General features: G+C 46.4%; 53 protein-coding genes and 1 tRNA gene (2 of these 54 only partly in view). 22 read left to right on the forward strand and 32 right to left on the reverse strand.

Going from position 1 to position 57,671, the window contains the following annotated elements; translation table 11 throughout:
• Positions 1 to 1,862, forward strand: the 3' portion of a protein-coding gene (locus ACT6R0_RS11345; protein WP_444653296.1) for a GH92 family glycosyl hydrolase. Its footprint begins 997 nt before the window's first position; the window shows 1,862 of its 2,859 coding nt (coding positions 998-2,859); the start codon falls outside the window, past its left edge; its stop codon occupies positions 1,860 to 1,862.
• A 69-nt stretch (positions 1,863 to 1,931) separates the two neighbouring features.
• Here the strand turns inward: ACT6R0_RS11345 and ACT6R0_RS11350 are convergent, their stop codons facing one another.
• From ACT6R0_RS11350 to ACT6R0_RS11380, 7 genes are all read right to left on the reverse strand, one after another.
• Positions 1,932 to 2,924 carry a TerC/Alx family metal homeostasis membrane protein gene (locus ACT6R0_RS11350; protein WP_444653294.1) on the reverse strand — a complete coding sequence of 331 codons (993 nt, stop codon included), beginning with the start codon at positions 2,922 to 2,924 and terminating at the stop codon, positions 1,932 to 1,934.
• Between the two features lie 13 nt (positions 2,925 to 2,937).
• Positions 2,938 to 3,933, reverse strand: coding sequence for an NAD(P)H-dependent glycerol-3-phosphate dehydrogenase (locus ACT6R0_RS11355; protein ID WP_444653292.1), 996 nt, complete (start codon positions 3,931 to 3,933; stop codon positions 2,938 to 2,940).
• 355 nt (positions 3,934 to 4,288) lie between these two features.
• The gene (locus ACT6R0_RS11360) at positions 4,289 to 5,449 is read right to left on the reverse strand and encodes an iron-containing alcohol dehydrogenase (protein ID WP_444653290.1); all 1,161 of its coding nucleotides are present in this window, start codon (positions 5,447 to 5,449) and stop codon (positions 4,289 to 4,291) included.
• Between the two features lie 98 nt (positions 5,450 to 5,547).
• Complete coding sequence (gene nadD, locus ACT6R0_RS11365; protein ID WP_444653289.1) at positions 5,548 to 6,129, reverse strand: nicotinate (nicotinamide) nucleotide adenylyltransferase; 582 nt, start codon at positions 6,127 to 6,129, stop codon at positions 5,548 to 5,550.
• 1 nt (position 6,130) lies between these two features.
• Complete coding sequence (gene gmk / locus ACT6R0_RS11370; RefSeq protein WP_444653288.1) at positions 6,131 to 6,703, reverse strand: guanylate kinase; 573 nt, start codon at positions 6,701 to 6,703, stop codon at positions 6,131 to 6,133.
• A 37-nt stretch (positions 6,704 to 6,740) separates the two neighbouring features.
• Positions 6,741 to 7,601, reverse strand: coding sequence for a YicC/YloC family endoribonuclease (locus tag ACT6R0_RS11375; RefSeq protein ID WP_444653286.1), 861 nt, complete (start codon positions 7,599 to 7,601; stop codon positions 6,741 to 6,743).
• A 47-nt stretch (positions 7,602 to 7,648) separates the two neighbouring features.
• Positions 7,649 to 8,002, reverse strand: a complete 354-nt coding sequence (locus tag ACT6R0_RS11380; protein ID WP_444653285.1) for an arsenate reductase family protein — start codon at positions 8,000 to 8,002, stop codon at positions 7,649 to 7,651.
• Positions 8,003 to 8,086: 84 nt separating this feature from the next.
• Between ACT6R0_RS11380 and ACT6R0_RS11385 the strand changes: the two genes are divergently transcribed.
• Positions 8,087 to 8,542 (forward strand): DinB family protein, encoded by a 456-nt coding sequence (locus ACT6R0_RS11385; protein ID WP_444653283.1) that lies wholly within the window; start codon positions 8,087 to 8,089, stop codon positions 8,540 to 8,542.
• Between the two features lie 61 nt (positions 8,543 to 8,603).
• Here the strand turns inward: ACT6R0_RS11385 and ACT6R0_RS11390 are convergent, their stop codons facing one another.
• Positions 8,604 to 9,401, reverse strand: a complete 798-nt coding sequence (locus ACT6R0_RS11390; RefSeq protein WP_444653282.1) for a PdaC/SigV domain-containing protein — start codon at positions 9,399 to 9,401, stop codon at positions 8,604 to 8,606.
• A 105-nt stretch (positions 9,402 to 9,506) separates the two neighbouring features.
• Between ACT6R0_RS11390 and ACT6R0_RS11395 the strand changes: the two genes are divergently transcribed.
• The 4 genes from ACT6R0_RS11395 (at position 9,507) to recO (ending at position 15,274) form a co-directional block, all read left to right on the forward strand.
• Entirely contained in the window at positions 9,507 to 10,649 is a 1,143-nt protein-coding gene (locus tag ACT6R0_RS11395; protein WP_444653281.1) for a cystathionine gamma-synthase, read from the forward strand.
• Positions 10,650 to 10,824: 175 nt separating this feature from the next.
• Positions 10,825 to 12,168, forward strand: coding sequence for an NADP-specific glutamate dehydrogenase (gene gdhA / locus ACT6R0_RS11400; RefSeq protein ID WP_444653280.1), 1,344 nt, complete (start codon positions 10,825 to 10,827; stop codon positions 12,166 to 12,168).
• A 111-nt stretch (positions 12,169 to 12,279) separates the two neighbouring features.
• Positions 12,280 to 14,562, forward strand: a complete 2,283-nt coding sequence (gene porZ / locus ACT6R0_RS11405; RefSeq protein WP_444653278.1) for a type IX secretion system anionic LPS delivery protein PorZ — start codon at positions 12,280 to 12,282, stop codon at positions 14,560 to 14,562.
• 1 nt (position 14,563) lies between these two features.
• Complete coding sequence (gene recO / locus ACT6R0_RS11410) at positions 14,564 to 15,274, forward strand: DNA repair protein RecO (protein WP_444653276.1); 711 nt, start codon at positions 14,564 to 14,566, stop codon at positions 15,272 to 15,274.
• Positions 15,275 to 15,287: 13 nt separating this feature from the next.
• Here recO and ACT6R0_RS11415 read toward each other — a convergent pair whose 3' ends face one another.
• From ACT6R0_RS11415 to rseP, 3 genes are all read right to left on the reverse strand, one after another.
• Positions 15,288 to 16,202: an alpha/beta hydrolase gene (locus ACT6R0_RS11415; protein WP_444653274.1), complete on the reverse strand. Its 915-nt coding sequence runs from the start codon at positions 16,200 to 16,202 to the stop codon at positions 15,288 to 15,290.
• Positions 16,203 to 16,277: 75 nt separating this feature from the next.
• A tRNA-Asn gene (locus tag ACT6R0_RS11420) sits at positions 16,278 to 16,351 on the reverse strand.
• A 139-nt stretch (positions 16,352 to 16,490) separates the two neighbouring features.
• Positions 16,491 to 17,816: an RIP metalloprotease RseP gene (gene rseP / locus ACT6R0_RS11425; RefSeq protein WP_444653272.1), complete on the reverse strand. Its 1,326-nt coding sequence runs from the start codon at positions 17,814 to 17,816 to the stop codon at positions 16,491 to 16,493.
• 211 nt (positions 17,817 to 18,027) lie between these two features.
• On the opposite strand from rseP, the gene ACT6R0_RS11430 reads away from it, so the two are divergent.
• The 4 genes from ACT6R0_RS11430 (at position 18,028) to ACT6R0_RS11445 (ending at position 22,916) form a co-directional block, all read left to right on the forward strand.
• Positions 18,028 to 19,104, forward strand: a complete 1,077-nt coding sequence (locus ACT6R0_RS11430; protein WP_444653271.1) for an NADH:flavin oxidoreductase/NADH oxidase — start codon at positions 18,028 to 18,030, stop codon at positions 19,102 to 19,104.
• A gap of 66 nt (positions 19,105 to 19,170) precedes the next feature.
• A complete protein-coding gene (locus ACT6R0_RS11435) occupies positions 19,171 to 20,211 on the forward strand; it encodes a Gfo/Idh/MocA family oxidoreductase (protein WP_444653269.1) in 1,041 nt (346 codons plus the stop codon).
• Between the two features lie 186 nt (positions 20,212 to 20,397).
• A complete protein-coding gene (locus ACT6R0_RS11440) occupies positions 20,398 to 21,348 on the forward strand; it encodes an aldo/keto reductase (protein ID WP_444653268.1) in 951 nt (316 codons plus the stop codon).
• A gap of 356 nt (positions 21,349 to 21,704) precedes the next feature.
• Complete coding sequence (locus ACT6R0_RS11445; RefSeq protein ID WP_444653267.1) at positions 21,705 to 22,916, forward strand: MFS transporter; 1,212 nt, start codon at positions 21,705 to 21,707, stop codon at positions 22,914 to 22,916.
• A 56-nt stretch (positions 22,917 to 22,972) separates the two neighbouring features.
• Here the strand turns inward: ACT6R0_RS11445 and ACT6R0_RS11450 are convergent, their stop codons facing one another.
• Positions 22,973 to 24,889 (reverse strand): M1 family aminopeptidase, encoded by a 1,917-nt coding sequence (locus ACT6R0_RS11450; RefSeq protein ID WP_444653265.1) that lies wholly within the window; start codon positions 24,887 to 24,889, stop codon positions 22,973 to 22,975.
• A gap of 193 nt (positions 24,890 to 25,082) precedes the next feature.
• Here ACT6R0_RS11450 and ACT6R0_RS11455 point away from each other — a divergent pair, with 193 nt between their 5' ends.
• Positions 25,083 to 26,903 (forward strand): GNAT family N-acyltransferase, encoded by a 1,821-nt coding sequence (locus ACT6R0_RS11455; RefSeq protein WP_444653263.1) that lies wholly within the window; start codon positions 25,083 to 25,085, stop codon positions 26,901 to 26,903.
• Between the two features lie 46 nt (positions 26,904 to 26,949).
• On the opposite strand, the gene ACT6R0_RS11460 is transcribed toward ACT6R0_RS11455, so the two are convergent.
• The 7 genes from ACT6R0_RS11460 to serS form a co-directional block, all read right to left on the reverse strand.
• Positions 26,950 to 27,339, reverse strand: coding sequence for a DUF805 domain-containing protein (locus ACT6R0_RS11460; protein WP_444653262.1), 390 nt, complete (start codon positions 27,337 to 27,339; stop codon positions 26,950 to 26,952).
• Between the two features lie 97 nt (positions 27,340 to 27,436).
• Positions 27,437 to 28,411: a 2-hydroxyacid dehydrogenase gene (locus ACT6R0_RS11465; RefSeq protein ID WP_444653261.1), complete on the reverse strand. Its 975-nt coding sequence runs from the start codon at positions 28,409 to 28,411 to the stop codon at positions 27,437 to 27,439.
• Positions 28,412 to 28,524: 113 nt separating this feature from the next.
• The gene (mgtE, locus tag ACT6R0_RS11470) at positions 28,525 to 29,877 is read right to left on the reverse strand and encodes a magnesium transporter (protein ID WP_444653259.1); all 1,353 of its coding nucleotides are present in this window, start codon (positions 29,875 to 29,877) and stop codon (positions 28,525 to 28,527) included.
• Positions 29,867 to 30,646, reverse strand: a complete 780-nt coding sequence (rsmA, locus tag ACT6R0_RS11475; protein WP_444653257.1) for a 16S rRNA (adenine(1518)-N(6)/adenine(1519)-N(6))-dimethyltransferase RsmA — start codon at positions 30,644 to 30,646, stop codon at positions 29,867 to 29,869. Before rsmA ends, mgtE begins: the two co-directional genes overlap by 11 nt.
• A 29-nt stretch (positions 30,647 to 30,675) precedes the next feature.
• Positions 30,676 to 30,996 (reverse strand): DUF4286 family protein, encoded by a 321-nt coding sequence (locus ACT6R0_RS11480; RefSeq protein ID WP_444653256.1) that lies wholly within the window; start codon positions 30,994 to 30,996, stop codon positions 30,676 to 30,678.
• A 163-nt stretch (positions 30,997 to 31,159) separates the two neighbouring features.
• Positions 31,160 to 32,959, reverse strand: a complete 1,800-nt coding sequence (locus ACT6R0_RS11485; RefSeq protein ID WP_444653255.1) for a tetratricopeptide repeat protein — start codon at positions 32,957 to 32,959, stop codon at positions 31,160 to 31,162.
• A gap of 212 nt (positions 32,960 to 33,171) precedes the next feature.
• The gene (serS, locus tag ACT6R0_RS11490) at positions 33,172 to 34,443 is read right to left on the reverse strand and encodes a serine--tRNA ligase (protein WP_444653254.1); all 1,272 of its coding nucleotides are present in this window, start codon (positions 34,441 to 34,443) and stop codon (positions 33,172 to 33,174) included.
• 236 nt (positions 34,444 to 34,679) lie between these two features.
• Here serS and ACT6R0_RS11495 point away from each other — a divergent pair, with 236 nt between their 5' ends.
• Complete coding sequence (locus tag ACT6R0_RS11495) at positions 34,680 to 35,441, forward strand: exodeoxyribonuclease III (RefSeq protein WP_444653253.1); 762 nt, start codon at positions 34,680 to 34,682, stop codon at positions 35,439 to 35,441.
• 57 nt (positions 35,442 to 35,498) lie between these two features.
• Positions 35,499 to 36,458 (forward strand): OmpA family protein, encoded by a 960-nt coding sequence (locus ACT6R0_RS11500; protein WP_444653833.1) that lies wholly within the window; start codon positions 35,499 to 35,501, stop codon positions 36,456 to 36,458.
• A gap of 71 nt (positions 36,459 to 36,529) precedes the next feature.
• Here the strand turns inward: ACT6R0_RS11500 and ACT6R0_RS11505 are convergent, their stop codons facing one another.
• From ACT6R0_RS11505 to panC, 8 genes are all read right to left on the reverse strand, one after another.
• Positions 36,530 to 37,909 carry a PQQ-dependent sugar dehydrogenase gene (locus ACT6R0_RS11505; protein WP_444653251.1) on the reverse strand — a complete coding sequence of 460 codons (1,380 nt, stop codon included), beginning with the start codon at positions 37,907 to 37,909 and terminating at the stop codon, positions 36,530 to 36,532.
• Positions 37,910 to 37,984: 75 nt separating this feature from the next.
• Entirely contained in the window at positions 37,985 to 39,616 is a 1,632-nt protein-coding gene (locus ACT6R0_RS11510) for a DUF4139 domain-containing protein (RefSeq protein WP_444653250.1), read from the reverse strand.
• A 126-nt stretch (positions 39,617 to 39,742) separates the two neighbouring features.
• Positions 39,743 to 41,734 carry a transglycosylase domain-containing protein gene (locus ACT6R0_RS11515; RefSeq protein WP_444653248.1) on the reverse strand — a complete coding sequence of 664 codons (1,992 nt, stop codon included), beginning with the start codon at positions 41,732 to 41,734 and terminating at the stop codon, positions 39,743 to 39,745.
• 14 nt (positions 41,735 to 41,748) lie between these two features.
• Positions 41,749 to 43,110 carry a DNA repair protein RadA gene (gene radA / locus ACT6R0_RS11520; RefSeq protein WP_444653247.1) on the reverse strand — a complete coding sequence of 454 codons (1,362 nt, stop codon included), beginning with the start codon at positions 43,108 to 43,110 and terminating at the stop codon, positions 41,749 to 41,751.
• Complete coding sequence (locus tag ACT6R0_RS11525; RefSeq protein ID WP_444653246.1) at positions 43,110 to 44,252, reverse strand: alpha/beta hydrolase; 1,143 nt, start codon at positions 44,250 to 44,252, stop codon at positions 43,110 to 43,112. Before ACT6R0_RS11525 ends, radA begins: the two co-directional genes overlap by 1 nt.
• A 41-nt stretch (positions 44,253 to 44,293) precedes the next feature.
• Positions 44,294 to 45,253: a lysylphosphatidylglycerol synthase transmembrane domain-containing protein gene (locus ACT6R0_RS11530; RefSeq protein WP_444655663.1), complete on the reverse strand. Its 960-nt coding sequence runs from the start codon at positions 45,251 to 45,253 to the stop codon at positions 44,294 to 44,296.
• A gap of 2 nt (positions 45,254 to 45,255) precedes the next feature.
• A complete protein-coding gene (panD, locus tag ACT6R0_RS11535) occupies positions 45,256 to 45,606 on the reverse strand; it encodes an aspartate 1-decarboxylase (RefSeq protein WP_444653244.1) in 351 nt (116 codons plus the stop codon).
• A 13-nt stretch (positions 45,607 to 45,619) separates the two neighbouring features.
• Positions 45,620 to 46,465, reverse strand: coding sequence for a pantoate--beta-alanine ligase (gene panC, locus ACT6R0_RS11540; RefSeq protein ID WP_444653242.1), 846 nt, complete (start codon positions 46,463 to 46,465; stop codon positions 45,620 to 45,622).
• 107 nt (positions 46,466 to 46,572) lie between these two features.
• Here panC and ACT6R0_RS11545 point away from each other — a divergent pair, with 107 nt between their 5' ends.
• The 9 genes from ACT6R0_RS11545 to ACT6R0_RS11585 all read left to right on the forward strand — a co-directional run bounded on the left by ACT6R0_RS11545 (position 46,573) and on the right by ACT6R0_RS11585 (position 55,428).
• Positions 46,573 to 47,379 carry a glycogen/starch synthase gene (locus tag ACT6R0_RS11545; protein ID WP_444653240.1) on the forward strand — a complete coding sequence of 269 codons (807 nt, stop codon included), beginning with the start codon at positions 46,573 to 46,575 and terminating at the stop codon, positions 47,377 to 47,379.
• Positions 47,380 to 47,399: 20 nt separating this feature from the next.
• Positions 47,400 to 49,031, forward strand: a complete 1,632-nt coding sequence (locus ACT6R0_RS11550) for a DUF4270 domain-containing protein (protein ID WP_444653239.1) — start codon at positions 47,400 to 47,402, stop codon at positions 49,029 to 49,031.
• Positions 49,032 to 49,046: 15 nt separating this feature from the next.
• Positions 49,047 to 50,894 carry a glutamine--fructose-6-phosphate transaminase (isomerizing) gene (glmS, locus tag ACT6R0_RS11555; protein WP_444653238.1) on the forward strand — a complete coding sequence of 616 codons (1,848 nt, stop codon included), beginning with the start codon at positions 49,047 to 49,049 and terminating at the stop codon, positions 50,892 to 50,894.
• Positions 50,895 to 50,996: 102 nt separating this feature from the next.
• Positions 50,997 to 51,683, forward strand: coding sequence for a hypothetical protein (locus ACT6R0_RS11560; protein ID WP_444653236.1), 687 nt, complete (start codon positions 50,997 to 50,999; stop codon positions 51,681 to 51,683).
• A gap of 196 nt (positions 51,684 to 51,879) precedes the next feature.
• Positions 51,880 to 53,391 (forward strand): F0F1 ATP synthase subunit beta, encoded by a 1,512-nt coding sequence (atpD, locus tag ACT6R0_RS11565; RefSeq protein ID WP_444653234.1) that lies wholly within the window; start codon positions 51,880 to 51,882, stop codon positions 53,389 to 53,391.
• An 81-nt stretch (positions 53,392 to 53,472) separates the two neighbouring features.
• Positions 53,473 to 53,760, forward strand: a complete 288-nt coding sequence (locus tag ACT6R0_RS11570; RefSeq protein ID WP_265175340.1) for a F0F1 ATP synthase subunit epsilon — start codon at positions 53,473 to 53,475, stop codon at positions 53,758 to 53,760.
• Positions 53,761 to 53,844: 84 nt separating this feature from the next.
• Positions 53,845 to 54,267, forward strand: a complete 423-nt coding sequence (locus ACT6R0_RS11575; RefSeq protein ID WP_444653232.1) for a hypothetical protein — start codon at positions 53,845 to 53,847, stop codon at positions 54,265 to 54,267.
• A gap of 57 nt (positions 54,268 to 54,324) precedes the next feature.
• Positions 54,325 to 54,870, forward strand: a complete 546-nt coding sequence (locus ACT6R0_RS11580; protein ID WP_444653231.1) for a hypothetical protein — start codon at positions 54,325 to 54,327, stop codon at positions 54,868 to 54,870.
• An 18-nt stretch (positions 54,871 to 54,888) separates the two neighbouring features.
• A complete protein-coding gene (locus ACT6R0_RS11585; RefSeq protein WP_444653230.1) occupies positions 54,889 to 55,428 on the forward strand; it encodes a hypothetical protein in 540 nt (179 codons plus the stop codon).
• Positions 55,429 to 55,479: 51 nt separating this feature from the next.
• Here ACT6R0_RS11585 and ACT6R0_RS11590 read toward each other — a convergent pair whose 3' ends face one another.
• The 5 genes in view from ACT6R0_RS11590 to ACT6R0_RS11610 are tightly spaced (at most 35 nt apart) and all read right to left on the reverse strand, a layout consistent with a single transcriptional unit that may run on beyond the window.
• Positions 55,480 to 55,803, reverse strand: coding sequence for a hypothetical protein (locus ACT6R0_RS11590; RefSeq protein WP_444653228.1), 324 nt, complete (start codon positions 55,801 to 55,803; stop codon positions 55,480 to 55,482).
• Positions 55,804 to 55,819: 16 nt separating this feature from the next.
• On the reverse strand, positions 55,820 to 56,062 hold the full coding sequence (locus ACT6R0_RS11595; RefSeq protein ID WP_444653226.1) for a hypothetical protein: 243 nt from the start codon (positions 56,060 to 56,062) through the stop codon (positions 55,820 to 55,822).
• 11 nt (positions 56,063 to 56,073) lie between these two features.
• Positions 56,074 to 56,871, reverse strand: a complete 798-nt coding sequence (locus tag ACT6R0_RS11600) for a hypothetical protein (RefSeq protein ID WP_444653225.1) — start codon at positions 56,869 to 56,871, stop codon at positions 56,074 to 56,076.
• A gap of 2 nt (positions 56,872 to 56,873) precedes the next feature.
• Positions 56,874 to 57,503 (reverse strand): hypothetical protein, encoded by a 630-nt coding sequence (locus ACT6R0_RS11605; protein ID WP_444653224.1) that lies wholly within the window; start codon positions 57,501 to 57,503, stop codon positions 56,874 to 56,876.
• Between the two features lie 35 nt (positions 57,504 to 57,538).
• A protein-coding gene (locus tag ACT6R0_RS11610; RefSeq protein WP_444653222.1) for a helix-turn-helix domain-containing protein crosses the window boundary here: on the reverse strand, positions 57,539 to 57,671 show its 3' portion. 92 nt of this gene lie beyond the right edge of the window; only the last 133 of its 225 coding nucleotides appear in the window; the start codon falls outside the window, past its right edge; the stop codon is at positions 57,539 to 57,541.

Here is a 57,671-nt window from a genome sequence, read left to right on the forward strand (position 1 = left end):
TCCATAAGGCGGAAGGGTTCGATTACTATTCGGTGTTCTCGCTGTGGGATACTTTCAGGGCGGCGCACCCGCTGTATACGCTCATTGATAAAAAGCGTACGGCCGATTTCATCAATACGTTCCTAAAGCAGTACGAGCAGGGCGGCAGGCTGCCGGTATGGGAACTGGCCAGCAACGAGACCGACTGTATGATAGGCTATCATTCGGTATCGGTAATGGCCGATGCAATGGCAAAAGGCATAAAGGGATTTGACTACGAAAAAGCTTTTGAGGCTGCGAAACACAGTGCCATGCTCGACCATCTGGGGCTGGATGCTTATAAAAAGAATGGTTTCATCAGCATTGATGATGAGCACGAAAGCGTTTCTAAAACTTTGGAATATGCTTATGACGACTGGTGCATTGCGCAAATGGCGTCAATGCTTGGCCGGATGGAAGATTATAATTATTTCATGATGCGCTCCCAAAACTGGAAAAACCTCTTCGACCCTTCAACAGGGCACATGAGGCCGAAACGCAACGGTGGCTGGGACAAGCCTTTCGATCCCCGTGAAGTGAACAATAATTTTACCGAGGGCAACAGCTGGCAATATACCTTCTTTGTCCCGCAGGATATTCGGGGATTGATAAAAGCCTATGGAGGTGAGGAAAAATTTGAAGCAAAACTCGACGAGATGTTCTCGGCGCCATCGGCTACCACCGGCAGGGAGCAGGTGGATATTACAGGGCTTATTGGGCAATATGCGCACGGTAACGAGCCCAGCCACCACATGGCTTACCTATATAATTATGTCGGGAATAGGGAGAAAACCAAAGAGAAAGTCCATTACATCCTGAATAATTTTTACAAAAATACACCAGACGGGCTTATAGGAAATGAAGACTGCGGGCAGATGAGCGCATGGTATATACTGAGCAGTATGGGTATTTATGCCGACTCACCCGGAGCGACAGGATGGTCCGCTGTTACCCCCTACTTTAATGCTGTGAAACTTCACCTTGAAGACGGGACCGAAAGGGTTATTCGACCTACCACTTCATACCAGAAATTAGCAGCTCTCGACACTGAAGAGGAGCAATATGCCGATAGGGGCGTAATGACGGTTAGTGAAATTCCTGCCTATGAAGAAATTATTCCTGTTCCTGTCATCGAAGCCGAAGGCAAATCGTTTAAAGGTACGATGAACCTGAAGATTATAAATACGGAAAATAAGCCCTTCGGGATCAAATACAGGTTATCGGCAATTACGACAAAGGAAAAAGGCGCCTTTAGAGAATACAAGGAACCTGTGGTGCTCACTGCTTCATCATTGGTCGAAGCTTTTAAAGATGATGGCAATGGTGTTAAAAGCGATACGGTGAGCGCGTATTTTTTTAAAAAACCCAACAACTACACCATCAGCATCAAATCCAGATATAACCCGCAATATCATGCCGGCGGTCCTGACGGATTGCTGGATGGCATATTAGGCACCGAAAACTGGCGCAAGGGCGACTGGCAGGGCTATCAGGGGCAGGACTTTGAAGCCGTGATCGACTTGCAAAAGAAAATGCCTGTAAAAAGCATTTCAACCCGCTTCCTGCAGGATACACGGGCATGGATCATATTCCCGACCAAAGTGGAATATTATGTGTCAGACGACAATGTGAATTTTACATTGGCCGAAAGCGCTGTTAATGTGATCGATGCAAAGGACTATACGGTGAGGGCATCCAGCATTGTGGTTGGCCTGCGTAACACTTCGGGAAGATATGTGAAAATAAAAGCTTACAACTTTGGCACACTGCCCGAATGGCACCAGGGCGCAGGGGGAGAGGCATTTATTTTTGTGGATGAGATAACCGTAAACCAAGCCCCCTAATCCCCAAAAGGGGAATCCCACTATTGCGACATCGTGGTTGTGTAAAGAGTAGAGTCCCCTCTTGGGTGGCTAGGAGGCTTTAGGGGGCTGAGGAAACAACAACGAAACTGCTACAGCACCTATAAGTATTGTGCCCACTACAATTAGAGATGCCGGAGAAGAGATATGTACGAACGGATTAATAAGCATTTTCACGCCAATGAAAGCGAGTATGAGCGCCAGCCCGTAATGCAGCTTGCTGAACATGTGCATGAAATTCGCCAGTAGGAAGTATAGTGCCCGTAATCCCAGTATCGCAAAGATATTAGAAGTGTAAAGGATAAAAGGGTCGTCAGGCGCTATGGCAAATATGGCAGGTATGGAATCGACGGCAAAAATGAGGTCGGTAAATTCGATAACAGCCACGACAACCAGTAATGGTGTAGCCATTCGTTCGCCATTTGTCTTTACGAAGAAGCGGCTGCCCTCGTAATTTTTAGTTACTTTAAACAGTTTGTAGATAATCCGCGCACCCGGACTTTTAGAGAAGTCTTTATCCTCATCGTCATCTTCTTTGGCGAACCATGATTTTACCCCGGCATACACCAGGAAAAACCCAAAGAGGGAAAGGACGGCATTAATGCGAACCTTTTCGCCAAATATGGACATCTCCGGCAGGTAGGTTTGGTTAATAAGCTCCACACCGGTAAAAATGAATAGGGCCCGGAACACCAGAGCCCCGATGATGCCCCAAAATAATACTTTATGGTGCAGTCGCTTAGGAACATTAAAGAACCCGAAGACAAGTATAAAAACAAAAAGATTGTCGACAGATAAGGCCTTCTCTATCCAATAAGCGCTTTGGAACTGTGTGAACTGCTCGAATCCTAAAAAATAACAGATCACTCCGCTGAACGCCATGGCCAGCGATATCCATACGATGGACCATGTAAGCGCTTCTTTATTTGAAACGACATGGCTGTGCTTATTGAACACGCCAAGGTCCAATAACAGCATCACTACGACCACTATCGAAAAGGCTGCCAATACGCCGGGATGATCGATAAGGTGGTCGTGGTCCATCGCTGTGTAGTCTTTAATCGAGTTTTTCCGTTAGCTTTTTAAAGGTCGAGCGTGCTTCCTTGCCTTCGTATAAAATGGCATACACGGCATCAATGATCGGGGTTTTTGCCCCATAATCCTCGTTCAGTTTATAAGCGCTCTTGGTAGCATAATATCCTTCGGCGACCATGCTCATTTCCATCATTGCCGATTTTACCGTGTAACCCTTGCCGATCATGTTACCGAACATACGGTTGCGCGAGAATACCGAGTAGCCCGTTACTAATAAGTCACCCAGGTAGGCCGAGTTATTGATGTTACGCTTCATTTTATGCACCTTGCGAATGAATTTTTTCATCTCGCGTATCGCGTTGCTCATCAGCAGTGCCTGGAAGTTATCGCCATAGCCAAGGCCGTGGGCGATACCGGCAGCGATAGCATAGATATTTTTAAGCATCGCGGCATATTCTGTACCTACGATGTCGTCGGATGTTTTAGTTTTAATATAATGGCTGCTCAGGTTCTTGCCCATTATCTTGGCACTTTTTTCATTCCCGCAGGCAATAGTCAAGTAGGAAAGGCGCTCAAGTGCTACCTCCTCCGCGTGGCATGGGCCGGTAATTACCCCGATATTTTCATATGGGATGTCGTATTTTTCATGGAAATGCTCCCCAACGATAAGGCTGGTCTCGGGTACGATGCCCTTTATAGCCGAAAAGATCACTTTATCCTCAAGGCTCACGGTCATATTCTCCAGTTCTTTGCTTAAGAAAGCCGATGGTATGGCAAATATCACATAATCAGCATAAGCAACAGCCTCGTTGATGTCGCTGGTTAGGCGGAGTTTTTTAGGGTCAAATTCTACCGAGCTCAGGTAGTTGGGATTGTGTTTTTGCAGTTTCAGGTGCTCAATGGCGTCGTTGTTGCGCATGTACCATGCTATTTCGGGTACGTTCACGCAAAGCATCTTGGCAATTGCCGTGGCCCAGCTTCCGCCGCCTATAACGGCGAACTTTGGAGTGTCACTCATTATTACATCGATTGAATTGAAACGTCAAAAGTACTCATTTTTAACATAACCTGCCTGTTAGCATCATGCTAAATGTTTTGATCAATCATAGGTCCGTAAATAAATATTAACATTTTATTATGATTCACAATGCAATTAGCAAGCTGCGCCCTGCGTTATCCAACTATAATTTTGTTTATGATTAGGATATACAAGGTTAGTTAAATTTTTTGTTTTTGGTGTTTTAAAAGGCATTCCTCATTCCACAGGGATGCCTTTTATTTTTAATCCATTATCCTTCTGACTAAGAAAGGATGTCAAAACAGCCATTCTTCACTCCGCGAACTGCGTTTAAGAATGACAGGAAAAAACATCCTTAATAACTCATCTCCACTATTTCCCTCACCTTATCCGGACTGATGTTGCCACGTTCGCCGAGCGCCCTCCAACCGCGCTCTTCAAAACGGTTCACAATGATGTTAGCGGTATTTTCAAGATCATCTGTATATTCAGATATCCTTGCCGGCATGCCCATTGTTTGGAAGAATTCCATTGTTTTCTCAATGGCGAGTTCTGCGGCTTTGTCAATATTTGTTTCAGAGATGTTCCAAACACGTCTGCCATATTGTGCCAGTTTTTCTTTTTTGGTCTCGAACATTACTTTGTACAGGTTCGGCGCGATGATGGCCAGTGTGCGTGCGTGGTCTATGCCATACAGCGCGGTAAGCTCGTGGCCTATCATGTGGGTAGCCCAGTCGGTAGGTACGCCTTTTTGTATCAGCCCGTTCAGCGCCATTGTACAGCACCACATAAAGTTGGAGGCAAGCTTGTAGTCGGCAGGATCTTCCGCCACGCCGGGACCGATCTCTACCAGTGTCTGTAAAATGCTTTCTGCTATCCTGTCCTGCAGCAGCGCTTCGTGAGGGTAGGTAAGGTACTGCTCCATCACGTGGGTAAAGGCATCGATGACGCCGTTCTGCACCTGCCTTTTCGGTAACGAGGCTACAACGGTTGGGTCACATATCGAGAATTTCGGGAACAGGGCAGGGCCGCCACAGGTCAGTTTTTCCTGTGTAGCCTCCACACTTATCACAGCACCCGAGTTCATTTCGCTGCCCGTTGCCGGAAGTGTAAGCACGGTCCCGAACGGCATGGCATTACTCTCTATGCGTATCCTTTTGCGTAAGATGTCGATGGGGTCGCCATCAAAATTCACAGCTGCAGAGATAAACTTCACACCATCAATAACAGAACCTCCACCAACGGCCAGGATAAAGTCGAGTTTTTTCTCTTTGATAACAGCCACAGCCTTTATAAGCGTTTCGTAGCGTGGGTTAGGCTCAATGCCGCCAAATTCGGTAATGTCATGGCCTTTCAGTGCATCAATTACCTGCGCGTGTACACCGTTCGTAAAAATACTACCGCCGCCATAAGCCAATAATATTTTGGCATTAGCCGGAATGAGTTTGGAGAGTTTTTCCATTTGACCCTTGCCAAATACGAGGTTGACAGGGTTATAAAGTTCGAAGTTGAGCATAGTGATAAGATTTATACTCAAAGATACGAAATAGCAGACAGTCAGTCGCAGTTTTCAGCACCGGTATCGATGATGGCTCTGACTAATCAGAACGTTGATTATTTCTTGTAGAATAGATTATGCTCCACATACTGCCATACTTTATGCGGCAGCATGGGCTGTACATTTTTCCCGTTCTTTATGCTTTCGCGGATAAAGGTGGAGGAAAGCTCGATTACAGGCGCATCAACACGATGAATGCGGGCTGAGATGGCAATCTCCGGGTCAATGATCTCTGTATTGAGACGCGGATATACGTAGATCTCGTGGTTTTGCAGGATCACCTCATAGTTCTTCCATTTGTGCAGGGAGTTGAGGTTGTCCTCACCCATCAGGAGGGAGAATTCATGCGTGGGGAATTTCTCTTGTAAGTGCGCCAGCGTATGCACGGTATAATTGGGTTGGGGCAGCTTGAACTCGATGTCGCTGGGCTTTAGTTTTGGGTAATCTTCAGTAGCGAGGAATACCATCTGCAGGCGGTGGTGGTCGTCAAGCAGCGTACTTTTTTTCTTGTGCGGGTTATGCGGCGTTACCACCAGCCATACCTGATCAAGGCCGCTGTTCTCGGCCATGTGGTTGGCAATGATGAGGTGCCCTATGTGCAAGGGGTTGAATGTCCCGAAATACAGCCCGATTTTCATGCTACTTATTAACGAAGCTTTTCACCAACTCATAGGCCTCCTGCTTTGCAATATCCAGGTCGTAGTTCTTTATCACCACGTCAAATTGCGGTGCGGTAGCCAGCTCTACCGATGCCTTGGCTATGCGCATGTTTATCTTGTCGTCTGATTCGGTGCTGCGTTTCTTGAGGCGTATCTTCAGCTCGTCGATGCTGGGCGGCTTTACAAAAACAGCCAGCGTTTCTTCGGGGAATTTCTTCTTTATGCGCAGGCCTCCTGCCACGTCAATGTCGAATATCACATTCTTGCCTTCGGCCCAAATGCGTTCCACTTCACTTTTCAGCGTACCGTAAAAGTTGTCGCGGTATACTTCTTCCCACTCTACGAATTCTTCAGCCTTGATGTGCTTTTTAAAATCCTCCAGCGATATGAAATAATAGTCTTTGCCATGTTCCTCATTGCCTCTCGGCTCGCGGGTGGCCGCCGAAACCGAGAACTCGAGGTTCAGCTCGGGTTGTGCCAGCAGGTACCTGACTATAGTTGTTTTTCCCGACCCCGATGGCGCCGAGAATACCAGTAATTTGCCCTTATTCATTTTGTTGTGTTGTCGTTCGTATTTTGGAACCTGGAATTTAAAGCACGTTTAAAACCTGTTCTTTTATTTTTTCCAGTTCATCCTTCATCTGCACCACCAGCTTCTGCATTTTTGCATGGTTGGCTTTAGATCCCATAGTATTTATCTCGCGGCCCATTTCCTGGGTAATGAAGCCCAGCTTGCGGCCGTTGGCTTCGGTACCGGCAAGGGTCTCAATAAAATAGTTCAGGTGGTTCTCCAGGCGCACTTTCTCCTCGGTAATGTCCATTTTTTCAAGGTAATAAATGAGTTCCTGCTCAAAGCGGTTCTCGTCTACATTTACCTGAAGTTCTTCTATCGATGTGTGCAGCCTTGTCTTTACGGTTTGCAGGCGTTCGGCATCCAGTGATACTGTTTCGTTCATTAGCGACAGGATGTTGGATATCCTTACAAGGAACTCCTTTTCCAAAGCCACGCCTTCGGTCACGCGGAAGCTATGGATGTTTTCCAGTGCCTGTGTGATAACGGTTTGTATCTGTCCCCAATCGTTCTCATCGATCTCTTCACGCTCGGTCTTGAGCGCGTCGGGCATACGTACGGCCATCTTCATGAATTCGGTATCATCGCCGTCAGGGATCACATCCTTCATCTGCTTAATATAGGCCTTAACGATCGGTACATTGATCTTTGAAGAGGTTTCCTCGCCGGTCACTTCAACAAAAAGCGAGAGGTCGACCTTGCCGCGTTCCAGCTTTTGGGCGATCTGGTTGCGCAGTCCCAGTTCCATTTCGCGCAAAGCCGAAGGCATGCGTACATTCAGGTCGAGGCCTTTGCTGTTTAGGGATTTTACTTCTACGGTCACCTTTTTGTTGGGTAGCTGCAGCGATGCTTTACCAAACCCGGTCATGGATTGTATCATGCAAAAAATTTAGAGCCACAAAGTTAATAAAAATAACTGAGGGACTGTTAACGGCTCAAATGCGCAACGGCAGCCTCAACGTTATTCTTGCTGTTGCCAACAAAGATGCTTTCGCCATCCACGATAACCGGGCGGCTCAGGAAGGTATAATGTTCGTTGATGAGGTTTTTATAGTCGGCCTCTGTAAGTTGCACATCTTTCAGGCCGCGCTCTTTATACAGTGTTGCCTTGCGGCTGAAAAGTGCTTCATAGCTTCCGGCGAGGCGGTGCATTTCATCCAGTTCGCCTGCTGTAATTGGCTCAGTCTTTATTTCGCGGAGCGTAAAACCTTCAGTAGTGGGCAACGAGTTAAGGATCTTGCGGCAGGTATCGCAGGTTTTCAGGTAAAATATTTTTTTCATTTCGCAAAATTAAGGCTTTTACCATAGTTCAGGCCGGGCAATGCTAAATTCGTTATATTTATGCTTCAAACAATATGAACAAAAATGGAGCACGAATTTAAAATTACACGAACAAGCCGTGAGATCTACGACCGTTTTTTTGATAATTATTCCCTGGAACAGCTGAACAGGATACCGCCGGGTTTCAATAATAACCTGATATGGAATATAGGGCATATTATCGTGTCGCAGCAAATGTTAGTATATGGCGGGGCAGGAGAACTGTTGCATGTTAGCGACGAGTTGGTCGGGAAGTACATGCGCGGTACAAGGCCGGAATACGACCTTTCGCAAAAGGAAGCAGATGAAATACGTTCCCTACTGTTGCCACCAATTGAGAGAACAGAAAAAGATCATTACAACCGGGTGTTCAAAACGTTTACCGAACGCAAAACGCAGCTTGGCTTTACGCTTTCGACAGTGGAAGATGCTATCGCATTCAACAATTACCATGAAGGGATCCACCTTGGGATCATGATGAGCATTAAAAAATTCCTTTAGTGGGGAGTTTGGAGTTCAGGTCTTCAGGCCGGAAAGGCGATCGTGAACCCTGAACTCCGCATTATTTCACTTTAAGGTATGGTCCTGCTTCCGCATAAGTGAACTTTACTTCTTTGGCGCCGTCGGCAAAGGAGGCTATCTCCACAGGATTGTACAGCAAGGTAATGCCGTTGTTCGAATAGAATATATTTTGCGGCAAGGCGAACCTGTTATTCTCGAACATAAGCCCCGTACTATTAATGGGCTTATTGGCAGGGATGTTGAGCTGCGAACGGAATTTCTTCTCTGCGAAAGCAGTAAACCCTTTTTCATCTTTCAGGATGTCCGACCGTTTTAGTGTCCTGCCCGTCTTGGCATCGATGATCACCGAACGGTTGCCTTCATAACCGTGTGCCCCACCGGTGAACATATAATTGTTCACCTTAAAGTTCATGATGTTCCCGCTTTGGTATTCCTTTGTGGTATTGATCTTTGCTTCCCAGGCCCAGGCAGCTTCCTCAGGATATTTTTTCGCAAGCTCGTCGTATGACTTTATGAACATTGCCGTGAGCTCCTCATAGTTTTTCGCATTCGTTGGCTTTTCCCCAAAGTACACAATGCTGCGCGCTACCCTGAAAAGTGACTGGTTAATGCTGTCGGCTATTGCCTTGTCGCCATTCATTGCCTCAGGCACTTTAATATCCACGTAGGTACACTCCTTTTTACAGATAGTGCTTTTTTTAGCGTAGTTTTTTTGCTCAAAGGCCAATACTGCGGTATCGGCAGGAGTTTCAGTATTTACCGTAGTCGTTTCTTTCTTTTCTTCTTTGCATCCGGCAAGCAGCAGTAGCGTAAAGGCAAGGGTAAGGCAGCGTTTCATATAGCGTGGTGTTATTTCTTTGCAAAAGGTGGCCGGTCGTGTTACACAGCTAACCAATTTCGAGTAAATTTGCTTAAATTTTTCGACAAATAAACTACACGTTATATGAAATTTAACACGAAAACCATACACGGCGGGCAGCACCACGACCCGTCTACCGGGGCAGTAATGCCACCGGTTTACCAAACTTCGACCTTTGTACAATCGAGTCCCGGCGTGCACAGCGGGTACGAATACAGCCGTGCGGCCAATCCGACCCGTACGGCATTGGAAAACGCATTAGCCAGCATTGAGAACGGTGCCCGCGGGCTTGCTTTTTCATCCGGGCTTGCGGCTACCGATTGTGTACTACGCATGCTAAAGGCCGGTGATGAGGTTATTGCCATGGATGACCTGTATGGGGGGACCTACCGAATGTTCACACGCGTATACAAAGATAGTGGCATCAAATTCCATTTTGTTGACATGAACGATCTGGAGAAATTCCGATCGCTTTTTAATGGCAATACAAAGCTGGTGTGGGTGGAAACGCCTACCAATCCACTAATGAAGCTCGCTGACATTGAAGCCGTAGCCAAAATATGCAAGGAAAAGAAAGTGCTTTTCGCTGTAGATAATACATTCGCTACGCCATACCTCCAGCGTCCGCTTGAACTTGGTGCCGATATTGTGATGCACTCGGCCACCAAATACCTGGGCGGGCATAGCGACGTGATCGCGGGAGCATTGATAATGAAGGATGCCGAACTGGGCGAGCAAATGCACTTTTTACAATTCGCCACAGGAGCCACGCTGGGGCCGCAGGATTCGTTCCTCGTACTGAGGGGGATAAAAACACTGCATTTGAGGATGCAGCGCCATTGCGAGAACGGCCAGAAGGTTGCTGAATACCTGAGCAAAAATCCAAAAATAAAGGCGGTATACTACCCTGGGCTTGAAAGCCATAAGTTCCACGATCTTGCCAAAAGGCAGATGCAGGGCGGCTTTGGAGGTATGGTATCGTTCACATTCGCTTCGGGAGAAAAGGCAGAGGCGATAAAATTCCTTGAAAACCTGAAAGTGTTTACGCTGGCGGAGTCGTTGGGCGGCGTAGAATCATTAGCCAATCACCCGGCACTGATGACACACGCCTCGATACCGGAAGACAAGCGCCTGGAAATAGGAATAACAGACGATTTAGTACGCCTTAGCGTAGGTATCGAAGATGCTGAGGACCTGATCGCTGACATTGAGCAGGCTTTGGGATAGTGGATCTGTCAATTTGGTTATTTGTTTATTTGTTTTTTAATTGTGATCGAATAACCGTGTCCACTAATAAAACCTGATAACAAATAACCAGATCAAGGCATAACCGAATAAACAAAAAATGTATATTTGCCCGATCTAACGAAAACGTTTTCTTAAACACCAAACCATTCAACACATGACTAATAGCTTACGATCTTTTATGGACAGCGTTTCTAAAAGGAACGCAAACGAACCCGAATTCCTACAGGCGGTACACGAGGTTGCCGAGACCGTACTTCCTTTTATCGAAAAAAACCCGAAATATCAGGGTAAAATGCTCCTTGAGCGCATGGTGGAAGCCGAAAGGGTGATCATGTTCCGCGTTACGTGGCTTGATGACAAGGGCGAAACACAGGTGAACAGGGGTTTTAGGATACAAATGAATTCGGCTATCGGACCTTATAAAGGCGGACTTCGATTCCACCCTTCGGTAAACCTGAGCATCCTTAAATTCCTTGCTTTCGAGCAGACGTTCAAAAACAGCCTTACCACATTGCCAATGGGTGGAGGTAAAGGTGGATCGGACTTCGACCCTAAAGGAAGGTCAGAGAACGAGATCATGCGTTTTTGCCAAAGCTTTATGACCGAGCTGGCAAAGCACATTGGCGCTGATACCGATGTTCCTGCCGGTGACATTGGCGTTGGCGGTCGCGAAGTAGGCTTTATGTTCGGCCAGTACAAAAGGCTAAGGAATGAGTTTACAGGCGTACTTACAGGGAAAGGCATCAGCTTTGGCGGATCGCTTATCCGTCCGGAAGCTACAGGCTACGGTTGCGTATATTTTGCGCAGAGCATGCTAAACACTAAGGGCGAAAGCTTTAATGGTAAAACGGTTGTAGTTTCAGGCTCGGGCAACGTAGCACAGTATGCTGCCGAAAAAGCGATGCAGCTGGGCGGTAAAGTAGTTACCTTCTCTGACTCTGCCGGATATATTTATGATGAGGAGGGGATCAATGAAGAAAAGCTTGCCTATGTAATGGACATTAAGAACGTTCAGTATGCCAGGATAAGCGAGTATACTAAAAAGTACCCTAATGCCAAATATGTAGCTGGCGGCAAGCCGTGGGAAGTGAAATGCGACATAGCACTGCCTTGCGCTACACAAAACGAGTTGAATGGCGATGAAGCGAAGCAGCTTTTGGATAATGGCTGTATGTGTGTAGCCGAAGGCGCTAACATGCCAAGCACACCGGAAGCGGTTATTGCGTTCCAAAATGCCAAAATACTGTTTGCGCCGGGCAAAGCGTCCAATGCAGGTGGTGTGGCAACTTCCGGCCTGGAAATGTCTCAAAACTCGCTGCGCCTTAGCTGGACAAGGGATGAAGTGGACGAAAGGCTGAAGAACATCATGCACAATATCCACAGTGCCTGCCTTACCTACGGCACACAGGAAGACGGATTTATTGACTACGTAAAAGGAGCGAACATTGCCGGTTTCGTAAAAGTTGCCGATGCCATGCTCGCACAGGGAGTGGTGTAATTGATAAAAAACATAGAGAGCCTCTGCAAATGCAGGGGCTTTTTTTATGCCCGCCATACAAAAACATCTATAATTGCGTTTTAGCTTATATTTGCGCAAATAATTGCTTTGATGAAAAGAGTTTTACCGATAGCATTCCTTTTGTTTTATGCCTTGTCCTTCGGTCAGGGCAACCAGATGTGGGGGAGCTATTTTTCGTATAATAATATCCAGGACATTGCCCAGTCGAACAACCGCATGTTCGCGGCTTCGGAAAGTGCCATGTTCAGCATGAATGTAGGCACTAATGAGGTACGCACCATAACATCGGTGGACGGGCTAAAGGCCGAGACCATAACAGCGGTACACCATAGCCCAACTTATGGCAAGACTTTGGTGGGCAACTCTAATGGCCTGCTCATAATTGTTAACAGTGATTTTTCGGTACTCAATAAAATAGACATTGTCCAGGAAACTACTGTACCCGCTGCCCGCAAAAAGATCAACCATATTTATGAATATGAGGGTAAAGCTTATATTTCCTGCGATTTTGGTATAGCGGTCTTTGATCTGGCGACGCTGGAATTTGGCGACACGTATTACCTGGGCCCCAGTGGTGCTGAAATTCCCGTAAGGCAAACAACGATCCATAATGGTTATATCTATGCTGGAACGTATAGCAACGGGCTAAGGCGAGCGCCTTTTCCTCATCCTAACTTAAATGATTATAGCCAATGGAATGAGATTTTTGGGGGAGCCTGGGCCGCAGTACTTAGCTTTTCCGGCAGCTTTTTCGGGTTTGCCAATGGTACGCTGTATAAGCCCGACCTGCAGAACAACATACCCTATCCGTTCGAAACGTTCCCTACAGAAATGGTTGACCTTAGGGAAACAAATGGTTATATGATCGGCACCTGTGCTAACCGTATTAATGTGTATAATGCAGATCTTGTACGGGTATTCCAGCTCAACCTCATACCGGGAGAGACCGTTACATTTACCTGTGCTACCATAGTTGGAGGCGATATTTTCATTGGAACAAAAGAGAAGGGCGTTTTTTCCATGCCGCTTACCAACATATCGGCGGTAACCAACATTACTCCTAACGGCCCTGAGAGAAGCAACATATTTTCTATAGAAAAAACGCCAAATTCACTATGGGCGGTTTTTGGGGGATTTAATGGAGCATATACTCCTTTCGGAACTCAGTATGGTGTAAGCAAGCTAGATGCAAACGGATGGAAGTCTATTCCTTATGATCAGTTATTTGGGGCTAAGTCCATATCTGATATAAATTTTAACCCTTCTAATGAGAACCAGGTATTTTTACATTCGTACGAGTCCGGGATGCTAAAAGTAGAAAATGATGTACCTGAAATTCTATATGATAACACAAATACAAATAATGCCCTGAAAGATCAAACGGAGGATAATGCCCCGGGTGTAAGCATACGTATTAACGGTGGCGCTTTTGACAGGGCAGGTAATTTATGGATCACAAATGCCCTTATATTCGATGCCATTAAGAAATATAACCCCGGATCTGATCAGTGGACGTCCTACAGTTTGGAAGAACAGGTAGGAAAAGGAAGGTTCGGCAAGCTCTTAGTTGACCGCAACGGTACAAAATGGCTGCCTTCATGGAAAAACGGCGTTGTAGCGTTCAATGAAAACCTCAGTAATAAAGTTATAGTTATTAAAGGCGAAGAAGAAGGGAATTTACCGTCTAACGATGTGCGATGTCTTGCTATTGATAATAATAACCGCCTTTGGATAGGGACTATCAAGGGGTTAAGGGTACTGTCGAGCGTTGAGCGTTTTATGACCGAAGATGAACTCACCACCAATGCCATAATTATAATGGAAGACGGCCTCGCGCAGGAACTCATGTATGAACAGGCCATAACCGACATCTTGGTTGATGGCGCGAACAACAAATGGATAGGTACCGCAGGTGCCGGAGCTTTTTTAGTATCGCCCGACGGACAAAAAACACTATTCCATTTCACTAAAGAAAATTCGCCGCTGCCAAGCAATATCATTAATGACATTGAGATCGACCCACAAACCGGCGAGATCTTTTTTGCGACCGAAAAAGGCATGGTTTCCTATAAAGGAACTTCTACCGCTGCGGCCGACGACTTAAGTAAGGTATATGTATTCCCCAACCCTGTGCGGCCTAATTTTGACGGCGATGTGAACATAAGCGGACTGATGGACAATGTGAACGTAAAGATCACCGACATAGAGGGCAACCTGGTGTTCGAGGCAACCTCCGAAGGCGGAACGGTGCTATGGAATACCACGGCATTCGGGAAGCACAAAGTAGCATCCGGGGTATACATGATCTTTATCGCATCGGAGGACGGCACACAAACCAAGGTTAAAAAGGTAATGATCATAAGGGGTAACTAAAATGCTTGTCAGGACAAAAGCCATAGTGATCAGTTCGCTCCGGTATCAGGAAAAAAGCCTTATAGTAAAGTGCTTTACAGCATCAGACGGGGTTAGGTCCTATTATGTACGGGATGCATTTTCCTCTAAAAAAAATGCACAAAAAACGGTGTACTTCCAGCCCCTTACGATACTGGAGATCGAAGCCGTGCATAAGAACAAAGGCACTTTAGAACATTTTAAGGAAGTAAGGCTGGCACACCCGTACCACACCATCAATAAAGACATTGTAAAGACGACTATAGCCATTTTTGTCTCTGAAATGCTGCACCACTGCATCAAGGAAGAAGAAAAGAACCTCAACCTGTATTCGTTCCTGGAAGCGGCGCTGCTGTGGCTTGACGGTCATGACAATGCGGCCAACTTCCACCTCGTGCTGCTAATGGAGATAACCAAATTCCTGGGCTTTTACCCGGACAGGAACAGCACGCATCCCTTTTTCGAAATGACCGAAGGCGTATTTTCTCCCTACCATGGCATCAGTTGCCTTACCGGGGAAGAAACGGCTCTGTTGCGCACCTTAATGGACCTAAAATTTGACAACAGCGGCAAGGCATTCCACGTTTCCGAAAGACAGGCACTGCTAAAGATACTATTGGATTATTATGCGCTCCACCTGGAAGGCTTCCGTAAACCCAATTCGGTCGAGGTGCTACGGGAGGTTTTTAGTTGAATTTTCAGGATCGTTATTTCCCAAAACAAAATTTATATTCGCTATCAGCATAGCAAGTCTTGCCGGTAGGTTCCACGGTATGCGATTGCTCTTTACTGCCCCGTAGCGTGAGGTTCATGAAGTCGATGATCTGCTGTTGCCCCTGTGCGAAAAGCATGTCGCTATAGTCGTGCTCGCCGCCGCAATAGGTCACAAGGTGTGTACTGCCGCCCAATTCGATAATGCGGTTGTAAATGGAGTATGACCCAAACAGCATCAGCCATCCCGATGAGCCAGCCGGGCAGTAGTGGTGCGCCGCGGTAGCATAAGGCACGGTCTTATCGCAGCTGCCATGGAAAAGCATGACCGGCACGACTGTGTCTTTATTGATGAGGTTAATATCCATAATAGCACCCGCACCAGATATTATCCCGGCATATTTAAAACTTGCAGGCAATTTTCCCGGATACAGCTGCAGCATGGGTTGTTCCCAAAAGGCGGCGTGCAATACCGTCTCGGCGCCGGCACTGCTCCCGGAGATGAATATTTTTGCGGGGTCAATATTGTAGTTGTCTTTATTATTGATGAAAAAAACCGCCGCCTGCTGCAACTGGTTGGCCGCGATCTGTATCGCTTTTATTTTCTCGGTCAAAATGCCTCCACAGCTAAAATTCTTCCCTTTCATGTACAGGGAATAGGTTATAGATGCCGCCGCATACCCTTTAGAAGCCGCATAACTGCAGATGTGGTGGCCGTCCTTGCGTTGTCCGCCACTAAACCCGCCCCCATGAACGTGGATGAGCAATGGTGTTTTACCTGCTTGTTTTCCCTTTGGCAGGAACAGGTCGAGTTCCAGCTTAAGGCTGTCGTTAGTAAAATAGGTAATGGTTTTATATTCCTGTGCTGATAAGGATAGGGTGAAGAGTAGGAGGGAGAGGAGGTTTTTCATTGTGAGTGGTTTTTATCAAAGATAAAGGATTTGATAAAAACAAAAAAGCCTCACATTTCTGCAAGGCTTTAAAAGCTCCCCCTCTTGGGCTCGAACCAAGGACCCTCTGATTAACAGTCAGATGCTCTAACCAGCTGAGCTAAGGAGGAAACTGTATATTTTCTGGTTTTATTCTTATTTTATGAACGATCGCAGGTAAAAGCTTTGCCTTTATTGCGGTGCAAATATATAACCATTTTTAGTTTTCGCAAATAAATTGGCTAAAAATTTAAAAGAATTTTTTAGCGTTTACTTAAAGATAAGCTGATATATGTCTTTGCCAAAGGTTAACGCCATGAGGCTTAGTAGTATGATCATCCCAACGGTTTGCACGGTACCGGCAGCCTTATCGCTCAATTTTCTCCCGGTTATCATTTCGGCTATGGTAAACAGCGCATGCCCTCCGTCCAGTCCCGGTATCGGGAGCAGGTTCATAAAGGCAAGGCCTATGGAGAACAGGGCTGTAAAGTTCCAGAAAAACTCCCAGTTCCATGTAGATGGAAGCTTGGCGGCAATGCCTATCACGCTGTTCACCTGCTCGTATGCGCCTGTGCTTGGGCGCAGGATCAGTTTAAACTGTTTTACGTTGTACACGATCAGGTCGTACGATTCCCGCATGGCTACGGGCACGGCTGAAAAGAAGTTGTGGTTTTCCACAACACTAAAATCCCTGTCATATTCCGGTTTTTGGACCAATCCCATTTTGCCAAGGCTATCCACGGCTGCCGTAACGGTCAGCGCCTCGCCATTGCGAAGTATGCCAAGGTTCAGATCGCCTTTTTTATGGTTAAAAGCCTCTTCGTTCATCTGCCCGAAATACTTGTGCTGTTTACCATCTATCGATACGATCTGGTCACCTGCCATCAGTCCTGCCTTATCGGCGTTCGAGTTTTTCGTCACCGAGTCGATCATTACCCTTTTTACCGGTGTATGCATAAAGTTACGCCCTTCGGTCTGGAGTATCAGCTTGATATCTGCATCGGTCAGGTGTAGGGTTACGGGTTTACCGTCGCGTTGTATCTTAATTTCTTCGCCCAAAAGTACATCAAGGAGCATCCTGTTGAAATTCTTTTGGTATTTTCCGTCTACGCTGATGATCCTGTCGCCGTCCTGGAAACCTATTTTCTTGCCGGTCTCGCCAAATACAAGGCCTTTTTCCTGAGTCATCTCGGTGGAAACGTATTTCTTTCCGTAAGTGCTGTAAACCACACTGAATATCAGCCATGCCAGCAATACATTTACAATGATGCCTCCCAGCATGATGATAAGCCTTTGCCAGGCCGGCTTAGCGCGGAATTCCCACGGCTGTGGCTCGCTTTTCATCTGTTCGGTGTCCATGCTCTCGTCGATCATGCCCGAAAGCTTCACGTAACCACCCAGCGGCAGCCATCCGATGCCCCATTCCGTTTCGCCGATCTTTTTCTTAACCAGTGAGAAACCCGCATCCATAAAAAGGTAAAACTTCTCTACCCTTACCTTAAACCATTTTGCGGTTATGTAGTGCCCAAATTCATGCAGTATGACCAAAATCGACAGCATGAGCAGCATTTGGCCTACCTTTACAACTATATCCATTATTTTATTTTAGTTATCTGTAAACGCACAAAAATAGTGTTTTCTGATCACTTGCATCGATTTAATTTCCACGTGCGTTTAAATGTTTGTTAATAATCGTCGCCACGGTTTTATGGTCTCGATTTTACGGGGTAAATTTACGTGGCAGATCCAAAACACGTAAGAATTGCTTTCGGATTTGTATGTACTGTCCCATTTTAAAAACACAGCTATGGCTACATCACTCTTTTCACTGCTCCAAATAAAAAGCATCATTCTCAAGAACCGTATCGTCATTTCACCCATGTGCCAGTATTCGGCAGAGGATGGCTTTGCGAACGACTGGCACCTGGTACACCTCGGGGCAAGGGCCATAGGTGGGGCAGGTCTTGTGATACAGGAAGCCACCGCGGTATCGCCCGAAGGCAGGATATCGCCATGCGACCTCGGCATCTGGAGCGATGAGCATATCGAAAAATACAAGCAGATAACGGCTTTTATACTTTCGCAAAATGCTTTTCCGGGAATCCAATTGGCACATGCCGGACGTAAGGCCAGTATATCTACGCCATGGCAGGGCAACAGGAAGCTTACACACGATGAGGGAGGATGGACCACCGTAGCTCCAAGCGCGATCCCCTATCATGATAATGAAGCAATGCTGCCTCTCGAAATGACCCGGGAAGATATAAAGCGTGTTGTCGGCGATTTTAGGGAAGCAGCAAGAAGGGCGCGGGAAGCTGGCTATAAAGTACTTGAGATACATGGGGCCCACGGTTATCTCCAACACCAATTCTTATCACCGCTTATCAATCACCGTACCGATGAATACGGAGGCAGTTTTGAGAACCGCATCCGCTTCATGCTCGAGACTATAGATGCTGTAAGACTGGAATGGCCTGGCGATCTTCCGCTTTTTGTAAGGCTGTCAGGTACCGATTGGGCAGAGGGAGGATGGAATGAAGATGAAACCGTTGCACTGGCTAAGATACTTAAGGAAAATGGCGTGGATATCATCGACTGTTCGTCAGGTGGGGCAGTATCGTACCAAAAGATCCCTGTTGGCCCCAACTATCAGGTGCCGATCGCCGAAAGGGTAAAGAAGGAAGCCCACATTTGTACCGGTGCGGTAGGCCTTATTACCGAAGCGCAACAGGCCGAAGATATCATTAAAGACGGTAAAGCCGATCTGGTATTCTTTGCCCGTGAAGCCCTGCGCGACCCGAACATTGCCCTTACCTTTGCCCACGACCTTCACGCTGATGTCATTTGGCCAAAGCAGTACGAACGTGCACAACTCGAAGACTAACGATAAATATTAATTTGAAAACGTCCTATTCCCCTCTCCTTTGGAGAGGGGTTAGGGGTGAGGCCTATGATAAGAACAGCACTACTCTCTTACGGAATGTCGGGCAAGGTATTCCACGCCCCGTTCCTGCAACTGCATCCCGGTTTTGAGCTCACAGGCTCGTGGGAACGCAGCAAGAAGCTCATACAACAGGATTACCCAAATGTGAAAAGTTACGCATCGTTGGAAGAACTGTTAGCCGATGATGTGGAACTTGTAATTGTAAATACGCCTGTGGATACCCATTTTGCGTATGCCCAAAAAGTATTGGAAGCCGGGAAGCACGCCCTCGTGGAAAAGGCTTTTACTACTACGGTAGCGGAAGCCGAAGAGCTCGGAGCCTTAGCCAGAGAAAAAGGCCTGAAGCTGGCCGTGTTCCAGAACCGCCGTTGGGACAGTGACCTGAAAACCGTAAAAAAGGTACTCGATGAAAACCTGTTGGGCGACATTGTCGAAGCCGAATTTCGTTTTGACCGTTATAATCCGATCCTCAGTCCAAAGGCATGGAAGGAAAGCGCCAATCCCGGTGCAGGAGTATTGCTCGATCTTGGCCCGCACCTTATTGACCAGGCAATTTACCTGTTTGGATTCCCCGATGCGGTCTTTGCAGATATACGCCAGTTGAGGGAGAACTCCATAGTAGATGACGATTTTAGTATCATGCTTTACTATCCCGACAAAAGGGTAAAGCTTCACGCCGGCTTTTTTGTCCGCGAAGGCGTTCCGGCTTATGCGCTGCACGGACGAAAGGGCTCATTCCTGAAACATCGCGGCGATGTACAGGAAGATGTGCTGAAAACTGGACAAAAGCCAAATCTTACCGACTGGGGTACCGAACCCGAAGACAAATGCGGCCTGCTCCATTGTGAGAAGGATGGCGAGGTGCTGCGAAAGCATATCCCGACACAGCAGGGTAACTATTACAGCCTGTTTGACGGATTGTATAAGTCAATAGTTGAAAATTCAGAAGAGCCCGTGACAGCCGATGATGGCATCAGGGTCATGAAAATAATAAATGCAGCGCAACAGAGTAGCAAAGAAAAAAGTGTAATAGATTTAAAAGAATAAGCCATTTTACCACATAGATACATAGGGTTCCTAGTCATAAGCAACGTCAAAAGGGCACATAATTCCACATAGTCGAAGTGTCGCTACATCCTTTGTATTGCTTCGTTCGCACTTAATAGTCGAATTTTAATAGTCTATGTAGCTATGTGGTTAAATATTGGATCGCAAGTAAAATTTCAAAAGATCATGGAAAAAAGACAACTTGGCACTACAGGCCTGCACGTATATCCCATCACGTTTGGCGGCAATGTATTCGGGTGGACGATAGATGAGAAGAGATCATTTGAACTCCTCGATGCCTTTACGGGCAAAGGCTTTAATTTTATTGATACTGCCGATGTGTATTCCCGATGGAAGCCGGGTAATGAAGGTGGCGAATCGGAAACCATCATCGGCAACTGGATGAAGAAGCGTGGCAACCGCAAGGAGGTGATCATCGCGACCAAAGTAGGGAGTGACATGGGGCAGGGTAAGGTCGACCTGTCGAAAAAATACATCATGAAGGCTGTGGATGCATCATTAAAAAGACTGCAGACTGACTACATCGACCTGTACCAGTCGCATTGGGACGACCCTGAAACGCCTTTTGAGGAAACCCTTGATGCTTATGCCGACCTGATAAAAGCAGGCAAGATTCGCCACATCGGTGCCTCCAACCTTACCGCCGAAAGGCTCAAAGAAGCCCTGCAAGTGGCGCAGCAGCATAGCCTGGCATTGTATGAAACCTTCCAGCCGCACTACAATCTTTACGAAAGGGCGGCTTTTGAAGACGGACTTGAGCCGGTTTGCCTGGGCAATAACCTTGGAGTGCTCAATTACTATTCGCTTGCCAGCGGATTTCTTACCGGGAAATACCGTTCTAAAGATGATCTGTCAAAAAGCCCGCGTGGTGGTGGCGTGGAAAAATACCTTGATGATCGTGGTTTCAAGATCCTTGCCGCCCTCGACGAAGTGGCAAAGCAGTTAAAAACCAAACAGGCAACAGTAGCGGTAGCATGGCTTATCCACAGGCCGTCGGTCACTGCGCCTATCGTGAGCGCGACCTCTATTGAACAGCTTGAAAGCATTATGAAGGCAGCAGACCTCGATATTACCGCACATGAAATAGAATTGCTGACGCAGGAAAGCGCATGGTAATAGGTTGATTTGTTGAAGGGTAGACCTGCCTGTGGCAAGCAGGTTCGTTTACTTGAATTACAGTGGCATTACAGAATATAACACACGGGTGAAACTGCTGCCAAAGTATATTCCCTAATTGGAAATAGCAGCATCTGAATTATCCCGTAGGGATTTGATCTTGGTCGAATTAATGATGTGATGATCGGTTTTCCCGTTAGGGGATCAATTTCGGCTGTCAAATATTTGTGTCCACACGCTAATTAGAAGAAGGGTTGGGCGGTGAGGTCGTTAGGCAAGTCTATACAACTTTGACAAAATAGTATACAGGCTGTTTTGCTAAATTCTGTAATTTTATTCTGTAAAAGCATTTTTAAATGGAACAGGAACTCGTTCTAGCCGACCAGCCTTCCAAACGGTTGCGGAAAGCCTATAAGGATGTAAAGGCCTCTTACCTGAAACGCGTAAGGTGGGCAGTAACGCTGTTCTATTTTGCAATGGGGCTTAACTTTGCCACATGGGCAAGCCGCATCCCCGATATCCAGGCCTACCTCGGACTGAACGAAGGCAGCCTTGGCACCATCTTATTTGCCATTCCGGTCGGACAATTATGCATTATGCCTTTTTCCGGACGATTGGCCGTAAAGTACGGCAGCCACCGAACGGTTGTCCTTGGGCTCAGCCTCTACGTTTGTGCCCTGATCGGATTAGGCTTTGCAAGAGAGCAATGGCACCTTTCGGCAGCGCTTTTCTTTTTCGGGATGTGCAGCAACCTTACCAATATTTCTGTCAATACCCAAGGGATTTACACCGAAGGCCTTTTTCGAAAGGCGGTAATGTCGTCATTCCATGGGGCATGGAGCCTTGCCGGGTTTACGGGTGCGCTGATCGGCATCGGCATGAAGGCGATGCACCTTGGCCCAAACTGGCACTTCGTTATCGTTGCTGTGGCAATATGGAGCGTTATCCTTTTCAATTATAAATATTTGGTAAAAGTAAAAAGCCCTAAAAGAACGGGGGAAAAACGCAAGCTATTTTCTAAACCCGACACTGTACTGGTATGGCTGGGTGTCATGTCGTTTTGTTGCATGCTCAGCGAGGGCATCATGTTCGACTGGAGCGGGGTATACTTCCGTAAAGTTGTTGGGGCCGAAGGTGCATTGGGGGTTTTGGGCTATGCCTCGTTCATGGCCTTCATGGCGATAGGCCGTTTTTCGGGCGACATCATCATTGCCAGGCTTGGACGTAAAAGGGTATTGCAGATCGCCGGCATCATGGTATCGGCAGGATTGTATGGCGCGGTGGCATTTCCCTACCTTGTGCCGGCCACACTGTCATTCATGCTGGTCGGGTTAGGCGTATCTACTATTATACCCATAATTTTCAGCGTGGCGGGCAGCAGGCCCAACATCGCGCCCAGCATTGCACTGCAAACCGTATCCAGCGTGAGCTTCCTTGGGTTTATGCTTGGCCCGCCTGTAATAGGCCACGTAGCCGAAGCCACCAGCCTGCGTACTTCCTTTGCCATCATTGGTGTGTTTGGTATAGGGATAGCATTTCTGGCATCAAAGGTAAAGGGGATCGAGTAATGATCGGTTTAGGTCGCAGTTTTTCAAAGCATCTGAAAACTGCGACTTAAAATTGACTAATCCTTCACAAACTTCAACTGCACACTGCCATTATCTGTTTCTAATGTAATAAAATGCATACCTGTAGCCAGCTGCGAAACATTCCATGATGTGCCGCCTGTTTCCATTACTTTCTGGCCAAGGGTGTTGTAGAATGTAGCTTTGGTTACAGCAATTCCTTCGGGCACGTCTACAGACAGCATTTCCGATGCGGGGTTAGGGTATAGCATTATAGACGTCATCAGGTCAAAGCTCTCCTTTTTAAGCGTAAGGTTATTGTTCCTGGTAATGATATGGTGGTTAGGATCGAATGTTGCTGATACTGCTGTGAACGGCAAAGGCACGGTAAACTGCTGGCCATTGAAGCTATTGTCGAGTACGGTATAATATTCGGCGCCGCTGTTAGAAGTAAAGCGTATGGTCACAGGCATTTCAAAAAAACTGACCGATGGATGCGACTGCGTTTGGTTAATAGTAACTATGGCAAGGTTGCTGCCGGAGGACACATTAATGTTATACGTAGGGTAGCCCTGCTTATATACCCAGTCGTTAAAAAACTCATCAAGGTCCATGCCTGATTGTGCTTCCAGGTGTGACTGCAGGTCTGGGGTTTTGGCATAAGCATAAGCCAGGTCCTGGTCGGCAAGGTAATTGCGCAGTGCCTGGAAATAATTGGTATCGCCCATTTTGTAGCGTAGCATATGGAACACCATCGCGCCTTTGTTATAGCTCAGCCTGCTGCTGAATATGCGGTTCACATTGAGCGTATCATTATCTGTGAGGTAAACACTGCCACCCGGCTGCGAGGTAATGTTGTCTATTGTCCAAAACCTCCAGTCCTGGAAGCTCACCGGCCCGTCCAGTTCTTCGGTGACCAATGCGGCAAGGTAGGTAGCCGCGCCTTCGTTAAGCCAAATGTCCTTCCAGCTCCCGCAGGTGACCTTGTCGCCAAACCACTGATGTCCCAGCTCGTGTGCTATAAGCTGGCGGCCAAAGCTCCCCATGAACGATACGGTGCTGTGTTCCATCCCGCCGCCAATACCACATTGTGCATGGCCATATTTTTCCTGGTGGAAGGGGTAGGTCTCAAAAGTCTCTTCAAAAAAGTTCATGATAGGTACCGTTACGGCAACCTGTGCCTGTGCTGATGCGACATTTTCGGGGTAAAAGTAATTTACTATCGGGAAAGTGTTGGGTGCTGTGCCTGCCGTTTGCGTATATATGGTATAATTGGTAACGGCTATGGCCACCAGGTACGCCGGTATGGGGTAGCCGTGGTGAAAGTGAGTGGTCTTGTTGCTGCCGTTCACTACCTGCGACTGCTGTACGCCATTGGCTACACCTACATATTGCGAAGGTGCTGTAATGCGTATGTCGATACTGTCGATCTTGTCGTTAAGGTCCTGTTTGCACGGCCACCAGTCTTTTGCACCATAAGGCTGTGAAAGCGTCCAGATGATCGGTGTGCCGTTGTGCTCATCGGCAACAAAAGCATCAGAATCCATAGGCGGTGCGCCGGAATAGGTTATGATAACGGAGCCACTCGTGCCCTCTGCCTGTATCGCTGGGAAAGTGATGATAAGCTCATCGTTGTTGTTTTGTGTAAAAGGCACGTTGTTGCCATTTTTGGTCACAGCGCTTACCGTCAATTGGTTGGTAAGGTCAAATGTTATGGACGACATGTCTTCTTTCGCAATGAAGTTCGTAGTGACCACACCGGATATGAATTGATTTGCGGGGTTTACAGTGAATTGAAGGTTATGGTAGGTAACATCATAATTGCCTGTATTTTCATTGGCAGTAAAGCGGCTGATGGAGTAGGCCGACTTCATTTCAGAGTCGGCTATTTCCTGCAATTCTTTAAGATGGGACTGTGCAAAAGATGCAGTAAAAAATAGTGACCCCAATATCGCGAAGGTAAAGTTCTTTATCATTAACTGAAATTTTTCCAAATATAATCAGAATTTGATTGAAAAACAGCGGGGTATATCTTTTGGTTGGATCCTACACATTATTTTTTTAAATTCCCGAAATGGTCTTTTGAATTAAATAATTAAAAAATTCAATCCCGATCGGCGTTTCATCAGAATTGTTATCTTTGTTTTTTGCCCGAAATACAGATGGAGAATGAGTTTAGTTACAGCAAAGGAAGTTGCAAAAGCAATAAATACTGATAAATACGGGTTTTTGGGAACTTTTTCCGGCTGGTTGCTGATGAAGGTCCTGAAGATCTCGACCATGAATAAAATATACGACAGGAACAAGCATCTTAGTGACCTTGAGTTCCTGAACGCTATTCTTGACGAGTTCCAGATAAAGTTCGAAATACCTGAGGAAGACCTGAAGCGCCTCCCCAAAACCGGCGCCTATATTACAGTATCTAATCATCCCCTGGGCGGCATAGACGGCATCCTGCTGTTGAAGCTGATGGTAGAGAAAGAACCCAACTTTAAGATAATAGCCAACTTCCTGCTGCACCGCATTGAGCCGCTGAAGCCTTATGTAATGCCGGTTAACCCTTTTGAGAACCATAAGGATGCCAAATCGAGCATGACAGGCATTAAAGATGCATTGCGCCACCTAAGCGATGGCAAGCCTCTGGGTATTTTCCCGGCAGGTGAGGTCTCTACTTATAAGGATGGTAAACTGGTGGTGGACAAACCGTGGGAAGAGGGAGCGATAAAGCTCATCAAAAAAGCCAATGTACCGGTAGTCCCGATCTATTTCCATGCCAAGAACAGCAAATTGTTCTACTTCCTTTCGCAATTGAGCGATACGCTGCGTACGGCGAAGCTGCCATCGGAATTGCTAACGCAAAAGGATCGCGTGATCAAGGTACGGATAGGCAAGCCCATATCGGTAGCCGAACAGAATGAGCATGAAGGACTGGAAGCCTACTCAGAATTCCTTCGCAGGAAGACCTATATGCTGGCCAACCCGTTTGAAAAGAAAGACACCAAGCTTATCGACACGTCCAACCTGAACCTGAAGATACCAAGGAGCCCGAAACAAATTGCCGGGCCTGCCAACCACGATAAGATACTCAACGAAATAGCCTTTTTAAGAAAAGGTGACCACCGCCTGCTGCAAAGCAAGAATTATGAGGTTTTCTTTGTGTCGGCAGATAAGATCCCTAATATCCTCCATGAGCTGGGCCGCCTTCGCGAGATCACCTTCCGTGAAGTGGGCGAAGGTACCAATGAATCGCTTGACCTTGACCGCTACGATAAATATTACCACCACATGTTCCTGTGGGATGACGAGGCCAAATGCATTGCCGGTGCGTACCGGATGGGACTGGGGAAAGACATTTATAAAAAATATGGTATCGACGGGTTTTACATGCACGACTTATTCCGTTTTGAGCCCGAACTGTATGATATGCTAAGCAAATCGATAGAGATGGGCAGGGCCTTTATCATAAAAGAATACCAGCAAAAGCCCATGCCGCTTTTCCTTTTATGGAAGGGCGTTGTACACACTACACTTCGCTATCCTGAGCACAAGTTCCTCATTGGTGGTGTAAGTATCAGCAACCAGTTCTCGGATTTCTCCAAGTCGCTGATGATCGAGTTCATGAAATCGCATTATTACGATCCGTACATCGCGCAATATGTGCATCCTAAAAAGGAATACAAGGTGAAGCTGAAGGATGCCGACAAAGACTTTGTTTTTGAGGAAGCCGAAGCCGACCTGAACAAGTTCGACAAATTCATTGAGGAAGTAGAGCCGGGCAACCTGCGCCTTCCGGTACTTATCAAAAAATACATTAAGCAGAATGCAAGGGTCATTGCTTTTAACGTAGATCCGCTTTTCAATAATTCGGTAGATGGGCTCATGTATATACGCATTGCCGACCTGCCCGAAAGCACCGTGCGCCCCGTGATGGAGGAATTCCAGGCAGAACTGGAACGGAAGCTGGCCGAAAAAGGAGACGAACACCTGTAAATAAAAAGTCCCGATGAGCATTAGTTATCGGGACTTTTTATTTTTATTAATATGGCTGTTTCATGCCTATGTCATCAAATTCGTTATAGTTATCATTTTTCGGGTCAGGACCATATTCGTTGGAGCCGCGGTCGCCTTCAATGCAATAGAAAACCAGTAAAACAAGCCCTCCTAACGGGACAAGCCCAAGCAATATGAACCATCCGCTTTTGCCGGTATCATGAAGCCTGCGCACAGACACGGCAAGGCTTGGGATGATCATCGCAATAATATAGACCAGATAAAAAACAAAAAAGATACCTGTGACCAGGCCAAGCAATGCCAGTAAAATTATGGCCAATACGTTGAAAAGCGTAAAATACCAATACTCACTCCGCCTTGCCCTGCCGGAAAAATTCGCATAATTGTCCCTCATCACTTTAAGGTACCATTCCATAATTTTTTGGTTTTTGGTTATGCAGCTAAAATAATTAATTTATTATTCACTGCCGGAACAATTTTCTCCATACGTAATTATTCAACAGATACCTTTTTTATGGCTGTTCATCATTGGCAAAAGTATTGCCATGATATAGTTCCTTTATTTTGTCGGCGATCACCTGTGCCAGGCGCTCGTGGCTCTGGAATGTCCATCCCGCGATGTGCGGCGACAGCAGCACATTATCGGAATCCAGCAGGTATTGGAATTCTTCAGGGATGTCAGTAGTAAACAATTGTTCGAACGATGACTTTTCATATTCCAATACGTCCAGCGCCGCACCGAGTATTTTTTTAGATCTCAATGCGTCGGCCAGGTCTTTCGTTACCACGCTTTTGCCGCGCGCGGTGTTGATAAGCCAGAAAGGTTTTTCAAATGCATTGATGAAACCCGCATCGATCATACGGTGAGTTTCGGGTGTGTGGGGCGTATGGAGGCTCAGCACATCGGCTTTTTCCTGCAATTCCTCCAATGAGACTTGCTTTGCATTGGCATCGCCCACAAATGGCTTGATGTCGTAGCACAGTACCTCAACATCGAACCCGCGCAGCTTTTTAGCGAATGATCTCCCCATGTTGCCATACCCGATGATGCCCACGGTTTTGCCGTCCAGCTCATGCCCGCGGTTGCCTTCGCGCACCCATTGCCCGTTGCGAATCTCCCTGTCGGCCTTATTCAGGTTGTTGAAGAGCGACAGCAGCATGCCCAGCGCCTGCTCGCCCACTGCATTGCGGTTGCCCTCTGGCGCGGCGATCAGGTGAATGCCTTTTTCGGCGGCATAGTCGCGATCGATACTTTCCAACCCTGCCCCTACCCGGGCTATGAAATGGAGGTTGGTTGCTGCATCCAAAAATTGCCTGTCAATATCGAACCGGCTGCGGATCACGATGCCGTGGTACCCGGCTATTTTTGCTTCCACTTCAGCTTTAGTCGATTTGTAGTCGGCTTCGTTGATGAAGCCTGCTTCTTCCAGCTGCGCCCAAAGGATGGGATGGTTGGAGTCGATGTGGAGGATCTTTATCTTTTCCATTACATGGTGTTATTCCACAAAGTTAAACAAAGAAGCAGCAAAGGCACACAAAGCAATTCATTAAAATCTTTGCGAAACTTTGCGTTTTCTTTGAGATTCTTTGCGGAAGAAGATTAAAACCCCAATATCATTTTCGCGATAGAGAAATATATCAATATTCCGCAGATGTCGTTGCTGGTCGTAATGAACGGCCCTGTAGCCAAAGCGGGGTCAACACCGAATTTATTGAGGAGAATAGGCACGAAAGTACCTATAAGTGAAGCGATCACAATAACCGTAATTAGGGAAACACCTACGGTAAGTCCCAATATGTAGGTTTCATCGAGCAGGAAATGGCTGCCCAGTATGAGGATGGCTGCCAGTATGGACCCGTTGAACAGCGTAAGCATGACTTCCTTTACCAGGCGGTTCCACAATGACCCGCTGATGGTATTGTTCGCCAAACCCTGCACGATGATTGCGGATGATTGAACGCCCACATTGCCCGCCATCGCAGCGATTAGCGGTGTAAAGAAGAACAGCTCGCCGTGGTTTTTCATGGCCGGTTCAAAAATGCCGAGCACCTTTACGGTAATAAAACCACCAAACAGCGCCAGCACCAGCCAGGGCAGGCGTGCCTTGGTCAGCTCGAGGATACTGTCATCCGCCTCTACGTCCTGGGAGATACCCGCTGCCAACTGGTAATCCTTGTCGGCTTCGTCCTTGATCACGTCTACGATGTCATCAATGGTGATGCGGCCTACAAGCCTCCCCAGCTCGTCTACTACCGGAATGGCTTCAAGGTCATATTTCTGCATGATGCGAGCCACCTCCACATCGGGCGTGGTCACTTTTACAAAATCTACTTTCTTGATATACACCTCGCTGATAGGCGTTTTAGTAGAAGTAACCAAAAGGTCCTTCAGCGACAGGCGGCCTTTTAGCTTGTTCTCATCATCTACTACATATATCGAATGTACGCGCTGCACGTTCTCAGCCTGGGTACGCATCTCCCTTACGCAGGTAAGCACGTTCCAATTCTCGTTTACCTGTACGAGCTCTTTTGCCATCAAACCACCTGCTGTATCTTCATCATAACGAAGCAGGTCCACAATGTCCTTGGCGTGCTCATCATCGGTAAGTTCCTGGATAACTTCCTCCTTCATGTCGGCCGGAAGTTCGGCAATGATGTCGGCGGCGTCGTCAGTGCTCATTTCATCGAGCTCCTCGGCGATCTCCTTTGGCGAAAGGTCTTTTAATATCTTTTCCCTGCTTTCCTCATCAAGTTCAAGCAGGATCTCAGCCGTCCTTTCGCTGTCAAGTATGTGGAAAATATAGCTGGCTTCGCCGGAATCCAGCTCGTCCATGATCTCGGCAATGTCGGCAGTATGGATGTCGTGTAGCAGGTCTTTGAGTTCCTGCTCACGGTTTTCACTTATGTATTGCTCGATCTGGGCAATAAAATCCTTACTGATCTTAAACTCCATTGGCCGCTATCTTTTGGGTAAGTTCTATGAATTGCTCTACCGAAAGCTGTTCCGGGCGCAGGTCAAAGATACTATCTTCCTTTAAATTATCGGATAGGTTGTAGGTTTTTAAACTGTTACGAAGCGTTTTCCTGCGCTGGTTAAAAGCGGTTTTCACCACGGTGAAAAATAACTTTTCATCTACAGTAAGGTGGAAATTTTCTTTGCGGATCAATCGCAGCACGCCCGACTTCACTTTGGGAGGTGGGTTAAATACATGCTCATCGACCGTAAAAAGATATTCAGCATCATAAAAAGCCTGCACCAGCACTGAAAGGATACCATAGGTTTTACTGCCTTTTTTTTCGCAGATGCGTTCGGCCACCTCTTTTTGGAACATGCCCGAAAATTCGGGAATGCGGTGGCGTAATTCCAATGTCCTGAAAACGATCTGGGTCGAAATATTGTATGGGAAATTACCAATGATCGCAAAAGGTTCATCACCAAACGAATTGCTGATGTTGTACCTTAGGAAGTCTTCCGAAAGTATCTTGCCATGCAATTTGGGGTAATGCGCATTCAGGTATCCTACCGATTCGGTATCGATCTCGATCACCCAGGTCTCAATATCTTTTTCCAGCAGGTATTTTGTAAGTACGCCCATGCCGGGACCTATTTCCAGCACCTTGCTGTAGCCGTTACCGGTTAGTGTGTCGGCAATGTCCTTTGCTATGCTTTCATCCTTCAGGAAATGCTGCCCGAGGTGTTTTTTGGCTTTTACTTTATCCATTTTTGGGAAACTACCCGAAGGCCCTAATATTATACCATCTTAAACTCTTTGATCAGTTCCATCTCTGTACGGAAGGCAAGCATTTTGTCGCCAAACAGCTTCGCGCCTTCTTCCCTTAGCCTCGGTGCATCCTCGGTGTAGTAAGCCTGCAGTTTTTCCATACTATCGGCAAAATACTGTATGGCGTAAGTTGAACCGCCCATTTCTTCCACAACCAACACCTTTACGATCTTGGATTTGAAGAACTTTCCGGTCTCCATTACTTCGGGGATATGCTTTTCCATCATCCAGGTAAGCCATTTGTCGTGTACGCTGTCGTCTATATTAATGGTAACATTGTAGATGATCATAGTCAGTGGATTTGGTTATTTGGTAATACGTTGATTCGTCCGTAAACTGTTAACAAAGATAGGATGTACAGCAATTATGGGCTAATAATTTTATGGTAAAATTTAGCTGTATAGGAATCGCAGAAAGATCGCTTCATCGTTCCTCCTCGCAATGAACGCTTCCCTAACTGTTCGTATCGCCCCTTAACTGCCTGAATTGCTTCCGGGCCTCTATAAAATAGATGCTGTCCTCATGTTCGAACAGTACTTTTTCGTAGAGTGGCTTGGCTTTTTCGGGGTCGGAGAGCTTTTTGTTATAGATCTCGGCCGAGAAGAACAGCGCCTCGTCTACATAAATGCCTTCCTTGTAGTTGTCGATGATCTTTTGGTACGATGCCAGTGCCTGCGGATATTGTCCCATGCTTTGGTACAGCTCGCCCATACGCAGCAGCGTTACGTCCTGTATGCTTTTTGTAGGGTCGTCGAGCAGTTCTTTAAACCCTGCCAACGCATCATTTTTCTTATTTTGGTAAAGCTTGAAGTCGGCACGGGCAAATTTCTTAAGGGCGGTTTGGGTGCTGTCCTCTACAGTATTGTCGTTAATAAGCAGGAACATTTCGAGCGCGTCATTAGCGATAAGCTGTGACACCGACGATTTTAGTACCTTGAACTGCTTTTGCGCCCATTCAAAATCGCCCTTGTAATAACTGCTCTTAGCCATTTTAAGGCTTGCTTCGTGGCCCACGGCATCGTTCTTAAGATCTTCCTCGATCTGTGCGTAATAAATGATCGCCTGGTTGAATTTTTCATCCAGTAGCAATACATCGGCCAGCTTCATTTTTACCTGTGCCTGCTGGTATTTGTTAAGCTGCAGCTCCAGTGTCTTGTTCAGTGTTTCAATGCCCGCTTTTGTATCTTTCAGGTGGAATGCCTCAAAGTCTGCCTTGAGCAGTTGCAGCTCTAAAGAATACGGGCTTACGCCATATTGTGTGAGCAAAGCATTGATGGCCTGTTTGATGGCCGGGTGATCCTTTTCCTGTGCCGATTTGATATCCATCGACAGCAGGTAGTAGTGCGATTGTAATTGCAGTTCGGGGTCGGTGGTGTTTTGCAGGATAAAGTTGAGTATTTCCCTTGCTGTGGCATCTTCATTCTCCTCTACAGCCAGTTTGGCAAGGTTCACGATGTTGCCAAAGGTATCTGGGTCGCGCTTGAAGATAGCCTTTTCCTGTACGAAGGCCTTGCCATATTCACGTTGCTGTACAAAATACCAGCTCAGGAACTGGTTCCAAAAGATGTCCTGCGTTTTTTGCACGTTTACCAGTAACGCTTTCCTCAACTTCGAGTTAAAGCTGTTCTCGCCCTCGGCTGTAGGGTTTTCCTCGCCTTCCTCACTCATAAAGCGGACCAGTTGGTTTTGCACTACCATAAGGTTCTGCGGATTGTTGTAGGCATAGCTCAGGAGCTTTTCTATCATCAGTTGTACGTTGCCCAGCTGCCCCTGTAACAGCGCCACCTGGTAATCGAAGTTGAGCATCGGGTTAATCTCCACCGCCTTCGCATACGCCTTAACAGCTTGGTCCAAAAGCACTTTCTGCTCAAAAGCAGTAGCTACATTGTATACGTTCGAAGGGTTCTCTTCAATGGTATTGAGGGCGGCCTGGTAGTTCCTTTCGGCTTTGGCCATGTCCTTTTGCAATTGGTAATTATAGCCCAGCTCTACATAAAGCAATGGCTGCCCCGTTTTCTTGAGCTTTTCCAGTAATAATTTTTCCGCATTTTCATACTGCTGCAATTGCTGGTAGCACGCCGCGAGCTTTTGGGTAAAAAAAATGTTGTGGGGCTGTTTCTTTTCCAGGTCCTGGTAAATGACCAAGGCTTTTTCGAACTCCCCCTTTTCGAAATAATTCTGCGCCAGCTGCTCGTTTTGCGCGAAGGCGGCAAAGGAAAGCAAAAGGGCTATGATGGTGATGATCTTTTTCATTGCAATGATTGGAACGCGGATGACACGGATCGGGCGGATCTCCACGGATTTTCTATTCGTTACGGACACGATCAATAACCCGGCCAAACTGCCGGTAAATGAAAAACGCAAATGACACTGATCTAGCATACAACCGCATCATTTTTAAAATATGCGACCAACTGCTAAGATCCGCGTCATCCGCGTTCTTTTTGTGTCTTCACACAAATCTACTAATTTATTATATCAAATCCGGTATAAGGGCGTAAAACTTCGGGGATCACGATGCCTTCCGGCGTCTGGTAGTTTTCCAGTATCCCGGCCAGTACCCTTGGCAGTGCCAGCGAGCTTCCATTTAGCGTATGTGCCAGGTGGTTCTTGCCGTCTTTATCGCGGAAACGCAGCTTCAGCCTGTTGGCCTGGAACGTTTCAAAGTTCGATACCGAGCTGATCTCGAGCCAACGGTCCTGTGCGGTCGAGAATACTTCAAAGTCATAGGTCAGCGCCGATGCAAAGCCCATGTCGCCGCCGCAAAGTCGCAATACGCGATATGGGAGTTTCAGCTCCTGAAGCAGTGTCTTCACATGTTCTACCATTCCGTCTAATGCTTCGTATGATTTATCCGGATGCTCTATGCGAACGATCTCTACCTTATCGAACTGGTGCAGGCGGTTAAGCCCCCTTACGTGCGCGCCATAGGAACCCGCCTCCCTGCGGAAGCACGGCGTATAGCCCGTACACAATACCGGCAACTCACTTTCCGTCAATATCACATCGCGGAACATATTGGTAACCGGCACTTCGGCCGTTGGGATCAAGTACAGGTCATCAATGCCCACGTGGTACATCTGCCCTTCTTTATCCGGAAGCTGTCCTGTGCCATAGCCCGATGCTTCGTTCACCAAATGCGGCACCTGGTATTCCTTGTAGCCCGCATCCGTGTTCTTATCAAGGAAATAGCTTATCAGCGCACGCTGTAATCTTGCGCCTTTCCCTTTGTATACCGGGAAGCCGGCACCTGTTATCTTATTTCCAAGCTCAAAGTCGATAATGTCGTATTTCTTTGCAAGGTCCCAGTGCGGCATAGCGCCCTCATGAAGCACGGGGATATCGCCTTCGGCATACACCTCAAGATTTTCCTCCGGTGTTTTGCCCACAGGAACGATCTCGGCAGGGGTGTTCGGCAGCTTGTACAATGCCTGTGTGAGTGCCTCGGTCACTTCATCAAGGGTTTCGCCAAGCGTCTTGCTCTTGTCTTTAAACTGTACTGTTTTCTCTTTAATAATTGCGGCTTTTGCCTTTTCGCCCGCCTTCATCAGCTCGCCAATGTCGCGCGACAGCTTGTTCGATTCCGAAAGTACGGTGTCAAGCTCTACCTGTGTCGCCCTTCTTTTCTCGTCGAGCGCGATCACTTCGTCTACCAAAGCTGTGGCATCAAAATTCCTTTTGCCCAAAGCCTGTATCACTTTTTCCCTGTTTTCCCTGATAAATGCTGTCTGTAACATGATGATGTTTTTTATAAGTGGAGCAAATTTAATGATTTGTTTTAATTAATGCCTACGGGTTAAAAGTTTAGGTGCTAAACTTGTCGCCATTACAGTTGGCAGCCGTGTGTAGGAAGGATAGATGCCGTGGAAATGGATAGATTTCCGCATTTATAGGATGGATGCCATCTTAAATTAAAAGTTATATACGGTTTTGCTTATCTTTTTATTTATTTTTGGAATCCAAACACAAATTAATGAAGATCATTTCATACAACGTAAATGGCATTCGTGCGGCGTTCAACAAAGGGTTCATTGAATGGCTGCAACAGGCCGCCCCGGACGTTATCTGCCTTCAGGAGACCAAGGCGACCGTAGACCAGGTCGCAGTACATGAGATCGAGGCCGCAGGCTACCCATACCACTATTGGTTCTCGGCCCAAAAGAAAGGCTACAGCGGTGTGGCTATCCTGTCGAAGCATAAGCCCAACAATGTGGTATATGGCACCGGTATTGAACATATGGACTTTGAAGGCCGTAACATCAGGCTGGATTTTGACGGATTTTCTGTAATGAGCCTCTACCTGCCATCGGGAACCAATATAGAAAGGCATGAGTACAAGTTCCGCTATATGGACGAGTTCCACCACTACATTGCTGCACTGCGTAACGAGATGCCGAATATCATTATTTGCGGCGATTATAACATTTGCCACGAGAAGATCGACATTCACGACCCGGTACGCAATGCAAGGGTTTCGGGCTTTTTGCCAAATGAAAGGGCCTGGCTGGGAGGATTCATGGAGAGTGGGTTCATCGACAGTTTCCGCCATTTTAACAAGGAGCCGCACAACTATACATGGTGGAGCAACTTTGGCAACGCCCGTGCCAACAACAAAGGGTGGCGTATTGATTATGCAATGGTAAGCGAACCTCTGCGCGAACGTCTTACCCGTGCCCTTATATTACCCGAAGCACGGCACAGCGACCATTGCCCGATATTGGTAGAATTTGAATAAACACTATTGAACATAAAGCCGGGGAGGGCCGGTTAACCACTAAAACGAACACAAATGATCTTAAGAAAAATTTCCGTGGGATTGCTCCTTTTGGCGCTTACAACTTCCTGCGTATCCAAGAAAGTGTACACCGACCTGGAAAACAAGTATGCCGACCTGAAGAAAGAGAACCGCGAGATGGCCGACCAGAATACCAAACTTGAAAAAGAGCGCAATGAACTCGACCTGAGATCGAAGGACCTGCAGGCACAACTTGACAAAATGAAAGCCGACCGTGACAAGCTGGCAGCAGATCATGCCGCATCACAATCGAGCCTTAATACGCTCAAGTCATCTTATGCCGCGCTGGAAAAGAACAGCGGCGATGCACTGGATACCAACATGAAAAAGAACCGCGAACTGTTGGCACAGCTCGAGGCTAAGGAAAAAGCGCTTGCCGCCGAGCAGGAAAGGCTGAACAAATTAAGCGCTGAGCTGAAAGACCGTTCGCAGCGCGTTAACGAGCTGGAAAGCATGATCGCCGCTCAGGAAGCCGGCCTGAAAAAGCTTAAGGAAACGTTGTCAAAAGCGCTTAACAGCTTTGAAGGAAAAGGCCTTACCGTAGAAATGAAGAATGGTAAGGTATATGTTTCGATGGAGAATAAGTTGCTGTTCGGGTCGGGAAGCTGGGTAGTGGGCACCGAAGGTAAGAAGGCGGTGGTCGAAGTGGCCAAGGTACTTGCCGCAAATCCTGAAATAGCGGTGCTTATCGAGGGACATACGGATAATGTACCCTATCAGGGCAGTGGCCAGATAACCGATAACTGGGACCTTTCTACCAAGCGTGCCACGGCCATTGTGAATATCATCCGTGAGAATAAAGGCGTGAACGCGCAAAACCTAACAGCAGCCGGTAGGGGAGAGTTTGCCCCGGTAGCCGGCAATGATACCGCAGAAGGCAAATCGAAAAACCGTAGGATCGAGATCATCCTTACGCCAAAGTTGGATGAAATATCAAAAATGCTGAACGAGATATAACAGCATATATAAATACAAGAAAGGCCGGAGTAATTTCCGGCCTTGTTATTTATAAGATGTAAATGTATCGATTATCTCACCATAAGCTTGTGATGCTTCACGGCACCTGATGATTCCATTTTCATCAGGTATATTCCGGAACCAAGTCCTGATGTATCTATACGGGACCTGCCTTCTGCAATGTTTTGCTGCAGTAATAGTTTGCCATGTATGTCGAGTATGCTTATTGCTGTTGGCGATGCGATATCAGAGAATTCAACAAATACTTCTTCTCCCGCAGGGTTCGGGTAAATCTTGTATGATCCTCCCGCAAAACTGTCCGTGCCTGCCGGTGAGTTGTCGATTATGCGGTAAATGTTCCCGCTGCTTATGCCGGCAACAAATAGCTCACCACTGATGTCTTCCCCAAAAGTAGTGAAGTTATTCCCGTCGAATGTCTCCGTAAATGTTATTTCGCCTGCTTCATTAAGTATGCCTATCTTATCGCTGCAATAATCTGCAAAGAGATATTTTCCCTGCAGGTTCGGGAATAAGGCCCCTGTATACTGATATCCTCCTGTAACAGAACAGTTGCCGCTGCCCGAGCCACTGCTGTAGTCGGCAAAAGGGACTGTAAAGCCGGTTATGCCGTTGCATTGCGACATGTCAAATTCAAGTGTGCCTTCATAACACCTCCAGCCGTAGTTAAGTCCCGAGGCTGTAGAAGGTACTTTATTGATCTCCTCCCTTTCACCCTGGCCCACATCGCCGATCCAAAGGTCGCCATTGATCCTGTTGAACGAAAATTTCCAGGGGTTGCGCAAGCCAATGGCCCAGATCTCGTCCGAGCCGTCTATCCCTACATATGGGTTATCTGAGGGGATGGAATAATTAGGGTCGCCGTTATCTACATCTATCCTTAGCATTTTACCTAAAAGGGTATTGATGTTTTGCGACCTGTTGCCCGGGTCGCCTCCGCTGCCGCCATCGCCCATGCCTATATACAGGTATCCGTCAGGTCCAAAACGCAGGCAGCCACCATTATGGTTGGAAAAAGGCTGATCTATGGTAAGCAATATCACCGCGCTTGTAGGCTCGGCCAGGTTAGGGTCTGTTGCGTTCAGTGAATATCGTGCTATAACAGTATTTCCGGCAGTATTTGTATAGTTGACGAAGAAATACCCGTTGGTCTCAAATTCAGGATGGAAGGCAAGGCCTAAAAGCCCACCTTCGTTAGCGCCGGTGTCTACCAGCGAGGATATGTTCAGGAAGGTACTTATGTTAGTTTCCTGTTCTACGTGCACCACCATTTTTATAAGTCCGCCCTGCTCTACGACGAACATTCTGTCATCATTGGCAAAAGCAATGTCTACGGGGTTGTTCAGGCCTTGTGCATACAGTTCCAGGTCGATGTCCTGTGCGTTCATAAAACCCGAAAAAAGCAGCGATGCAAAGAATAGTTTTGTCTTCATAGCAAATAGGATATTGTGTTATACCAGTAAATTTACTTAATATAACACAATATCAATTAGGTGCTTAACAAAATATTACAGATTTCCTACCGCAATGTTCTTAGGATGCCGCACCCGGTAGCTCAGGCGTACCTTTTTAGTCTCGCCGGGCTTTAGCTTCATCTGCCATTGCAGCATGCCGGTTTCTTTGGCCACTTCGGAGCCGCTGCTTTCCAGCAGTTCTACCTCAAGGTTTTCCAAAGTGCTTATGGGGTATTGGTCTTTAACGGTAATATTGGCCGCCTCTTTTTTATTGTTGCGTACAATGATGTCGTAGGTAAAGGTCTGCTCTTTTTTGGACGAAAGGAACTTACTGCCCGACTTATCGATCACTTTTACCCTTTCAACAGAGATCTTCTTATCCCTGCCCATGCTCAGGCTCAGGGTATCGGTAGTCTGTAGCGGGTCTATATAGGTCTTCCCGGCATACATCCCTTCAAAAATAATGTTCGCCTCGCCCTTCAGCAGGTTGTATTTGGAGTAGTCGGTGATCTCGGCCAGCAGGTAGGCTTCTTTGTCTACTTTCGGAATTGTAAGGTGCCTGTAGGATGCCGGGAGCTTTATTTCGTTCAGGGTCACGCTGTGCTTTTTGCCATTGGAAAGAATGTCGTAAGGGATATCAATATCGAAAGAAACTGTGAGCTGGTTTTCAGTAGGGCTAGTAGCGATGTTAGATTTCATACTCATATATCCCTGTGTTACTATTTCGGCATTTTCGTCATTTGTAATTTGCAATCCAGGCACTTGCCCCTGAAGTGTTTGTGCAAATGTCGCTTTTGATTTTTCATTTATATTTCTAATTTCATACGTCTGTAAAAACCAGGGGTTCAGTCCAGGTGCCACGTTATTCTGGTTGGGCATGCCGCTGGAAAGGGTCAACTTTACCTTTTTCCAGTCCAGCCCGGTTTGCTGTACTACCTGTGCCTTGTACACCAGGTTGATGGGCTGCGAAATGTTATCTGCCCTCAGGTCATAAAATACAGTCCAGCCCGCGTTTTGCGCAAGGTAATCTATGGTAAGCGGTACGTTGCCGGCCACCTCGTTCATTACCTGCAATACCAGCTTGCCGTTAGAAATGTTTTCCTTGGTTTGGGTATTGGTTTCCAGGCGGCGGTTCAGCTTCGCCAGCAGTTCGTTCAGCTTTTTTTCTTTTTCGACCAATGTATTAATGGCTGTTGCCGTTTCTGTCCGCTTGGCCTTGTAGTAGTCGGCCAGCTTCATCAGTTCGGCTACACTAAGCCCCGACTGCTGCCCGCCCACCTGGGTGTTCTTGTCCAGCAGTTCTATTACTTTCAGTTCCTGAGCCTTGGCGGTGGTGGTGCGTTCCAGGTCTTTTTGTACCAAAGTAATGCTGTCACGTACTTTCTTTATGGCAGGCGAAGTTTCGTCGGCTTCATATTCCGAAATATAGTCGCGCGTAAATTGCACCGAGAGCACCGTAAGCCCTGATGGCGCGCCAATTCGTACAGTATTCTCGTTGAGGTAGTCGGCTACGTTCTTTACCACGATCTCGCTGCTTCCGGCCGGCAGGTTTACAATCGCCGTCTGCGAAAGTTCAGCGCCATTAAAGTAAACCGTGGCGGCAACGGCCTTTGCGGTAGTGAATACCGGCTTTTGGGCAAATGCCATCCCGCTTATCAGCAGGCACAATGCAACTATCTTTTTCATAAATGTGTATTTATTGGTAAGAGCATTTTTTGATAATAAAGGTTGGGATGACAATGTTAATTTTGCCACGAATTACACGAATTATATCTCTAATGGACTCGGCCTGGTACCTAAAGAGAGCTTAACCTAAAAAGACGTCTTTGATAAATTGAAGAAGAATTCATCCAGTTCCAGCGAATCGCCTTCGAATTGTGGTATTTCGGTAAGCCTTAATCGCGACCTTCCCCTGCCTGAAACGTGAACATCGCCGTGCTGTGCAATGGTATCTTCGGGCATGATCAGGGCACGGCGAAGCATCAGGTCCTTTACGAATTTGTTGTGCTTTATGGCATACGGCTTCAGCTGGCCAGCCCCGTCAAACTGCCACATGAACGCTTTTGGCCTTGGTACGATGCTTGCCAGGAATACCGACTCGTCCAGCGATAACTGAGAAGGGTGTTTGTTGAAGTAATAATCGGCAGCCTCGCCAATGCCATATACATCCGGCCCCCATTCGATCACATTAAAATACACTTCCAGCATGCGCGATTTGTTCGATATGCCGTTGTTCTCCAGTATGTATACCAGCAATATCTCCTCCAGCTTTCGCGAAAGCGTTTTCTCCCTGGTAAGGAATACGTTCTTTACCAGCTGCATGCTTATGGTGCTGGCCCCGCGGGAAAACTGCCTGGTCTTGATGTTCTTAATGATCGATTGCCTGAACGCTTCAGTAATGAAACCCCGATGGCGGAAGAACGAAGGGTCCTCGCTGGTAAGTACCGCATTTTTTACATAAGGCGATATCTGGTCGAGTGGAGTAAAAAATGGGTTTCCCGGCCCCACGAGGATCGGGCGCTGTGCCCTCCCGTTATCAATGGCCCTGTAAGTGAACGTAGTGTTGAGCTTCGCCAGATCGGCCGCGCCATATTTTATGATCTTCAGGCCGTCTTTTTTCAGGTTGCTGTCAAATACCAGTGCTCCCGGCTTGTTCTTGTTGAATTGGAATTTGAGGTCGTAGCTAAAGGTACCTTCAGCCTCCATACCCTCAAAGTTGGTAAACAGCCCTGTTGGCAGTGAGTTGATAAAGTCCTGCGCCTTGGTTGTGGGTATCCTGGCCTTTAGCTCGTAAATGGTGTCTCCGGCAACGCTGTAGCGCGCGTAGGGATTGAATTTGATCTGGTTGAGCTGCACGGTCGAACTGCTGTCTATCGCGACAAAATCCGGCCCGAAGAGGAAGTGGTAGTCAAAGCGTGCCTTGTCTATCACAACATCTTTTTTGGCAATGCGCGGGTTATTGACCATAAAGTTGCCAATGGAAGCGAAGCCGTCTATGTGCAGCTCATCGCCATCCATGTCAATGTTCTCTACATTCAGGTGGATGGAATCGAAGCCCGACTTAAGGCCAAAACGTTCGTAAATGTAGGGCACCTTGATGCGTGAGGTGTCGGAGTTGAAGAACTTCAGGTCAGCGCGCTTGTCCCTTGGGTCGGCCATCCCTTTTACTTTCCAGGTCTGGCTTATGCTGTCGGCGGTAACGCCAATAGTCGATTCCAGATGCTCGTCGGCCAGGCGCATCTGCTGCAGGTTCAGGTTTACCTCGCGGCCCATGTCGTCCAGGCGCAGGGTAAGGTTGTCCAGCTTCATGTCGGTTGGCACCAGGTTTAGCGCCGTGTTCAGTATATTGTAGGCACGGTCGGCATAGTTGGCTTCTGTTGGGCCATCGTCCGGTGTTTCGTCTTTTTTCTTTTTCAGGAACGTATCAAAATTCTTACCATTTTTGTTGCGCACCAGCTGTACATAGCCATTCTTCATTTCGAGGGTGCCCAGCTGTACATCGCCTGTAAGCAGCTTCAGGTAATTGACCGATGTTTTTATCTCCTGCACATGCAGCAGTGTATCGGCATTTTTAGGAACTAACGCGATCTCTTTCAGCTCAATGCCCGAAAAGCCTTTAAAGGTGGCTTGTTTTACAGTAAAACGGCTGTTATAGTCGCGCTCCATTTTGGCAGCAACTTTGGCTATCGCTTTTTCCAGCATCATGTTGCGGAAGGCAAAAAAGCAAATTGTACCGATGATGAGCAGTACTGCAACTATTTTTAAAAGTAAGAAGGCTATTTTTTTAATACGACTTTTACGCATGCAAATGGTGATGGCTAACCGAAAAGATAGCCCGCGACATCCTCAATTTTGGCTACCAGCTTTATTTCGATCAGGGTGTTTTTTAATGAGATCTTGTTGTACTTAGATACAAAAATAGTAGAAAATCCTAACTTTTCCGCTTCCAGTATGCGTTGGTCTACACGGTTTACGGGGCGTATCTCGCCCGATAGGCCAATTTCGCCCGCAAAGCAGCAGCCCTTTCCAACGGCAATATCTTCGTTAGATGATAAAATAGCGGCTACCACGGCAAGGTCTATCGCAGGATCATCTACATTAATGCCGCCTGTAATGTTCAGGAAAACGTCTTTGGCACCCAAACGGAAACCGGCCCTTTTTTCGAGTACGGCCAGCACCATGTTGAGCCTTTTTGCATTATAACCTGTCGTGCTCCTTTGCGGCGTGCCATATACGGCCGAGCTTACCAGCGCCTGTATCTCTACCATCAGCGGTCGCATGCCTTCCATGGTGGTTGCTATGGCGGTGCCGCTCATCTCCTCATCTTTGTGTGATATGAGTATTTCCGACGGATTGGAAACCTCCCTCAACCCACTGCCCAGCATTTCGTAAATGCCCAGTTCGGCGGTAGAGCCAAAACGGTTCTTGAGCGAGCGGAGTATGCGGTATACGTGGTTACGGTCACCCTCGAACTGGAGTACTGTATCTACCATGTGTTCCAGTATCTTAGGGCCGGCTATGCTGCCATCTTTGGTAATGTGGCCTATCAGGATAACAGGTACATTGGTTTCCTTGGCAAATTTTATCAGTTCGGCGGTAGTTTCACGTATTTGCGAAATGCTGCCGGCTGTCGATTCTATGAAGTCGGTATGAAGTGTTTGTATCGAGTCAATGATCAGCACTTCCGGCTGAAGTGCCTCGATCTGTTTAAAGATGTTCTGCGTTTTGGTCTCGGTAAGCACATAGCAGTTATCTGCGGCAGGGGTTATCCTTTCGGCACGCATTTTTATCTGCTTTTGGCTCTCTTCACCCGATACATACAGCGTGCGGTAGGGCAGTTTTAAGGATATCTGCAGCAGCAGCGTACTTTTGCCTATTCCCGGTTCGCCGCCCAAAAGGGTGAGCGATCCCGGTACCAGCCCGCCGCCCAATACCCGGTTCAGCTCGCCGTCGCCCGTATCCAGCCGCAGTTCGGCAGCCGAGTCGATCTCGGTTATCTTTAGTGGTTTAGGAGCCTTTTTGGTTTCGCCCGATGAAGCTTTCCAGGATTGCTTTTCTTCTTTTTGTATTACTTCTTCAACTATGGTATTCCATTGCTTGCAGGCATTGCATTGCCCCTGCCATTTTGGATATTGGGTGCCGCAATTCTGGCAAAAAAAAGCAGTCTTGAGTTTGGACATTAGCGTTCTTTAAGTTTTTCAGCCTTTTCCAGCATGAACTCGGTGGTGTACTCGCCGATAGGTTCAAGGGTATAGCTGCGCATATAGGCTTTTACGGCTTTTTTATTGTCGCCGGTCTTTTCATAAAATAGTCCTGAATAATAATCACTCAGGGTAGTCTTTGGATATTGTTTTGAGGCCACGTCCGAAAGGTCGCGCAGCTCATCGTATACGCCATTCTTCAATATGGCAGCTTCGATCGCTTTAAAGTCGTTGAGCCTCATTGGTATTTTCAATCCGAGGTCCTTTTCTATCACATCATACTTGTCGGTAAGGTATTTTACATAGCCAGACGGCAGCTTAACGATCTTTTCAAGGTACTCTGAAGATGATATGGGCTGGTAGCATGAAAAAATATCATATAGCGAAGCCGGTATGGCGCGTGCCACAAGAGAATAATGGGAAGCACCCCTAAAATCGTCAAAAAAGTATTTCAGGTTAGGGTTGGTCACCGCCTTAATGTTGGTATCCAGCGCCTTTATTGTCTTTTGCTGGCTGGCCAGGTCGCCATCGGCAGTGGCCAGGTAATAGTAGACAGGGCTTTTCAGTTTGGCAAGCTGTTCGGGCAGCTGTGTTTCCATGTTAACGGCAAGCTCGGGGCTCATGCTTATAAAAGCATTAAATACCGGTTTTTCTTTGAACAGGAAGTAGTTCATGAAATTAGCTGTCATATTATGCCCGGCAATGATCTTAAAAGGCGCGACCCTGTAATTTTTCTCTAACGAAGGCACCAGCTCATAGGCCAGGAACTCGAAAAATTTTTCACTTTGGTCAAATGGCAGGCCGTTTTGTTCGGCGGTTTGGGTGTCAAATTCCCTTTGTTCGGCATTGTCCTGGGTAAGAGCTACTATGATCACCTCAGGAAGGTCATTCCAGTATTCTGTATATGAAACTATGCCCGAGAAGGGATCAAAAAGGTAATCGCCATCCAATAGGAACAATAACGGATATTTTTTGTTCTTGTCAGTGGCATAGGACGGAGGAGTGAGAATAGTGATCTCGCGTGTCGCATTGAGCTTTTTTGACGCGATCTCTTCCACCTTTACTTGGGCGGAGAGCGGCCAAATAAAGGCTATCAGCAAGGTTAATACTGTGTGTTTCATAGCTTTACGGGGTTGAAGCAAATAGTTTCGCAAGATAGCGATTATTTGTTTCTGTATACAAGTGGCAGCAATAAAAAAGACAATCCGCCTAAGACCAGTATCTGCGCGGTTTGAGAAGTCCACACGATCCACCCGAAGGCAGCGCCTGCCGATTTTGGCACGCCGTATACAGCAAGTATTTTGGCAATGGCAAATGGGAAAAAGCCTGTGCCACCATTGGTAAAGGTAATAACGATGCTCCCGATGACAAATGCCGTGAATACAGTGCCAAAGCTAAGCCCCGACGTTTCGGGAAGGGCATATATGGTGATGTAAAACATCAGCACGTAACTAAACCAGATATAGAGCGAAAGCAAAAGGAAAGGCCATTTGTTAGGCATTTTGAAAACGCTAAGAGCGCCCTGCATTAACCCGGATATGCGTATCTTTATCTTTTGTACCCACTCAAGCTTTGAGTAGACGAAGAAAAGCACAGAGCCCAGGAACAATATTCCGGCGATAGTGCCATAAAACAGAAGTTGTTTGAATGGGATCTCGGCAAGGTAAGACCTCATTTCTTCAAACTGGAGTATGGCAGTAAGCCCTACGACCAGTACCAGCAGTATCATGTCTACAATGCGTTCTGCTATGATGGTGCCAAGGGCCTTGTCGAAGGGTATGCCTGCATATTTGTTTATGGCAACGGCGCGGCTCACTTCGCCACTGCGGGGTATGAACATGTTCATGATGTAGGTGATGCAGACAGAGCCAAACTTAGCACCCATCGGGGCGCTGTACCCAATATGCGCAAGGGTGTACTTCCAACGGTAGGCACGTGCCCAAAATCCTGTAAAACCAATTATCAGTGAAAAGAAAACGTAGAGGTAGTCGGCAGTACGGAAGCTGTTTTTCAGGTCTTCCAGTTCTGTTGAGGTAAACTGCCGGTACATGTATATAATTAAAAAAACTCCCAACAAAAGTGGGAGCGCAATGCTTAATATCCTGCTTATCTTTTTTTTCAAGGCTAGGTTAGCGAGTTGTCATTTTCGTTGGGGAATACGATCGATGGCTTAAAGGTTTTGGCTTCTTCAATATCCAGTATCCCGTAAGAAATGATGATAATGATGTCTCCTTTCTGGACTTTCCTTGCAGCAGGGCCGTTTAGCGTTATCTCGCCGCTGTTCCTGTTCCCTTTGATCACATAAGTCTCGAGGCGCTCACCGTTGTTGATGTTTACTATCGAAACTTTTTCACCTTCAATAAGATTGGAAGCTTCCATTAGCGCTTCGTCAATGGTAATGCTGCCTATGTAATTTAAATCAGCTCCAGTCACCTTAACGCGGTGAATCTTGGACTTTACAACTTGAATTTGCATGGGGCAAAGGTAATCAATTTAATGAAATATTATCGATCAGCCGCACATTGCTCAAAAAAACTGCAATGAAAGCCCTGTATTTCTTTTTTCCCTCGCTAACAGCAGGTTTCAGGTCGTCTTCGGCGGCTATCTCAAAATAGTCCATGGTAAAGCCGGGCAGTGCCGCAAATGCATTGTGAACAAATTGTTTTACAGATGCAAAGTCCTGGTCTTTAGATCTGTGTTGGGCCTCCTTCAGTATTTTGTAGATGCCGGCCGCTTTTTCCCTGTCTGTTCCTGACAGCCTTTCATTGCGGGAGCTCATGGCCAGCCCGTTGGCCTCGCGGCTTATGGGGCATCCGATGACGTTAATGGGCATACCCTCTTTTTCTACGAGTTTTTTCACGATCTGCAGCTGCTGGAAATCCTTTTCGCCAAAATAGGCATTAGTGGGCTGCACGATCTCGAACAATTTCTTAACAATAGTCCCGACACCATCAAAATGGCCCGGGCGGAACGCGCCTTCCATCTGGTTTTCGAGCCCGTCGAACGAGAAATGTGCCGATGCGGTATTGCCGTCGTACATTTCATATACAGTAGGGGCAAAAACAATGATCTTGTCACTTACGGTCTTTATCTTCTCTATGTCAGCATCAAGTGTTCGGGGATATTTTTCAAGGTCTTCGGGATTGTTGAACTGGGTAGGGTTGACAAAAATGCTTACCACCGTAACCTCATTTTCACCTGCCGACCGCCTGATCAGCGATAGGTGGCCGTCGTGAAGCGCGCCCATGGTCGGGACGAACCCGATGGGGGCTTTAACATTTATGTAGTCAGACAAAACTGTCGCCAAACCGGCTTTATTATTGAAAATGAGCATTAAGTTTAAATTAAAAATCGTTGCAAAATTAATTATTTCGTGGCAAGATGCGCAAATTTGTTTAATTTTGCATGTTTTTATGACCAAATAAAATTAAGCTATTGAAGATGGAGGATAAGAGGATATTGTATGTATCATCTGAAGTTGTGCCGTATCTGGCGGAGAATGAGGTGTCGTTAATGTCGTATGATGTGCCGAAAATGATAAATGATCAGGGGGGGCAGATAAGGATCTTTATGCCCCGTTATGGCAATATCAATGAGAGGAGGCACCAGTTGCATGAGGTGATCCGCCTGTCGGGAATGAATTTGGTGGTAAACGACATGGATATGCCACTTATCATTAAGGTCGCATCGATACCCAAGGAAAGGATACAGGTCTATTTCATAGATAACGATGAGTATTTTAAAAGGAAAGCGACCTTTACCGATGAGGATGGTACGCTGTATCCGGACAACGATGAGCGTTCTATCTTTTTTGCGAAAGGGGTGGTAGAGACGGTAAAGAAACTCAACTGGGTGCCGGACATCATTCATGTACACGGCTGGCTGGCGGCCATGCTGCCCATCTATATGAAGCATTTTTATAAGGATGAAGCCCTTTTTGCCGATACAAAGATCGTTACCTCGGTTTACGGACAGGGGTTTGAAGGTACGCTGGATAATGCAATGCTGAAAAAAGTAATGTTCGATAATGTTCCTGAAGGCGATGTAAAAATGCTGGAGGTGCCAAATTATGAAAATATCATGAAGGCATCCATTGCCCATTCAGATGCCCTTATCATTGCTTCGGAAACCTTGCCGAACGGGCTTTTACAGGCCGTGAAGGATTCTGGAAAGCCTTACCTGGAGTATGTGCCTAAAGATAATTTTGCAGGCGCGTATACTAATTTCTATAAAACTCAGGTTTTATAGATAAATTTTAAAAAAAACCTATGATCAATAGTTCTCTTTTCACGAAAATCGTTCTTGCATTAAGCATAATATCCTTTGTTGCGTGCGATACCGATTATAATTCCATTGGTTCCGATATCATTGACGATGATGTACACTACGGCATGACCAGGCTTGTAGCTCCGGTAACGGCCTACGACCGGGGTACCGGTGTGGTACAGTCCAATAATCTTACACTAAATACACTGGGGGCCTATGATAGCCCCGTGTTCGGCAAGACCGTAGCCCATTTTGTTACCCAGGTAGAGCTGGCTACGCTCAACCCAACCCTTTATGCACCCGAAATAGACTCTGTGTACCTTTATGTTCCTTACTTCAGTGCTCTTGATGAAGCGGATGCTGAAACCGGTATAAGTACATATACGCTCGATTCCATTTACGGGACCGAAGGCGCTAAGATCGACCTTGCGGTTTACAGGAACGGATTTTTCCTTCGTGACTCCGATCCGGGCTCATCGTTCCTTTCCGGCCAAAAATATTATTCGGATGACCTGGGGCTTGTCGATGCGGCAAAAGTAGGCGGCAAGCTTAATACTTTTTCAGCAGCGCAAAGCAGTGAGTTCGCCATAAGCAAGGCAGAGATAGAGCGCTCGGCCGTACCGGAAGGGCAAAATGCAGCTAAGGTCGTAGAGCGCAAAGCGCCGGGCATTTTCCTTTATTTGGATAAAGCTGAGTTCCAAAGCATGCTGTTTGGGACGGGTGCGGCAGGTAAGCTGGTTAACAACAACGTATTCAAGGAATATTTCAGGGGGTTGTTCTTTAAAGTCACACAAACAGGACAGTCGGTAATGATCATGCCAAGGTTTGACCAGGGGACTATAACCATAAAATACAGGGACCATATTGCATGTACCACATGTCCTGGAGGAGTACACAGCGAAGACAAGGAAGCGAAAACCATGACGCTGAACCTAAAGGGCAATACCATCAATTTCCTTGAGAACACACCAGATCCGGTCTACGCGTCTGCCATAGCCGACTATGATAATGTGTCGGGCGACGAAAAGCTTTACCTTAAAGGTGGTGTAGGCTCGATAGCGCTTATCGACATCAATGAGTCGTCACTGGCCGGGCTTGAGCCAGATCCTGTGACCGGTGAGCGGGTACTGATCAATGAGGCCAACCTTGTGTTTTATGTAGATAAAGCTGCCATGGCCGGAGCGATTGAGCCAATGCGCCTTATACTTTATGACATGAATAACAAGAGGCCGATCACAGATTATTATCTGGATACATCGACTACATTGCGAACCCCGAAATTTGATAAGTTCATTCACGGAGGCATTCTGCAGTATGATACCGATGGCCGCGGCCTTAAATATAAAATAAGGATCACCGACCATATCAATAACCTTGTCAATAAGGATTCTACCAACGTGAAGCTTGGCCTTGCGGTAACAGAATACATTAACCTGACGGGCAATGCAGCGCTAAGGTCCCCTCTCACCGGAGAAACATTTACTAACAATGGGGTTACGGCGCCATTGGAAATAAAAACGCTGCCGGTAACGTCAGTAATGCACCCATTCGGGACCATACTGTATGGGTCTAACCCTGCAGTGCCGGAAGACAAGCGCCTTAAACTTGAGATTTTTTATACCAAACCCAATTAATATAGCTATTTACTTATGTGTGGAATTGTAGGTTACATCGGTCACAGGGATGCATATCCGGTGATCATCAAAGGCCTCAGAAGGCTGGAGTACAGAGGATATGACAGTGCAGGCGTTGTGCTTTACAACGGCTCTGACCTGACATTATGCAAAACCAAAGGGAAAGTTTCGGACCTTGAAGAAAAGGCCGCGAAAGAAATAAGCACTGATGGGACCATCGGCATTGGCCATACCCGTTGGGCTACCCATGGTGTGCCGAACGATGTAAACTCGCATCCGCACTTTTCAAATTCGGGCAACCTTGTTATCGTTCACAATGGTATCATTGAGAACTATGAGCCACTGAAAAAAGAACTTATCAACAGGGGATATACCTTTCAATCGGATACAGATACCGAGGTGCTTATCAACCTGATAGAGGATGTAAAGAAAAAAGATAACCTGAAACTGGGTAAAGCCGTACAGGTTGCTCTTAACCAGGTAGTAGGCGCTTATGCCATTGCCGTGTTCGATAAAGAAAGGCCAAATGAGATCATTGCTGCCCGTTTGGGAAGCCCGTTGGCTATCGGCGTTGGCAAGGATGAGTTCTTTGTAGCATCGGATGCTTCACCTTTCATCGAATATACTTCAAATGCTATTTATCTTGAAGATGAGGAAATGGCTATCGTTCGCCTTCATAAGCCAATGAAAATAAGGAAGATAAAGGATGACTCTTTGGTGGACCCCTATATCCAGGAGCTGCAGATGAACCTTGAGCAGATCGAGAAAGGCGGTTACGACCACTTTATGCTTAAAGAGATATACGAGCAGCCAAACGTTATTAAGGATACGTACCGCGGAAGGCTTCATGCCAACGAAGGGCTTATCAAAATGGCGGGCATAGAGGACAACCTTCAAAAGTTCCTTAATGCCGACAGGATACTTATCATTGCCTGTGGTACCTCATGGCACGCAGGGCTTGTAGCTGAGTATATATTCGAAGAATTTACACGCATACCGGTTGAGGTGGAGTATGCTTCGGAATTCCGCTACAGGAACCCGATCATTCGCCCTACGGATATTGTTATCGCCATTTCACAATCGGGTGAAACTGCCGATACCCTTGCGGCCATTAAGCTTGCAAAGCAAAACGGTGCATTTGTATTTGGTGTTTGCAACGTGGTAGGTTCGTCGATATCCCGTGAAACGGATGCAGGTGCCTACACACACGCTGGCCCGGAGATCGGGGTGGCTTCTACAAAAGCATTCACTACACAGATCACGGTCCTTACGCTTATCGCGCTTCGCATTGCACAGGCAAAAGGCACCATGAACAATTCAGACTTCCACAGGTACCTGCAGGAGCTTGAACTGATCCCCGAAAAAGTAGCCGAAGCCCTTAAGACCAATGACGTTGCAGAGCAGATCGCGGCTATTTATAAAGATGCGCCAAACTGCCTTTACCTGGGCAGGGGTTACAACTTCCCGGTAGCGCTTGAAGGTGCGCTTAAGCTAAAAGAGATCTCATACATCCATGCGGAAGGCTACCCTGCTGCGGAGATGAAGCACGGTCCTATCGCACTTATCGACGAGCAGATGCCAGTGGTTATCATCGCGCAAAAGCAGGAACACTACGATAAGATCGTGAGTAACATACAAGAGATTAAATCAAGGAGCGGAAAGATCATTGCCGTAGTAACGAAAGGCGACGTACAGGTAAGGGAACTTGCCGATCACGTTATCGAAGTGCCGGATACTACCGATGCTTTATCGCCGTTGCTTACTACCATCCCTCTACAGCTATTGTCTTACCATATTGCGGTAATGAGGGGCTGTAACGTAGACCAGCCAAGGAATTTGGCGAAGTCGGTTACGGTGGAGTAGTCCGTTATACTTATATAATATTAAAACCCGCTAAGAAATTTTTTCAGCGGGTTTTTTGCTTCTTAAAATTTGTTACGTTTGCTAAAACCAATTTATAGTACAATGAAAAGTTTTCTCCTTACAGCCCTTATGCTGTTCTCTATCGCCTCTATCGCGCAAAACAAATTTATCGAAGTAGAAGTGACAGACACCATAACCCTGAAACCTCTAAGTTTCCAGTGTAATATTTATGCAGACACTGATATCTATGCCCTTGATACTGTAGCGGTCGCGTTTGAGGAAGATTACGACCCTATGGCCGAGCAGGAAAAACAGAAAAAAAAATTGAAGGAGATAAAGCGTAAACTGGAGGCGAAGAAGTACAAGGTGGGTCCGCTTGGCCCGTCAAAAAGCAACCTGTTGGACTTAAAGATCTACGGTGACGGGAGTGAGAACGGTTATAGCGTTGTGGTAAACAGCGAAACTGAAGTGCAAAAGATAAAAGACCTTTTAGAAAATGAAGCAAGGGTAAAAGCGTCTGTCCTCAAATATGCCGATGAGACCAAAGCAGAAGAGTTGTTGATAAAAAAGATCATGGACAAAGCCAGGGCGAGGGTGGCTGTGATAGGCATGAACTCAGGACTTAAGCCGGGCAGGATACTCGAAGTGAAAGAGGGGAAGCAGGGCGGTGGCTTTGATATGGAATCGTACCTGACGCAAGTAATGAAAATGAGTGGCATGGGTGGCAGCACTGACAGCTATACCGGCAGCCTTTCAAAGACATTTGTGGTAAAGTTTGCGGCGGAGTAGTGGTTATTGACCATAATTCTCAATTCAAAGGCACTTCTAATTCCATCTCCAAACCATATTCCCAACATTCCCGTCATTTATCGAAAAAAACGCAAAATTAAAATTGCATAATTCGTTTATAAAAAACTATCTTTGCACTCGAAAAAATGACCTTTTTTCGTCATTCATAAATCGCTGTTTAATAAATATATAAGCAATGTCTACAGTAAAAGGAAAAGTTGCACAGATCATCGGGCCGGTTGTTGACGTAGTGTTCAGCTCGCAGGACGCCGAACTTCCAAAGATCTATGATTCATTAGAGATCATTAAGAAAGATGGTTCAAAATTAGTGCTTGAGGTGCAGTCTCACGTAGGTGAGAACACCGTTCGTACTATCTCCATGGACTCTACCGACGGTTTGAGCAGGGGACAGGAGGTTACCGCTACAGGTGCTCCTATCCAAATGCCGATAGGACCGGATGTTTACGGACGTTTGTTTAATGTTATCGGCGACGCTATCGACGGACTTGAGGAACTGCCTAAAGAGGGTGTGAACGGACTTCCGATCCACCGCCAGGCGCCAAAATTCGAAGACCTTTCAACTTCATCGGAAGTGCTTTTCACAGGTATCAAAGTGATCGATCTTATCGAGCCTTATGCAAAAGGTGGTAAAATTGGTCTTTTCGGTGGTGCCGGTGTAGGTAAAACAGTACTTATCCAGGAGCTGATCAACAATATCGCTAAGGGCCACGGTGGTCTTTCCGTATTCGCAGGAGTAGGTGAAAGGACACGTGAGGGTAACGACCTTCTTCGCGAGATGCTTGAGTCGGGCATCATCAAGTATGGTGACGATTTCATGCACTCTATGGAGAACGGCGGATGGGACCTTAGCAAAGTAGACAAGGCCGGCATGAGGCAGTCTAAAGCTACATTCGTATTCGGACAGATGAACGAGCCGCCGGGAGCACGTGCACGTGTTGCGCTTTCGGGCCTTACCATTGCTGAGTACTTCCGTGACGGAGCGGGCGAAGGACAAGGAAAAGACGTTCTTTTCTTCGTAGACAACATCTTCCGTTTTACACAGGCAGGTTCAGAGGTGTCCGCACTTCTTGGCCGTATGCCATCTGCGGTAGGTTACCAGCCTACACTTGCAACCGAGATGGGTGCGATGCAGGAGCGTATCACATCAACTAAAAAAGGTTCGATCACATCGGTTCAGGCGGTTTATGTACCTGCGGATGACCTTACCGACCCGGCACCGGCTACAACCTTTGCCCACCTTGACGCAACAACTGTACTTTCCCGTAAGATCGCCGAGCTTGGTATTTACCCTGCGGTTGACCCATTGGACTCAACTTCAAGGATCCTTACCCCGCTTATCCTTGGCGACGAGCATTATAACACCGCTCAAAGGGTAAAAGAGATACTTCAGAAATATAAGCAGCTACAGGACATCATCGCGATCCTTGGTATGGAAGAGCTTAGCGAGGAAGATAAACTGTCTGTATCACGCGCACGCCGCGTTCAGCGTTTCCTTTCGCAGCCATTCCACGTGGCCGAGCAGTTCACCGGTATCCCGGGCGTTCTTGTAGACATCAAAGACACCATCAAAGGATTCAACATGATCATCGACGGTGAGCTTGACCACCTTCCGGAAGCGGCCTTCAACCTTAAAGGGACCATTGAAGACGTTATCGAGGCAGGACAGAAAATGTTGACTGAAGCGTAAAACCCGGTTGATGGTTGATAGTTGATGGTTGCCAGATTGGCCTCCAGCAACCGGCAACCGGCAACCAACAATTAAACGACTATGTTATTATTAGAAATAGTATCGCCGGAAGGCCATTTGTTTAAGGGAGGCGTTACTTCGGTAACCGTTCCGGGATCGGATGGCGAATTCCAGATGTTGGACCACCACGCGAATATCGTTGCGGTACTCGTTGAGGGAACCATCAAAATAGGTGTGCCTGATTTCAAGACCAACAAGGATTTTTCCGTAAAGTTCGACAAATCAGAAAAAGACCAGAAGTTCCTGCTTCACATAAAATCGGGAACCCTGGAGCTTAAAGACAACAGGATCATCATTTTGGTTGACTAAGTTCAGCCGGTGAAAATATAAATAGCCTCTTCGATTTGAAGGGGCTTTTTTTGTATATTTAACTCAGCATCAAATCAATAAGCCATGAAGGTATATTTCTCACTGTTTGTAATAAGCTTCGCCATTATCCTTTTTCCCGTGTCGGATCATGAAAACGATATTTCCGGAGTATATGTGAGTAAGAATCCTACATTTGGAGAGAAAACCGCCATTATGTATTCACAGGGATATATGAATTTTTTGTTCCTTGGAGTAAAAGATGAGACATTAGAATTAAGGCCGGACAATACTTTTACCCGTACCTTAAATGCCTGCAAAAGAGGCCCTGTTAGTGATACCGGGAAATGGAAAAAGTCAGGTAAAACTATAATCCTTGATTTTGACACTCCGGAACATGAAAACCAATCTTTTACCATTTACAAAAAAACAAGGCTCTATATGGTAGCTGATATGGATATCGGGGAGGGTGAAACAATGCCGCATCTCACACTGTTAGAAAAGCAGTAAAGATTTTTACAAGCATAGCCTCTTCGATTTGAAGGGGCTTTTTTGTATTATTGCGGTATGCAATGCAAAGAACAGGATGTCATAGTCGTTTTAGAAAATACCGGCACTTCGGCGATATTCAGACGGTTAATGTCACTGTTGCTTTTGCTTGGTTCGGTTGGCTTAACGGCCTACTGTTATTGGTACTCCCCATCTTTAGGTCATTATTTTGGGGGAGTGCTCCTTATAATGATTTTTGGCTTGCTTGCATTCGATAATTATGCTGAGGATCGCTTTAGGGTACGCTATTGCAGGACAAAGTATCGTTTTGAATCTTCCCTCGGCGCGTTACATTTGACGCGAGGATGGAAACCGCTTCCGGAAACAGAGTATGTATCGGTCTTTTACCAATTGCACAGGGATGAAGATGGTGAAGTTACCGGATGTTGCAATGTCAATGTGTGGCAGGAGGGCAACCGCCACTTAACTGTTTTTGCCGATTACAATGCCGAAGTATGCCTGAAAGTTGCACGGAAGATTGCCATTGGGCTGAATGTGCCTTTGCTCGATGCCACGGTAAAGAATAATTCAGTTTGGGTGCGGCTGGATAAGGAAATGAATTAATGATTTTATACTTGTAGTATGGGCCGGAAGCAAAAAGACATTATCATCCTTGAGGGAAGCAGGTCAGTATTTAGTTTTGGTATTATGGGGTTTTGTTTTACAGGACTATCAATGTTGGCTTACCATATGTTTTTCACTGATGAAATTGAAGATTCTTTTGATACTGTAGTGTTCGGAATAATGCTATTGATGCTTTGCGTGGGATCTTTATGTGTTACCAACATTCATTTTGACCTTGTTAAAAGAAAGTACAAAAAAGAAATTGCAATAGGGTGTGCAGGTATAGGTAAATGGCATCATCTGCCCCACATAGAATACATATCTGTTTTTAAGCAAATGACGATGAGCGGCGGTATGCGTACCGATCCAACAATAAGTTATTTGTATGATGTGAATGTTTGGTACGATGGATCCAAAAATTTTACCATATACAGGAGTCCAGAGTTGCAACCTGCTTATGATATGGGTTATAATATTGCAATAAAGTTAGATGTCGACATGCTCGATGCTACCGTAAAGAACAATTCGGTTTGGGTACGGCTGGATAAGGAAGTGTAGTTATCACATTCTATGAAAGATTAAAAATGAATGCCACGCATTCGATGATTACTAATCAGGAGTATACAATTCCCATGTAGCATTTTCTACAACATAATACCTTGGGTAAGTTTGGGCATGAAATGTCCCGAAATTTTTAATTTCAACCTTATCCTTACCGATCATTAATTTGAAATTACCCTTTACCTTTACTTTTTTATCCAAATAAATGCTATCCCATTTTTGCAGGCCTGCAATGGTATATATTTCTCCATTACCATACAATACAGCCCCATATTTTTCATTTAGCGCAATTCCGACAACATCAGCATTAACCGTATCTTTTACGGGCTTACAACCTATAACGAGTAAAAAACAAACTAAAACATATTTCATAATTTACCAAATTAGATTAATCGCTTTGCTTACGAAAATTTAACCTGTACGTAAAATAACATCCACCAATAATACCCAAAATTACCATTCCCCATAGAATATTTTCTGTAAAGCAAAGGTCTGTGCCTGATGATAGTGAAATGCAATCTCCGGGATTTTCGACTTCATATTGAAGGCTTACCCCGTTATTGGCTATGGCATAAACACTTAATGCTATGAGCGCTAAGCAAATGATGATCCCGATTACAAACTTAGCCATAATGCCATCAATTAATCCGCAAATTCCTGACCGTAATAAACCAAAAACGAATCGGTTTTCTTATCATACTTCAGGCACTCCCAGTTATTATACACAAAGCTAGTAGCAATGCTTAATACATTTCCGGGTACTTTGGGTGCATTAGGTGAAAAACAGCCAACGTCGGGCGCATAATTTTCATTTTTTGTAAAATCGCCAATAACACATGGGGCATCATCAAATAAGTTGCTTTTCGGATTCTTCAAAAGGTAGTCTCTTCGGTAAACTATCTCCGAAGCCAGTTGAATATCAAGGGAATTCTTTGGACCGTAATGACAGTCAGTATTCCGCAACGCATTATCGACATTGTAGTCGCGGTACAGCTCTCTAATGTCTCCCTTTTGATCATTATAAATTAGGATTGTAATATAGCTCTTGTCAGGCTGGTAAGCCACAATAGCCATGTCCTTATTACCGGGAGCAAAAAGGCTTCCAAGAGTAACATGCAATAGCTTGTAATTCTTACCAAGGCTTTTTAAAGCGCCAAAGTGAATGTCGGACAGCTTTGCCATTTGTGTAGGGTGGACGTTATCGAATACACCGACACTATCTAACTCTTTGAGAAATTGATTTGTACCCAACCTGCTTACCACTTGAGAATTGTCAAAACTTGTGACCTGATAAATGGGTGTTGCAGTTGCGGTAGTTTCTCCAGGCAATGAGTCGACCATTACCATTGAGGTTTTATGGTCGATAGCTACACTTTGCAAGTCTTTTTTACACGAAAGTAATGCTGTGGCAATGCAAAGTAAAAAGATATGTGTTTTCATTATTAATCCAGCTTTACATTTGATTCATAATCCCAGCCTTCCATCCATGCGATCTTCCACTTGCTCTTTTCCCTGACAACTTTTATATGGTAATGCTCCTGTTCCCAGTCCTCGCCAAAGCCGGTCCAGTTCCAGTACAACTCTGCGGTGTCGGCAGTCGTTTTTTCGATGACGACATGTATCTTGTCAAAATCATCCGTAGGTGTATCCTGGCATCCGCACCAGGCGTTGACATCGGGATTGCCAAAAGGGGGCATATCTCCTTCAAGCCATTCTGCTTTACCATTGCGCAGCAATTCATCCTGCTTATTGAAAATGCGGGCAGTGTTGTCCACAAATTCTTTGGCAAATAATCCGCTCTTCTCTAATTTTTTTTCATACAGGCTCTGGGCAGCGCGGTCATATCCCACGACCACACTGTCTTTTGCAACTGATTGGAATCCAAAAGACATATTGCCTTTTTCTACCCACCAGTACATATCTTTTACCAACCGGGTAATTTCCTGCCTGTCCGGGTCGGCTCTCCGGGTTTCGGCTTTAGTAGCCGTTGCGTTTTCGGGTTCCTTTTCACCCTTGCAGGCAATAAGGAAAACGAATGAGCAAAGAAGAAGGGCTGTTTTTAAATGTTTCATGTGCGGACTGGATTCCAGGACTAAAGTACTGATTTTTACAACTTATTTTCAACTCCATCCGGAATAAACTCCATGATATCCCCCGGCTGGCATTCCAGCACTTCGCATATCGCTTCGAGGGTCGAAAAGCGGATGGCCTTAGCCTTACCGGTCTTCAGGATGGAGAGG

Source organism: Flavobacterium sp., assembly GCF_052437795.1.
In the GTDB taxonomy this organism is placed as follows: Bacteria; Bacteroidota; Bacteroidia; order Flavobacteriales; family Flavobacteriaceae; genus Flavobacterium.

Coding starts and splice junctions, on each gene's coding strand:
- ACT6R0_RS11505 (WP_444653251.1), bottom strand. CDS start 37,909: ATGAAGACAAAACTATTCTTTGCATCGCTGCTTTTTTCGGGTTTTATG.
- ACT6R0_RS11450 (WP_444653265.1), bottom strand. CDS start 24,889: ATGATAAAGAACTTTACCTTCGCGATATTGGGGTCACTATTTTTTACT.
- gmk (WP_444653288.1), bottom strand. CDS start 6,703: ATGAATAAGGGCAAATTACTGGTATTCTCGGCGCCATCGGGGTCGGGA.
- ACT6R0_RS11515 (WP_444653248.1), bottom strand. CDS start 41,734: ATGCGTAAAAGTCGTATTAAAAAAATAGCCTTCTTACTTTTAAAAATA.
- ACT6R0_RS11560 (WP_444653236.1), top strand. CDS start 50,997: ATGAAAAGTTTTCTCCTTACAGCCCTTATGCTGTTCTCTATCGCCTCT.
- ACT6R0_RS11465 (WP_444653261.1), bottom strand. CDS start 28,411: ATGGAAAAGATAAAGATCCTCCACATCGACTCCAACCATCCCATCCTT.
- ACT6R0_RS11435 (WP_444653269.1), top strand. CDS start 19,171: ATGATAAGAACAGCACTACTCTCTTACGGAATGTCGGGCAAGGTATTC.
- ACT6R0_RS11390 (WP_444653282.1), bottom strand. CDS start 9,401: ATGAAACGCTGCCTTACCCTTGCCTTTACGCTACTGCTGCTTGCCGGA.
- ACT6R0_RS11430 (WP_444653271.1), top strand. CDS start 18,028: ATGGCTACATCACTCTTTTCACTGCTCCAAATAAAAAGCATCATTCTC.
- ACT6R0_RS11495 (WP_444653253.1), top strand. CDS start 34,680: ATGAAGATCATTTCATACAACGTAAATGGCATTCGTGCGGCGTTCAAC.
- rseP (WP_444653272.1), bottom strand. CDS start 17,816: ATGGATATAGTTGTAAAGGTAGGCCAAATGCTGCTCATGCTGTCGATT.
- ACT6R0_RS11385 (WP_444653283.1), top strand. CDS start 8,087: ATGGAGCACGAATTTAAAATTACACGAACAAGCCGTGAGATCTACGAC.
- ACT6R0_RS11485 (WP_444653255.1), bottom strand. CDS start 32,959: ATGAAAAAGATCATCACCATCATAGCCCTTTTGCTTTCCTTTGCCGCC.
- nadD (WP_444653289.1), bottom strand. CDS start 6,129: ATGAAAATCGGGCTGTATTTCGGGACATTCAACCCCTTGCACATAGGG.
- serS (WP_444653254.1), bottom strand. CDS start 34,443: ATGTTACAGACAGCATTTATCAGGGAAAACAGGGAAAAAGTGATACAG.
- ACT6R0_RS11585 (WP_444653230.1), top strand. CDS start 54,889: ATGGGCCGGAAGCAAAAAGACATTATCATCCTTGAGGGAAGCAGGTCA.
- ACT6R0_RS11360 (WP_444653290.1), bottom strand. CDS start 5,449: ATGCTCAACTTCGAACTTTATAACCCTGTCAACCTCGTATTTGGCAAG.
- ACT6R0_RS11355 (WP_444653292.1), bottom strand. CDS start 3,933: ATGAGTGACACTCCAAAGTTCGCCGTTATAGGCGGCGGAAGCTGGGCC.
- ACT6R0_RS11510 (WP_444653250.1), bottom strand. CDS start 39,616: ATGAAAAAGATAGTTGCATTGTGCCTGCTGATAAGCGGGATGGCATTT.
- ACT6R0_RS11605 (WP_444653224.1), bottom strand. CDS start 57,503: ATGAAACATTTAAAAACAGCCCTTCTTCTTTGCTCATTCGTTTTCCTT.
- ACT6R0_RS11525 (WP_444653246.1), bottom strand. CDS start 44,252: ATGAAACACACAGTATTAACCTTGCTGATAGCCTTTATTTGGCCGCTC.
- ACT6R0_RS11380 (WP_444653285.1), bottom strand. CDS start 8,002: ATGAAAAAAATATTTTACCTGAAAACCTGCGATACCTGCCGCAAGATC.
- ACT6R0_RS11460 (WP_444653262.1), bottom strand. CDS start 27,339: ATGGAATGGTACCTTAAAGTGATGAGGGACAATTATGCGAATTTTTCC.
- ACT6R0_RS11575 (WP_444653232.1), top strand. CDS start 53,845: ATGAAGGTATATTTCTCACTGTTTGTAATAAGCTTCGCCATTATCCTT.
- ACT6R0_RS11570 (WP_265175340.1), top strand. CDS start 53,473: ATGTTATTATTAGAAATAGTATCGCCGGAAGGCCATTTGTTTAAGGGA.
- ACT6R0_RS11415 (WP_444653274.1), bottom strand. CDS start 16,202: ATGAAAAACCTCCTCTCCCTCCTACTCTTCACCCTATCCTTATCAGCA.
- panC (WP_444653242.1), bottom strand. CDS start 46,465: ATGCTCATTTTCAATAATAAAGCCGGTTTGGCGACAGTTTTGTCTGAC.
- ACT6R0_RS11440 (WP_444653268.1), top strand. CDS start 20,398: ATGGAAAAAAGACAACTTGGCACTACAGGCCTGCACGTATATCCCATC.
- porZ (WP_444653278.1), top strand. CDS start 12,280: ATGAAAAGAGTTTTACCGATAGCATTCCTTTTGTTTTATGCCTTGTCC.
- ACT6R0_RS11480 (WP_444653256.1), bottom strand. CDS start 30,996: ATGATCATCTACAATGTTACCATTAATATAGACGACAGCGTACACGAC.
- recO (WP_444653276.1), top strand. CDS start 14,564: ATGCTTGTCAGGACAAAAGCCATAGTGATCAGTTCGCTCCGGTATCAG.
- ACT6R0_RS11550 (WP_444653239.1), top strand. CDS start 47,400: ATGATCAATAGTTCTCTTTTCACGAAAATCGTTCTTGCATTAAGCATA.
- ACT6R0_RS11350 (WP_444653294.1), bottom strand. CDS start 2,924: ATGGACCACGACCACCTTATCGATCATCCCGGCGTATTGGCAGCCTTT.
- ACT6R0_RS11445 (WP_444653267.1), top strand. CDS start 21,705: ATGGAACAGGAACTCGTTCTAGCCGACCAGCCTTCCAAACGGTTGCGG.
- panD (WP_444653244.1), bottom strand. CDS start 45,606: ATGCAAATTCAAGTTGTAAAGTCCAAGATTCACCGCGTTAAGGTGACT.
- rsmA (WP_444653257.1), bottom strand. CDS start 30,646: ATGGATAAAGTAAAAGCCAAAAAACACCTCGGGCAGCATTTCCTGAAG.
- ACT6R0_RS11395 (WP_444653281.1), top strand. CDS start 9,507: ATGAAATTTAACACGAAAACCATACACGGCGGGCAGCACCACGACCCG.
- glmS (WP_444653238.1), top strand. CDS start 49,047: ATGTGTGGAATTGTAGGTTACATCGGTCACAGGGATGCATATCCGGTG.
- ACT6R0_RS11590 (WP_444653228.1), bottom strand. CDS start 55,803: ATGAAATATGTTTTAGTTTGTTTTTTACTCGTTATAGGTTGTAAGCCC.
- gdhA (WP_444653280.1), top strand. CDS start 10,825: ATGACTAATAGCTTACGATCTTTTATGGACAGCGTTTCTAAAAGGAAC.
- ACT6R0_RS11545 (WP_444653240.1), top strand. CDS start 46,573: ATGGAGGATAAGAGGATATTGTATGTATCATCTGAAGTTGTGCCGTAT.
- atpD (WP_444653234.1), top strand. CDS start 51,880: ATGTCTACAGTAAAAGGAAAAGTTGCACAGATCATCGGGCCGGTTGTT.
- ACT6R0_RS11595 (WP_444653226.1), bottom strand. CDS start 56,062: ATGGCTAAGTTTGTAATCGGGATCATCATTTGCTTAGCGCTCATAGCA.
- ACT6R0_RS11580 (WP_444653231.1), top strand. CDS start 54,325: ATGCAATGCAAAGAACAGGATGTCATAGTCGTTTTAGAAAATACCGGC.
- ACT6R0_RS11455 (WP_444653263.1), top strand. CDS start 25,083: ATGAGTTTAGTTACAGCAAAGGAAGTTGCAAAAGCAATAAATACTGAT.
- ACT6R0_RS11375 (WP_444653286.1), bottom strand. CDS start 7,601: ATGATACAATCCATGACCGGGTTTGGTAAAGCATCGCTGCAGCTACCC.
- ACT6R0_RS11600 (WP_444653225.1), bottom strand. CDS start 56,871: ATGAAAACACATATCTTTTTACTTTGCATTGCCACAGCATTACTTTCG.
- mgtE (WP_444653259.1), bottom strand. CDS start 29,877: ATGGAGTTTAAGATCAGTAAGGATTTTATTGCCCAGATCGAGCAATAC.
- radA (WP_444653247.1), bottom strand. CDS start 43,110: ATGTCCAAACTCAAGACTGCTTTTTTTTGCCAGAATTGCGGCACCCAA.